This is a genomic window from Streptosporangium saharense (genome assembly GCF_014203715.1).
GTDB classification, from domain to species: Bacteria; Actinomycetota; Actinomycetes; order Streptosporangiales; family Streptosporangiaceae; genus Streptosporangium; species Streptosporangium saharense.
In genome coordinates this window covers 1-54,945 of record NZ_JACHJP010000007.1, presented here as the reverse complement: position 1 = coordinate 54,945, position 54,945 = coordinate 1, and the positions used below count along the sequence as shown (strand labels likewise).

Here is a 54,945-nt window from a genome sequence, read left to right as displayed (position 1 = left end):
TCGGCGGGTAGACCTTGCCGACGCACCCCTCGTTCATCGGCATTCGCGCACCACCAGGCAGCCCGCGTTGCCGTCGCCCCCGATGGAGGTCACCAGCGCGACGCGGGCGTGGTCGGCGGGCTCGGCGCGCCACAGCGCCAGGACCGCGGCGATCTGCAGGGGGACGCTCGCGCTGTACAGCTCGCCGAGCGTCTCGGCCACCCTGACCGTGGGCACAGGACGGCCGAGCACCTCCTGCAGCGCCCGCTCCTCGATCTCCTCGACGCCGAGCTGGCCGGTCGCGCCGACCGCGACGACGTCCACCTCGCCGGGGGAGAGCCCGCTGCGGTCGAGCGCCCGCTCGATGCCGGAGCGCAGCCCGTCGAGGCGGCCCTCGGCGTCCCTGGCCCCGTAGTAGCCGACCTCGCAGCCGAGCAGCTCGGCCAGACCCGTACGGCCCTCGGCGGCGACGGTCTCGCCGTCCTCGACCAGGAAGGCCGCGGCCCCCTCGCCGACGGCGGCGTCGTCACGCAGCGCGCCGGACTTGTGCCAGCCCCAGGCCGCCACCTCCGACAGCTCCTCGATGCCGCCGACCAGGAGCCTGCGTGAGCGCCCGTCGCCGATCGTGGTGCGCGCGAAGCGCACCGCGGCCAGCCCCGCCGCCTGCCCGCCCGACATGACCACGTTCACCCCGGTGAGGGAGTTGCGGATCGCGATCTGGCCGGTGCAGGCGTTGGTGACGACGTTGGGGAACCTGGCGGGGTTGACGAGGTAGGGCTTCTCCTGGAGCAGGGTGTCGCGGCCCACCTCCAGCATGCTGACGAGGCTGCCGGTGTTGGTGGCCATGACCACCCCGGTCTCGGCGCGCTCGGCGTCGGTGAGGGGCCTGCCGTACTCGTCGAGGGCGAGCTTGCACGCGATGAGGCCGAGCAGGGTGAAGCGGTCGATGTGCCGCAGCCCCTTGCGGCCCAGGTGCTCGGCCACCCTGAGGTCGGGCACCGCCCACGCGGGGCGCGGCGGATAGCCGTCGACCACGTCCTCGAATCCGCTCACCGGCGCGGCGTGCTCCTCGACGCCGGAGCGCAGCGCGCCGCCGAGCACGTCCAGGCCGAGGCCCGCGGGTGAGACGACCCCGCAGGCCGTGATCGTCAAAGGTCTGACGGCGACGGTCGTCGTCACGCCACCCTCCCGAAGATCGTAACGACGTTGTTCCCGCCGAACGCGAGACCCTGGTTCTGCACGATGTTCGGCGTGGCCGTACGGGCCTTGCCCGGGACCACGTCGAGCCCTTCGCCGAGCGCCGGGTCGAGCTTGTCCAGGTTCGCGGTCGGCGGCAGGAACCCGTCCTGCAGAGCCTTGCCGCAGACGATCGCGCCGAAGGCGCTGGCCGCGCCCATCGTGTGCCCGATCATCGACTTGATGGAGCTGATCGGCGGGATCCGCTCGCCGAACACCTCGCGGACCGCGCTGACCTCGGTGTAGTCGTTGGTCGGCGTTCCGGTGCCGTGCGCGCAGATGTAGTCGATCTGCTCCGGCTTGACGCCCGCGTAGCGGTGGGCGATGCGGATGCACTCGGCGATGCTCGGCGCGTCCGGGTTGACCATGTGCCGGGCGTCGCAGTTCACGCCGTAGCCCAGCACCTCGGCGTAGATCGTGGCACCCCTGGCCACGGCGTGGTCCAGCGGTTCGAGCAGCAGGACCGCGCCGCCCTCCCCGGTGAGGATGCCGGAGCGGTTGAGGTCGAACGGCCGCGACAGGTCCTCGGCCAGCGCGCCGAGCCGGTAGAACCCGGCGTGGCAGGCCCGGTTGACCGCGTCCGCCCCGCCGGCCAGCATGAAGTCGGCCTCGCCGGTGCGCACCAGGTCGTAGGCGTAGCCGAGCGCCATGTTGCTCGCCGAGCACGCCGTGGGGATGGTCTGGGCGTCACCGGTCAGCCGCAGCTCGTGGTTGACGGAGTTGGCGATCTGGCTGACCGGCGTCATGGCGGCCAGCCGCCCGTCCACCTCGTTCAGCCCGTCCGTCACCCACTGCTCGACCGCGGCCTGGAGCACCTGCGCCTCGCCCGCCGTGGTCCCCATGATGGACCCGGCCCGCGAGGCGGACAGCAGCTCCGGGTCAAGCTTCGCGTCCTGTACGGCAAGCCGCGCGGCGGCCGCCGAGAACAGGCTGCTGCGCCCCCAGCGCTCGACGTCGATCCTCTCCAGGATCGTCTCGGGCTGGAAGTCGTGGACCTCACCGGCCGTGGTGTACGGGAAGTTGCCGGCGTCGAAGCTCGCGATCTTCGAGGCGCCACTGCGCCCCTCGCGGATGCCCTCGATGAAGTTCTCGACCCCGATGCCTATGCTGCTCACCGCCCCGAGGCCGGTGATGACCACCCGGCGGTGTTCAGACACCCTGGGACTCCCGGCTGTTGATGGTCCCCACGACGTCGAAGACGCCCTGGAGGTTGGGCATGTTCGGCAGCTCGTCCTGCGGCACCACGATCCCGAGCTCTTTCTCGATCCTCGCGAGGATCGTGATGAGCGAGAGCGAGTCGGCGTCGTATTCGTCGATGAAGTGGCCCTCGGCGGTGAGCTCGCCGTCCTCCAGTTCGAGCTCCTGGGAGATGATGCCGCGGATCTTTTCCTGCAGAACGTCCAGAGTCATTATGGATTCCTTTCGTGAATGCGGATCACCGCTGCCAAGTGACATTAGGGGGATGCGGATATAAGGGGCAAGGCGTCGGATCGAAAGTGGTATGCGGGTGCATTTTTATGTCACTTTTATTTGAATTTCATCGGGCCGTGCCACAGTGATCCACGAATTGTTCCGGCATTTTGTGGAGGTACGGATGACGACCGGGGACCTGATCTCCCCACGGGAGCTCAGCTTCGGCCGTACGGTGGAACGCCGCCTGGTCCACAGGGCCTCCGTCGCGGAGGTCTTCGTAACCGACCTGGTCCCGGCGGGCGAGTCCCGCTTCCTGGCCGCGGCACAGCTTCCGCTCAGTCACGGCTACTACAGCGACCATCTGGCGCGACCTGCCCACTTCGATCCGCTGCTCATCCTGGAGGCGGGCAGGCAGGCCGGTATCGCGGGCGCCCATCTCCTCGGGCTCCCGCCGGACACCACGATGATGGTCAACACCTTCTCGCTCGACCTGCCCGACCCCGCCGCGCTGCGGACCGGGCGCAGGCCGGGTGAGCTGCGGATCGACAACCACTTCGAGACCCTGCGCGTCAGGGCGGGCAGGGTGCGCAAGGGCGCCGTCCGCCAGGACCTGTACATCGGCGACGTCCCGGTCGGCACGCACACCATGGAAGTGCAGATCGTCACGCACGCCGAGCACGAGGCGCTGCGCACGGTGCTGCGCGGCACCCCCGCCCCCCTGACCGGGGACCTGGAGGACGTACCCGCCTCCGGCCAGGCTGAGCCGTACACGGTCGGCAGGGTCAGCCCGATGAACGTGGTGCTCTCGCAGGTCGAGCGGGGCCCCTCCGCGGTGAGCGCCAGGGTGACGCCGAGGTACGGCAACCGCGCGATCTTCGACCACGACTACGACCACCTGCCCGCCATGACCCTGACCGAGGCGGCCCGCCAGCTCGCCCTCGTCGCGCTCGGCGACGTCGCCGCCTGGCCTGCCACGGTCTCCGGGTCCTTCGGGCGGTTCGCGGAGCTGGACCAGCCGGTGCTGGCCGCGGCGACCCGTACGGACGCGGGCGACGGCACCGTCACGGTGAACGTCGCCTTCATTCAGGAGGCGATCACGATCGCCGAATCGACCATGGTGATGGTGCCCCGATGACCCAACCCGTCCTGGCCGTGTGGACCGACTTCGGCGGCGTGCTGACGCCACCCATCAGCCACACCCTTGCCGTCTTCTGCGAACGGCAGGGCGTCGCCCAGGAGCCGCTGATCGACGCGATCCTCAAGGTCACCGCGTCGTACGGCACCGACGACGTGATGCTGCCCATCGACACCCCGCTGGTCACCGAGCAGGAGTGGCTCGCCCAGATCGGGGAGCTGCTGCGCGACGACCACGGCATCGACATGCACATGACGACCCTCGCCGACGCCTGGTTCGACGGCAGGGAGCTCAACAAAGAGTGGGCGGACCGGCTGCGGGAGCTCAGGTCGGAGGGACTGTTCGTCGGGCTGCTGTCCAACATGGTCCCCGCCTGGGACGCGCACTGGCGCCGCATGCTCAACCCCGAGGGCCTCTTCGACGACGTCGTCCTGTCCTTCGAGGTCGGCCACCGCAAACCGGCCAGGGAGATCTTCGACCTCGCGGTCGAGCGCTCCGGCATCCCGGCGGCCCAGTCCCTGTTCGTCGACGACCTCGCGAAGAACTGCGACGGGGCCGAGGCGGCCGGGTGGCGCGCCATCCACTTCACCGACGCGCAGACAGCAATCAAGGCTCTGAACGAGCAGTTGGGAGTGTGAAGCTCAAATGAGCCGTTCCGTACTGGTCACCGGGGGCAACCGGGGCATCGGCCTGGCCATCGCGCGGGCCTTCGAGGAGGCCGGGGACAAGGTCGCCGTCACCTACCGCTCGGGGGAGCCGCCGGAGGGACTGTTCGGCGTGCGGTGCGACGTGACCGACAGCGCGTCGGTCGAGGCGGCCTTCGAGGAGGTCAAGGCACAGCAGGGCGCGGTCCAGGTCCTGGTCGCCAACGCCGGGACCACCAGGGATAACCTGTTCATGGCCATGTCGGAGAAGGACTTCGCCGACGTCATCGACACCAACCTCATGGGCGCGGTCCGCGCGGCGCGGTGCGCGGTGACGGACATGGTCAAGGCCCGCTGGGGACGGATCATCCTCGTCGGCTCGACTACGGCCTTCTGGGGCTCGCCCGGCGTGACCAACTACTCGGCCTCCAAGGCCGCCATGGCGGGCTTCGCCCGCTCCCTGGCCTGGGAACTCGGTCCCAGGAAGATCACCGTGAACGTGGTGATGCCCGGTCTCGTCGAGACCGACATGGTGGCGGGGCTCTCCGAGCAGCACCGCGCGTACCTGCACAGCATCACGGCGCTGCGCCGTTCAGGACGGCCCGAGGAGGTCGCCCCCGCGGTGCGTTTCCTGGCCAGCGACGAGGCCAGCTTCATCACCGGCGCGCTGCTGCCCATCAGCGGCGGCTCCGGACTCGGCTACTAGACCCCCCGACTGTGAGAAAGGCGAAACATGCCGGACGAGGTTGAGAAGATGCTGGCCCCTCTGGCGGAGGCACCACCGACCGCCACCGAGGAGATCATCGAGATCGCCATTGGCATCGCCCGTGTGTTCGGTGAGCTGGACGAGGAGGCGGCCCAGCGCTACATCGCCCCCGACTTCGTCGACCACGAGGCCTCGCCGGGCGTCGCGGGCGGTCCCGAGGGCTACCTGACGACGGCCCGCTACATGCGCAACGCCTTCTCCGAGGCGACGTGGCAGGTCGACGACTTCATCTCCGAGGGCGACAAGTTCGCCTGCCGGGTGACCTTCAGCGGCAAGCACACCGGTGACTTCCTCGGCCTCGCGCCGACCGGCGCCCAGGTCAAGGTGCAGCACCTGCACTTCTACCGCGTCGCAGACGGCAAGGCGGTCGAGCACTGGGGAGCCCGCGACGAGCTCACCCTGCTGCGCCAGATCGGCCAGTTCACCCCCGAGTACGCCAACCCCGCGGACGCGGGCGCGGCGATCGACCGACAGGAGGTCTCGTCGTGAAGCTGCCCGGCAAGATGCTGACGCGCGCCGCCGTCGGGGTGAGCGCGCTCCTGCTGGCGATGGGCGGCCTCGTGCCCGCCGCGCAGGCCCAGGGCGCCGCGCCCTCACAGGCGCTGACCTTCCCGAAACTGCCCTCGCCCGCCGACTGGCCGATGGGCGGCCACGACACCCTCAACTCGAAGTCCAACCCCTTCGAGCACAAGATCGGCACCTCCAACGCCGACAAGCTCGCCGTCAAGTGGACCTTCACCGCGCACGGCGACACCTCGGCCATCCCGGCCGTGGTCGACGGCGCGGTCTACATCCCCGACTGGGGCGGCTACTTCTCCAAGCTCAACGCCAAGACCGGCGCGGTCATCTGGTCGCGCAAGGTCTCCGACTGGAACGGCATCCAGGGCGGCATCGTCAGGGCGAGCCCGACGGTGGTCGACGGGCGCATCTACGTCGGCGACCAGAACGGCCCGCAGGGCGGCCAGGGCGCCCACCTGCTCGCCGTCGACGCCGCCACCGGCGACCTGATCTGGAAGACCACGCTCGACGAGCACTTCGCCGCCGTGGTCACCGGCTCTCCCACGCTCCACAACGGCGTCCTCTACCAGGGCGTCTCCTCCAAGGAGGCGGCGGTCGCCGGCCTGCCCGGCTACCTGTGCTGCACCTTCCGCGGCAGCGTCTCCGCGATCGAGGCGAAGACCGGCAAGGTGCTGTGGAAGAAGTACACGGTCCCCGACAACGGCGGCCAGATCGGCGGCTTCAGCGGCGGCGGCGTGTGGAGCACCAGCCCCATGATCGACCCGATCAACCGAACGGTCGTCGTCGGCACCGGCCAGAACCTCTCGGTCCCCAAGACCGTGAGCGACTGCCAGAGCGCGGGCAAGCCCGCGACCGAGTGCCAGCCGAAGGACAACCACATCGACCAGTTGCTCGCCCTCGACCTGCGCACCGGCGACATCAAGTGGCAGGCGGGCGACATCGTGTTCGACGCCTGGACTGTCGCCTGTGAGCCGAACTTCCCGCACCAGAACTGCCCGCCCAACCACGGCGGCGACTACGACTTCGCCGAGGGCGGCCACCTGCTGACCATCCCCGGTCCGCTCGGCCTTCCCCGCCTGGTCATCGGCGCCGGGCAGAAGAGCGGCGCCTACTGGCTGCTCGACGCCCGCACCGGCAAGACCATCTGGAAGACGCAGGTCGGCCCCGGCGGCGTGCACGGCGGCATCGAGTGGGGCAGCGCCACCGACGGCAAGCGCTTCTACGTCAGCAACGCCAACACCAGCCACGTCCCCTACACCCTGCCCAACGGGCAGACCACGACCAACGGCATCTTCGCCGCCCTCGACGTGAAGACCGGCAAGATCCTCTGGCAGATCGCCGACCCGTCGAACGCCGAGACCATGGGCGCGGTCACGACCGCCAACGGGGTCATGTACGCCGGTTCGATGAGCGGCCACATGTACGCCATCAACGGCGCCACCGGGCGCATCCTGTGGGACTACCTCGGTGAGGGCTCCTCCAACGCCGGACCGGCCATCGTGGACGGCACGGTCTTCTGGGGCAACGGTTACAACAACCGCTTCATCCCGGGCAAGGGCAGCACCACCTTCTACGCCTTCTCCGTGAACGGCCGCTGACGCGGTCGAACCCTCGGACAAGCGGCGCCGGGTCCTCATCCCCACCCGGCGCCGCTTTCCGCATGCCGTACGGCATGTGCGTTGTGCATGTCAGGGCATGAAACGGGCCGGGCCACCTTGGAAAAGGTGGCCCGGCCCGTTCGTTCGCGCGCTACGGAAGGTCGGAGCGGACGAGGTGGCGCAGCTCCTCGTGCAGTGGCTGCAGCGCCTCCGGAGGCAGGTCGCCCGCCTGGAAGAAGGCGATGCTGGTGGCCAGGCCGCCGAAGCGCTCCCAGATCTTGGCCGCCGCCTCCTTGGGCTCGCCCACGATGGCGAACGTCTCAAGGATGGTGTCGTCGATCGCGTCGACCATCTCCGCCGCGCGGCCCGCGCCCGCCAGGCGGTACAGCTCGTCCTTCAGGCCGCCGAGCCCCTCCAGCTCAAGGACCGGGGCGTAGCTGGGGATGGAGGCGTAGTAGGCGATGGACTCCTTGGCCTGCCGTACGGCGGCGCGCAGCTCCTCCTCGGTGTTGCCGGTGGCCACGATCGGGGTCGCGTGCAGCTCGAAGCCGTCCATCGACTTGCCCGCGCCCTCCCGCGCCGCGCGCAGCGCCGGGATCGTCACCCCCTCAAGCAGGCGCCGGGTGGAGATGATGTGGGCCAGGAAGCCGTCGGCCAGCTCCCCGGCGAGCTGCGTCATCATCGGGCCGACCCCGGCCACCAGGATGGGCGGCTCGCCGTAGGGGTTGGGGCCGGGATTGAAGAAGGGGCTCATCACCGTGTGCCGGTAGAACTCGCCGCGGAACCGGATCCTGCCGTCGGTGGCGAAGCACTTCCAGATGGCGCGCAGCGCGAGGATGTACTCCCGCATGCGGGGCGCGGGCTTCGACCACGGCATGCTGAACCGCTTGGTGATGTGTGTCTGGAGCTGCGAGCCGATACCGAGGGCGAAGCGCCCCCTGGAGACCAGCTGCAGGTCGTTGGCGAGCATCGCGGTCGTCATCGGGTTCCTGGCGAACACGACGGCCAGCCCGGTGCGGACGGCGACGCGCTCGGTCTTCAGCGCCGCGGCGGTCAGCCCGACGAACGGGTCGTGCTGCGTCTCTGACATCCACACCGAGTCGTATCCGAGTTCCTCGGCCCGTGCCGCCCTGTCCCCGTATACGTCCGGTGGCACGGTGATTCCGTGAAAGTCAATCTTCACAGGTGCTGTCCCCTCGTAAAAGGCATATGCGACGATCAGACCACCGACCGTGCCGCCCGGCCATGCCTCCTAAGGAATAGGCGAATACCACCTACGGGGAAGAAGCCTTCCTCTGCCCCCCATTGAATGGTCAGAATTTACAGATCTGAATCCAGTGGGAAGGGTAAACGGATATGACGGCGGTCGAAGAACGAAAGGTCGAGACCGCGACGCGATCCATGCGCGCGTACACCGAGGAGCTCGCCAGGATCCAGGAGAGCGTCCGGATCGGTCCGGGGGACGAGGCGACCAGGCAGCAGCACGCCCGGGGCAAGATGACGGTCAGGGAGCGCCTCGGGCTGCTCCTCGACGACGGCTCCTTCACCGAGGTCGAGGGGCTGCGGCGGCACCGGGCGAGCGGCTTCGGGATGGAGGCCAGGCGGCCGTACGGCGACGGCGTGGTCACCGGGTGGGGGACCATCGAGGGCCGGACCGTGTTCGTCTACGCGCACGACTTCCGCATCTTCGGCGGGTCGCTGGGGGAGGCGCACGCCCAGAAGATCCACAAGATCATGGACATGGCCTACGCCGCGGGCGCCCCGCTCATCGGGCTCAACGACGGCGCCGGGGCCCGCATCCAGGAGGGGGTCACGGGCTTGGCGGGCTACGGGGGGATCTTCCAGCGCAGCGTCCGCGCCTCGGGCGTGATCCCGCAGATCAGCGTGATCATGGGGCCGTGCGCGGGCGGGGCCGCCTACTCCCCGGCGCTCACCGACTTCGTGTTCATGGTCCGCGACACCGCCCAGATGTTCGTCACCGGCCCCGATGTCGTCGAGGCGGTCACCGGGGAGAAGGTCACCCACGACGAGCTGGGCGGCGCGGGGGTCCACGGCACCATGAGCGGGGTGGCGACCTTCGTCAGCGACGACGAGATCTCCTGCCTTGAGGACGTGCGCCACCTGGTCTCGATGCTGCCCGCGAGCAACCACGAGTTCCCGCCGGAGACCCTGCCGGACGACCCCGAGGAACGGCTCTGCGAGGCGCTGCTCGACATCGTCCCGGCCGACCCGAACCGGCCCTACGACATGCGCGACGTCATCGCCGAGGTGGTGGACCACGGGGAGCTGGTCGAACTCCACGAGGGCTGGGCAGCGAACATCGTCTGCGGTCTCGGCCGCATCGGGGGACACGTCGTCGGCGTCGTCGCCAACCAGCCGATGTCGTTCGCGGGCGTGCTCGACATCTCCTCCTCGGAGAAGGCCGCCAGGTTCGTCCAGTTCTGCGATGCCTTCAACATTCCGATCGTGACGTTCGTGGACGTGCCCGGCTTCCTGCCCGGCACCGACCAGGAACACGGCGGCGTCATCAGGCACGGCGCCAAGCTGCTCTACGCCTACTGCGCGGCCACGGTCCCGCGCATCCAGGTCATCGTGCGCAAGGCGTACGGCGGCGCCTACATCGTGATGGACTCCCGCTCCATCGGCGCCGACCTGTCCTTCGCCTGGCCGAGCAACGAGATCGCGGTCATGGGCGCCGACGGGGCGGCCAACGTGATCTTCCGCAAGGACATCGCCGCCGCGCCCGACCCCGCGGTCAGGCGCGCCGAGCGGATCGCCGAGTACCGCGACCAGCTCATGCACCCCTACTACGCCGTCGAGCGCGGCCTGGTGGACGACGTCATCGACCCCCGCGAGACCAGGAGGGTCCTGGCCAGGTCGCTGGCCATGCTCAGGGGCAAGAGCGCGAACCTGCCGCAGCGCAAGCACGGCAACCCCCCGATGTGATGGGCGACGCGATGAGTTCCGATGATCCGCTGCTGGTCGTGCGCGGCGGGCCCTCCGACGAGGAGCTCGCCGCCGTGGTCGTCGCGTTCCTGCTGTCCCGGCGACAGGCGGAGGTCGCGAGGCGCCCGCCCGCCAGGCGGCCGTTCTGGATAGCGGGCCCCGTCCACCACCGTGGGCCGTCAACGACAGTGCCGTCGCAGACGGCGCGGAGAGGCTGAGCCAGTGCGCAAGGTTCTGATAGCCAACCGCGGGGAGGTCGCGGTCCGGGTCGCGCGGGCCTGCCGCGACGAGGGGATCGGCAGCGTGGCCGTCTACGCCGACCCCGACAGGGACGCCCTCCACGTCGCGCTCGCCGACGAGGCGTTCGCGCTCGGCGGGGAGACCGCGGCGGAGAGCTACCTGGACATCGGGAAGGTGGTCGAGGCCGCCGTCAGGTCGGGGGCCGACGCCGTACACCCCGGATGGGGGTTCCTCGCGGAGAACGCCGCCTTCGCCCAGGCCGTGATCGACGCCGGGCTGACCTGGATCGGGCCGCCGCCCAAGGTGATCGACGACCTCGGCGACAAGGTCTCGGCCCGCAGGATCGCCCTGGCCGCGGGCGCCCCGCTCGCCCCCGGCACCGACGGCCCGGTCGACGGCCCCGACGAGCTTGTCGAGTTCGCCGGGCGGTACGGCCTGCCGGTCGCCATCAAGGCGGCCTTCGGCGGTGGCGGCCGTGGCCTGAAGGTCGCCAGGACCCTCGACGAGATCCCCGAGCTGTACGAGTCCGCGGTCCGGGAGGCGGTCGCGGCCTTCGGCAGGGGCGAGTGCTTCGCCGAGCGCTATCTCGACCGGCCCCGGCACGTGGAGACGCAGTGTCTCGCCGACACCCACGGCAACGTGGTCGTGGTCTCCACCCGTGACTGCTCGCTGCAGCGCAGGCACCAGAAACTCGTGGAGGAGGCCCCGGCGCCGTTCCTCACCGACGAGCAGAACCGGGTGCTGTACGAGGCGTCCAAGGCCATCCTGCGCGAGGCGGGCTACGTCGGCGCGGGCACCTGCGAGTTCCTGGTCGGCAGCGACGGCATGATCTCCTTCCTTGAGGTCAACACCCGCCTTCAGGTCGAGCACCCGGTCAGCGAGGAGGTCACCGGCCTCGACCTGGTGCGCGAGCAGTTCCGCATCGCCAGGGGGGAGGCGCTCGGCTACGACGACCCGCCGGTGCGCGGGCACTCCATCGAGTTCCGGCTCAACGGCGAGGACCCGGGCCGCAACTTCCTGCCGACCCCGGGCACCATCACCGCCTGGCGGCCCCCCACGGGCCCCGGCGTGCGCCTGGACTCGGGGGCGGAGAACGGCTCGGTGCTCTGGCGGGCCTTTGACTCGCTGCTGGCCAAGCTCGTCGTCACCGGCGCCGACCGCGCCCAGGCGCTGGAGCGGGCCCGGCGCGCGCTGGCCGAGTTCACGGTCGAGGGGCTGCCGACCACGCTGTCCTTCCACCGGGTCGTGGTCGAGGACCCGGCCTTCCAGGCCAAGGAGGGCGTCTTCGCGGTCCACACCCAGTGGATCGAGACGGAGTTCCGCGGCGGCGTCGAGCCGTACCCGGAGATCCCCGCCGCCGCGACGCCCCCGGCCAGGGGCGAGTCCGTCGTGGTCGAGGTGGACGGCCGCCGCGTCGAGGTCGTGGTCCCGCCCGGCTTCGGCGGCGCGGCCCCCGCCCACGCCGCGCAGGCCCCCGCCGCGTCCCGCCGCCCCCGCAGGCAGACGGCCAGGTCCGGTACGGCGGGCGGCGCGGACGCCGTGACCAGCCCCATGCAGGGCACGATCGTCAAGGTCGCGGTGGACAACGGCGACCAGGTCGCCACCGGGGACCTCATCGTCGTGCTTGAGGCGATGAAGATGGAGCAGCCGCTCTTCGCCCACAAGGCGGGCACCGTCGCCCAGCTCGACATGGGGGTGGGGGACGCCGTCACCGGCGGGCACGTCCTGTGTCTCCTGCACGACTGAACGGCCCGGTAAGGACGGGTGTGTGCCGCTTCCGGCTCCCGCCGCGCCGCCGCGGGAGCCGCCGTAGAGTGGGCGGGGCCGTCCGGCCCTCCCCTACGGAGAGGTCTGCATCCATGAAACGCGAACTGACGCTGATGGCCGTCCACGCCCACCCTGACGACGAGGTTCTGGGGACGGGCGGGATCTTCGCCAGATATGCCGAGGAGGGCATCCGCACCGTCCTGGTCACCTGCACCAACGGCGAGCAGGGCGACGGCCCCGGCGGGGTGAAGCCGGGTGACCCGGGGCACGACGAGGCGGCCGTCAGCGCGCTGCGCCTTGAGGAGCTGAACGACTCGGTGACCCACCTCGGGATCGCCCACGTCGAGCTGCTCGGCTACCGCGACTCGGGCATGGTCGGCTGGGAGGGCAACCAGGCGCGCGACGCCTTCGCCAACGTGCCCTTCGAGGAGGCCGTCGGCAGGCTCGCCGCGTTGATGGAGCACTACCGGCCGCAGGTCGTGGTCACCTACGACGAGAACGGCAACTACGGCCATCCCGACCACATCCAGGCCAACCGCATCGCCCTGGCCGCGGCCGAGGCGACCGGCATCCCGGACAAGCTCTACTACACCGCGGTGCCCAGGGAGCGGATCGCCGAGCTGTTCGCCTATCTCCGCTCGATCGGCGCCGGGGACGAGGTGGAGGAGCTTCCCGACGACTTCGGCACCCCGGAGGAGCTCATCACCACCGTCGTCGACGTCGCGCCGTACGTCGAACGCAAGCGCAAGGCCCTGCGGGCGCACGCCAGCCAGGGGGAGAACATTTTCCTGCTGCGCATGCCCGAGGAGATCCAGCACCGGGCACTGGGCTACGAGGCGTTCGTCCGTCACTTCGACCGGGTGGGCGGCGCCGAGCGCGAGGACGACCTCTTCGACGGCCTCCGCGACGCGTGACAGGTTGACCTGAACGTTGGTTGAGATTGCAGATTGGAGGTCCACACCGGCGAGTGAACGACTGAGGAGTGACGTGATGAGAGCCGCTGTTGTCACCGAGTTTGGCGGACCCGAGGTGCTCAAGGTGGTCGAGCTGCCGACCCCCGAGGCCGGGCCGGGTCAGGTGCGGGTGAAGGTGCGGGCCGCGGGCGTGCAGCCGTTCGATGTGGCCGTACGGCAGGGCTGGCTCCCGCCGGGGGCCCCGGCGGACCTGCCCAGGGTGCCGGGCAACGAGTTCTCCGGCGTCGTGGACCAGGTGGGTCCCGACGTGAGCGAGGTCGCCGTGGGTGACGAGGTGCTGGGGTTCAACCTGCTGAACTCCTACGCCGAATACGTCGTCGTCCCGGCGGAGAACGTCACGGCCAAGCCGGAGAACATGCCCTGGGAGGTGGCGGGCGGCTTCACCGCGGGGACGCAGACCGCCCACATCGCCCTCAGGCAACTCGGCGTCGCACCGGGGCACACCGTCCTGGTCCACGCCGCCGCGGGCGCGGTCGGCACCGCCGCGGTGCAGCTCGCCAGGCTGTGGGGCGCCACGACGGTGATCGGCACCGCGCGGGAGGAGAACCACGACTACCTGCGCTCCCTCGGCGCCGTCCCAGTCGCCTACGGCGAGGGCCTGCTCGACCGGGTGCGGAAGCTGGCCCCCGAGGGCGTCGACCTCGTCCTGGACGGCGCGGGCGGTGACGCCCTCGACGTCTCCCTGAGCCTGGTGCCGGGGGAGCGGATCGTCACGCTGGTCGAGCACGAGAAGGCGGAGAGCCTCGGCGTCCAGACGACCAGGGGGGTGCGCCTGGCCTCCAGGCTCGCCGAGCTGGCCGACCTCTACGCCAGGGGGGAGCTGGACTTCCCGGTGCGCGTGGCCTACCCCCTCGACCGGGCCGCGGACGCCCACCGGGAGGTCGAGGGACGGCACGGCCGGGGCAAGGTCGTGCTGGTGACAGGGTGAATACCCACGTGACCTAGCCGCGTGGAAGGAATTTTTAGTAAGGTTTCTTGCTAATAACGTGCTATCCGTCGGCCGTTGGACATGTCCTACCTCCATCCCCCCCTTCAGGAGGAGTCCACGTGCACCTGCGACACAAGGCGGCAGCCGGTGCCGCCGCACTGACCCTGGGAACCGTGCTCGCACTGGTTCCGGCGACCGCGGCCGACGCGCACGGCAGCATGTCGAACCCGCCGAGCCGCGTCTACCTCTGCAAGAACGAGGGGCCGGAGACACCCAAGTCCGAGGCCTGCAAGGCGGCCATCGCGGCCGGCGGGACCCAGGCCATCTACGACTGGAACGAGGTCTCCCTGCTGGAGGCCGGCGGCAACCACCGCGCGCTCATCCCGGACGGCAAGCTCTGCAGCGCGGGGCGTGAGAAGTATCGCGGCCTCGACCTTCCCCGGGCCGACTGGCCCGCGACGAAGGTCTCTCCCGGACCGCTGGAGATCACCTACCACGCCACGGCCCCCCACGGCGGGAGCAACTTCGAGTTCTACATCACCAAGCAGAGCTGGGACCCCACCAAGCCGCTGAAGTGGTCGGACCTGGAGCCCCTCAAGACGTTCAACAACCAGAACCCCACCACGTTCACCAAGTGGACGATCGACATCCCGCAGCGCACGGGCCGCCAGCTCATCTACTCGATCTGGCAGCGCGTCCTGTACAGCAACGAGGCCTTCTACACCTGCTCGGACGTGGACTTCGGCGGTGGAAGCACCCCGACGCCCACCCCGACCGTGACGCCGACGGTCACCCCGACCGTCACGCCCACGGTGACCCCCACCGTCACGCCGACCGTCACCCCCACTGTGACTCCCACGGTGACCCCCACGGTCACGCCGACGGTGACGCCGACGCAGCCGGGAAGCGCCTGGGCGGCGGGTACGGCCTACACCGCGGGCAAGACCGTGACCTACGGTGGCTCGACCTACCGCTGCCTGCAGTCGCACACCGCGCTGCCGGGCTGGGAGCCGCCGAACGTCCCCTCTCTGTGGCAGCGGGTCTGACCTTCTCTGACCGTGCCTGATCCTGCCGGGTGGGGCGGTCGCCGCCGCCCCACCTGGGCACCCCCCAATCAGGAGTTCCCATGATGAAACGCGCCGTTCCGCTCGTGCTGAGCGCTGTTCTCCTCACGGGCTGTGGCTCACACAGCCTCCAGGAGTTACAGGGCGGTGGCCAGTTGACGGTCGGAGCCCCCGCGAGCGCGGCCCCCGGACTCGTCGCGGGCCCGGACTTCAATCCGGCCGACGTGATGTTCCTGCAGATGATGCTGCCGCACAACGCCCAGGGAGCGAAGCTGGCACGGCTGGCAGCCGACAGGAAGATCAGCGGCGACGTCAAGATGCTGGCCGCGGCCATCGCCATCACCCAGGAGGCGGAGGTGACGATGATGACCGGCTGGCTGAAGGGCTGGAAGCGTCCCACGGCCGCCCCCGCGGGCGCGCACTCAAGCCACGGCGGCCACGGGCTGAGCGACGCCCAGATCAAGATGATCTCGAAGACCCCCGACGCCGAGTTCGAGAAACGCCTCCTCAACGCCCTGATCTCCCAGCAGGACGACGCCATCCAGATGACCAAGGTGGAGCTGATGGCGGGCCAGAACGCCGAGACCAAGGCGCTGGCGAACCGCATCCAGGCCTCGCGCGACGCGCAGATCAAGCAGATGATGGCGCTCGTCGGCAAGTGACCGCGTTGTCCGTCGACAGGTGATCGGGTTGTCGGCGGACCTCCGCTGTGCCATATTTCCTACTAAACATACTGGGATATGGGGGAAGTATGCGCAGATTGCTGGGAGTCGTGGCGGGGTTGATCCTGGCCGGGACCCTCACCGCGTGCGGCGGAACGCAGGCGACCACGTCCGCGGCCACACCGGACGGCGGATCGTCACCGAAGACCGACGCGCCGCTCAAGGTCGGCGTGAACCCCGTGCCCCACGGTCAGATCCTGAAATTCGTCAAGGACAGCCTCGCCGCCAAGGCCGGGCTGAACCTGGAGATCGTCGAGTTCACCGACTACGTCCAGCCGAACGTCCAGCTCGACGAGGGACGGCTCGACGCCAACTACTTCCAGCACATCCCCTACCTTGAGGAGTTCTCCAAGGGCAAGGGCATCACGCTGAGCTGGGTGGCCCCGGTCCACATCGAGCCGCTCGGGCTGTACTCCAAGAAGATCGACGACGTCACCAAGCTGGCCAAGGGCGCCCAGGTCGCGCTGCCCAACGACGCGAGCAACCTGGGCCGCGCGCTCAAGCTCCTGGCCGACAACGGGGTGATCACCCTCAAGGAGGGCGTGGGCGTCAAGGCCACCGAGCGCGACGTGGCGGGCAACCCCAAGGAACTGCAGTTCAAGCCCCTTGAGGCCGCCCAGCTTCCCCGCTCGCTCCAGGACGTTGACGCCGCGGTCATCAACGGCAACTACGCCCTCGAAGCCGGGCTCCAGCCCGCGACCGACTCGCTGGTCCTGGAGAAGGGCGACGACAACCCCTACGCCAACGGCCTGGTCACCGTCCCCGCGAAGGTCGGCGACCCGAGGATCAAGAAGCTCGCCGAACTGCTCCAGGGGCCCGAGGTGAAGAAGTACATCCAGGACACCTACAAGGGAGCCGTCCTGCCCGCCGTACCGTAGAAGCCCTGTCCGCGACGGCCGCTCTCTCCTCGGAGAGGGCGGCCGTCGCTGTTTTCCCGTTCTGTACGGCGATGCGGACGTTTGAGATTCGCGTGGGGGATAGGGGATGGGGCGTTGGCTCGAAGGAGGGAACCCCCATGACCATCGCAGGTGGCATCATCCTCATCATGCTCGGCGCCATCCTCACCTGGGCGGTCGAGTTCGACATCGCGGGACTCGACATCAACGTCGTCGGGGTCGTCCTGATGCTCGGCGGCCTCGTGTGGCTGCTGTTCGCGATCTACCGGGTCAGGTTCGCCCGCAGGGCGGTCGCGCCGACCACCACCGTGGTCGAGGAGGACCCGGTGACCCACCGCCGCGTCTACCAGGAGCGTCCCTACGACGACCCGCCGGTCGTGTGACACGGCCCCCCGCGCCCCCGTCCGATCGCGACGGGGGCGCTCAGGCGTCCTTTTCCCGGACTTCCCGGACTTCCCGGACCTTCCGGACAGAGCGAACGGAGCGTGAACGGTGAGCAAGATCGTTGCCCGAGGTGCGGGCGTCGTGAGCGGAATGATCGGCGGTGCCATCGCGGGTGCCGTCTTCAAGCAGGTGTGGAAGCTCGTCGCGGGCACGGACGAGGCGCCCCAGGCGACCTCCGACGAGTACGGCTGGGGCGAGGTCCTGGTCGCGGCTGCCGTGCAGGGAGCCATCTTCGGCGTGGTCAAGGCCGCCCTCGACCGCTCGACCAGCAGGAGCGTGCACCGCGCCATCGGCGGATAGCCCGTCTGACCCTCCCCGTTGCCCCTGAGAGTGGGGGCAGCGGGGAACGTACGGCATGCGCCCGGCCGGGCTCACTCCTCGTCCGCGGGCATGGCGAACAGCCGGACGAACATCGGACGCGCCCCCGGCGGGGCCTCCTCGGGCGTCCGGTTGTATCTCATCAGCAACGCGATGTAGGCCTCGAAGAACTCCTCGAACTCCTCCTCCGTCATCCTGCCGAGGCCGCGCGACGCCTTGGCCCATCGGGGGTCGCGCAGGTAGGCGGCGGGGAAGCGCTCGAACAGCTCGCGGTCCTCCTCAAGCCCCATCCGGTGGAACTCGGTCAGCACGGGACGGTCCTCGGGGGCGAGCTGACCGGGCGTCGGGGGCCGCATGTCCCTGAGCGCCCGGGTCCTGCGCCACCAGCGCTCCCTTCCGGTCGAGCGCTCCGGGATCTCCTCGACGAAGCCCGCCTTCTCCAACTGGCGCAGGTGGTAGCTGGTCGTGCCCGTCTTGGCGTCGAGCAGTTCGCCGAGCGTGGTCGAGGTCGCGGGGCCGTGCACGCTGAGGTGGCGCAGCATGAGCCGCCGCATGGGATGGGCCAGTGCCTTGAGCCTGGCCGGGTCGAGCATCGACGGCTCCTCATCCTTCACGATGATCAGTCTACTCCCGCAGAAGGATATTTGCAGAGAACTCTTTGCAGAGAAGTCTCTGCAAAGTATGTTCGGCATATGCGAAGAATCCTCCTGGCGGTGGCGGCCCTCGGCCTGCTCGCCGTACCCCCCGTCTCTGCCTCCTCCGGCACGCCCCCGGGTGTGCCCTCCGACCTGAAGGCCGCGGAGGTGGACTTCCACGGCGAGGGGGGACTCGCCATGCACGGCACGGTCCTCACCAAAGCCGCCGAAGCCGCCAATGAAGCCACCGCCGGGCGGCCCGGTGTCGTCCTGGTGCACGGCGCGGGCACGGGGGTGCCGCGCACGAAGCTGCTGGGTGAGGCCGTGGAGTTCGCCCGCAGGGGCATGGCCGTGCTGATCTACGACAAGCGGGCGACGGGATACTCGCTCTTCCAGCGGTCCTACTCGCAGCTCGCCGACGACGCGCTCGGCGCCGTGGCGGCGCTGCGCGTCCAGCCGGGCGTCGATCCGGCCAAGGTCGGCGTCTGGGGGCTCAGCGAGGGCGGCTGGGTCGCCCCGCTCGCCGCCTCCCGGTCCAGGGACGTCGCCTTCGTCGTGGTCGTCGGCGCCAACGGGCTGCCCCCGCTGCGGCAGCAGACCTGGGCCGTGGCCGCCGGGCTGCGCAAGGCCGGGGTCACGGGCTCACTGGTCGACCGGGCCGAGCTGAACCTCTACCGGACGATCGCCGACGGCGGCCTGTTCCCCGAGCCCTACTACGACCCGGTGCCGCCCCTGGCCTCGATCCGTCAGCCGGTCCTCGCCATCTGGGGCACCCACGACCTGCTGACCCCGCCGAAGGAGAGCCCGCCGATCTTCTCCAGGGCGCTGGGCGGCAACAAGCACTACGTCGCGCACTTCGTCCCCGGCGCCGACCACGCCGCCCACCTGACCCCGGACGGCGGCGTCACCCGGCTGCCCGAGCTGGCCCCCGGCTACGCCGACCTGGTCGGATCCTGGGTCGGCGAGGTCGCGGCGGGCAGGCCGCCGACGACGCGTTCCTCGGGTCCCGCCCCGACTCAGGACTCCCTCACGGTGCCGGTCGATCCGCCCGCCTGGTGGGAGTCGGCGGCGGCGCAGCTCGTGGCCCTGGCGCTGTTCCTGGTCGCCTTCACGGCCTATCCGGTGGTCGCGCTGGTGCGGCGTCTTCGCGGCGGGTCCCGGCCCCCGGTGAGCAGGGCGGCGCGGCTGCTCAGCGCGGGAGGGCTCGTCTCGGTCCTCGGCTCGTTCTGCTACCTGTTCTACCTGGTGATGACCGGCGGCAAGCTGGCCGCCCCGGGGCCCGTGCTGCTCGGGCGCCCGCTGGTCTGGCTGGCGCTGCAGGTCCTCGCGGTCGTCTCGGTCGTCGCGGCGGCCCGCACCGCCCTGGCCTGGCGCCGTACCCGCGCCTCTCTCGACAGGGGTGAGCGGGTACGGCTCGGCCTGCTGCTGACCGGGGGCGCCCTGTTCGTCCCGTGGGCCCTCTACTGGGGACTGCTGCTCCCATGACAGCCGGTCCGGTACGGCTCAGCGCCTCGCCGCGCGCACGGCCGCGACGGCGGCGGCCCCACCGGCCACGGTGAGGGCCGCCAGGCCACGGTTGCGGGACAGCCAGGCCTGGAAGCTCCGCGAATGGGCCCGCTCGTCGAAGGCGCCGTGGGCGCCGTAGTCCCGCTCCTCGTCGGCGGGCCGCCACAGGTTGGCCGTGCCGGTCGGCTCCAGGGAGTCGGTCTGCTGGCTCTGCCGTCCGGTGCGGGCCAGGTAGCGGTCGATCAGCCCGGGGGCCAGACGCTCGCCGATCATGGTCATGGCGGTCGAGGCGCCCACCCAGTACTCCCGCCGCCGTGGGTGCTCGGCGGCGTGGACGATCGCCCTCGCGGCGACCTCCGGCTGGTAGATCGGGGGGACGGGCTGCGGATGGCGGCCGAGCCTGGACAGCACCCAGGAGAACTGCGGGGTGTTCAGCGCGGGCAACTGCACCATGGTGATCTGGACCCCGCTGTCCTCCCCCATCAGCTCGGTCCTGACCGACTCGGTGAACCCCTTGATCGCGTGCTTGGCCCCGCAGTAGGCGGACTGCAGGGGAATGCCCCGGTAGGCGAGCGCCGACCCGGCCTGGACGATCACCCCCCGGTCCCTGGGACGCATCAGGTCGAGCGCCACCCGCGTCCCCCAGACATAGCCGAGGTAGGTGACCCGCGTCGTCCGCTCGTACTCCTCCGGGCTGATCTCGGTGAAGGGGGCGAAGACCGAGGAGAAGGCCACGTTGATCCAGACGTCGATCGGCCCCAGCTCCCGTTCGATCCGTGCCGCGGCCTGCCTGACCTGCTGGTGGTCGGCGACATCCGCCTCGTAGACCAGCCCGGTGCCTCCCGCGGCGCCCACGTCGGCAGCCGCCGAGCCCAGTCCGGCCGTCCCCCTGGCGATCAGGGCGACGGACGCGCCCCGCGCGCCGTACTCCTGGGCGACCGCCCGGCCGACCCCGCCGCTCGCACCGGTCACCACAACGACCTTGTCCTTCATGATCTATCTCCTTCGCCGGTTCAGGCGGCTCCCGTACCCGGGCGGACAGCCACCATGCCCGCCTCCCCGGTCCTGGCGGCGAGCACCTCGTCATAGACGGCCTCGGTACGGCTCGCGACCCGGTCCCAGCCGTAGTGCGCCCTGGCCCGCTCCGCGGCGGCGGTGCCGTACGAGGTGAGAAGGGCGGGGGAGGCGAGCAGGTCGCGCAGTGCGCGGCCGAGCACCTCGGGCGCGCGCGGCGGGACAAGCAGCCCCGTGACGCCGGGGACGACCGTGTCCAGGTGCCCGCCGACCGCGGAGGCGACCACGGGGACGCCGCACGCCATGGCTTCGAGCGGCACGATGCCGAACGGCTCGTACCACGGCACGCTGACCAGGACATCGGCCCCGCGGACCAGCGCCGGGACGTCATGCCGGGAGACCTGGCCGAGGAACCGGATCCGGTCGGCGACGCCGTACATCCCGGCGACGCGCGCCAGGCGGTCGAGCTCGGGCTCACCGGGCGCGCCACCCGCGACCACCAGCCTCGCGTCGGGCACGTACCGTAGGGCGCGGATCGTGGTCTCGACACCCTTGCGCGGTACGGCCCTGCCCAGGGCGAGCAGCACCGGCCCCTCACCGAGATCCGTCCTCGGGCCCCGAGGGGTGAAGACGTCGGTGTCCACCCCGCAGGGGACGACCCGTACCGTGTGCCCGGAAAGCCGCATCCTGCGCAGCTCGGACACCTCGTCGGCGCAGGTCGCGACCACCACGTCCGCCTGCCTGGCGACGAGGGTCTCGGCGCCGACGCGCTCGCGGGGGCTGGTGTCGGCCGCGCCCTGATGGCGCCGCTTCACCGTGCCGAGCGCGTGGAAGGTGTGCGCGACGGCCACCCCGGTATCCCTGGCGGCGGCCAGCGTGGCCAGGCCGCTCATCCAGAAGTGGCTGTGCGCGACGTCCGGCGGCGCGGTGCGCCAGTGCCGGGCCAGCCAGCGGCCGAAGTCGGGCATCCAGGCGAGCAGGTCGTCCTTGGGCAGCACGACCGGGGGACCCGCGGGGACGTGCACCACGGTCACCCCGGGGGCGAGGCGGACCCGCTCCGGCTGGTCGGGCGACTGCCTGCGGGTGTAGACGACGACCTCGTGCCCACGCGCGGCGAGCGCCCTGGACAGGGCGGCGACGTGGACGTTCTGGCCTCCGGCGTCGGTGCCGCCGATCGTGGCGAGGGGGCTGGCGTGCTCGGACACCATCGCGATCCTCATGGACCGTCTGGAGGTTCTCACGGACTTGGGGGACTTCATTGACGCGGCTCCGCGGGTGTGCGACAGCACCACGTGCCTGCGTCCTAGGCATCCGTTCGCCCTCTCTGCCCTGGGGGAGAGTTCCAAACGCGTTTCGCCGGAGGTTTCCCGGGAACGCGAGGTTTTTCGGAGAAAGGAGTTCGACGATGGAGGCTCCGCAGTACGTCGCCGCGCGCGTGCAACGCGCACTGGCCGAGGACGACAGGACCAACGAGCTCGGCATCCGGGTCGACGTCAGGGGCGGACAGCTCTTCCTGCGCGGGCAGGTCTCCGGCGACGAACGCCGCCTGCTCATCGCCGACGTGGCCCACGAGGCAGCCCCGGAGCTGACGCTCCGCAACGAGATCACCGTCCTCGACATCAGGGGGCCGGGGGAGGAGGAACGGCTGTGAGGCAACTGCGTATCGCGGCGGTTGGGGACGTCCACCTGGACGAGAGCCTCAGGGGGAGCTACCGCAAACGGCTTGACGGTATCGAGGAACACGCCGACGTGCTGCTGCTCGCCGGGGACCTGACCCGGCACGGCACCCTGGACGAGGCGGCCGTGGTCGCCGACGAGTTCCGCGACCTGCCGGTTCCTGTGGTCGCCGTGCTCGGCAACCACGACCACCACTCCGACCGCCCCGGCGAGATCGCGGCCATGCTGACCGACGCGGGGATCACGGTCCTGCACGACGACGCGACCGTGCTCGACATTGACGGCGTACGGCTCGGCATCGTCGGCGGCAAGGGCTTCGGCGGGGGATACGCGGGCAAGTGCGCCAGCGACTTCGGCGAGCCCGAGATCAAGGCCTTCGTGGGGCACACCAAGCGGATCGCGGAACGCTGGCGGGTGGCGCTGAAGGAACTGCAGGCCGACCACAGGGTCGTGCTGTCCCACTACTCACCGGTCAAGGACACCCTCGCGGGGGAACCCCTGGAGATCTATCCCTTCCTCGGCAGCTACCTGCTGGCCGAGGCCGTGGACGCGGAGGGCGCCGACCTGATCGTCCACGGGCACGCGCACGCGGGCACGGAGAAGGGCGTGACCCCCGGTGGCATCAGGGTGCGCAACGTCGCGCTTCCTGTGCTCGGCCGGGCCTACGGGATCTACTGCCTGTGACCCGGTTTTTGCGATTCGTCACGATTTTTCGTGATTTTTCGGTATGAAAGATGAAGCGGGCGGGCCGGACGGAACCCGGCCCGCCGAGGCTTCGAGGCGGTTCGTATGACGTTGTGAGTGGTGCGAGCAGGGCCCGCATCAGACATTGAAGATGCTCACACCCCCGGGACCCACGAGGAAGCCGAGAACGATGAGCACGATCCCCCAGAGGAGGTCGCGGCGGGCCAGGATCACGTAGATCCCGGAGATGACGAGAACGACTGCGATGATCCAAAGCAAGGTAGCCATAACCGGCCTCTGCCCTCACGATTCACGACGTAACATCCCTGGTTCTATGAAGATCCAGGATCGGCTGGAGGATCCAGAACCACGCGCTGGACAGGGCGACGGCACCGCCGAACAGCGCGGCCGGCCAGGCGTTGATCACGGTCTCCGCCACCAGGGCGACCGAACTGGTCATCGCGATCGCCAGCCCGACGGCCCCGGCGATGCCCAGGGTGTTGGCCCGGTGCAGCATCCTCTCCTTCAGTGGCGTACGGAACAGCAGCCGATGCTGGGCGGCGGGCGTGATGAACAGCACCGAGGCCAGCGCGGCGCTCAACAGGGAGATGAAGAACAGCCAGCGCCCCCCGCTGTCCAGTTTGTGGAAACCGGCGGCGAACGGAAGCGTCAGCAGGAAGGCGAACAGCACCTGCACCCCGGTGACGGCGACCCTGAGCCCCTGCAGCAACTCGCCGAGCTCACGGTCCACCCGCTCCTTACGGGTCTCGTCGGATTCCGGTTCCTCGATGTGATCATGTCCAGGCTCGCTCATCAGAACTCCTTCGGGCATCAGGGGTGGGGTACGGCTGGCACGCTCCACGGCCGGAGCGCCCTTCGACGTCGGGCCGATGTGGGATCTGGTCGGTGGAGTTAAGAGGGCGCTTTACCCGGGGCTAGGTTTGCTATGCCTATCTGGGAATCCATGGGGTACCCGGGGGATATGGGAAGCCACAGCCACGAGGTGACCGACGCCATCCTGGAAACGCTGAAGCGAGCCAGTAGCGGCCTCAAGGATGCGGGTGTCAGGTTCGCGCTGGCGGGCGGATGCGCCGCCTACGCGCGTGGCGCCGCCCCCTCACTGCACGACGTCGACTTCGTCCTGCCGGAGCAGGACGTGCCCACCGCCCTTGAGGCCCTGGGAAACCTGGGCTTCGAGACGCTCAAACCCCCGGAGGACTGGCTGGTCAAGGCCTACGACGAGGGCAGACTGGTGGACCTGATCTTCAGCATCTGCGACTGTCCCGTCACCCCCGGCCTGCTGGACCGCGCCGAGCCGATGAAGGCCTCCGCCGTGATCGTGCCCGTCCTTGAGGCGACAGACCTGGTCATCACCTGGCTGCTCCCACTGTCCGAGCACAGTTGTGACTACGGCTCGCTGCTTCCCCAGGTCAGGGCGCTGCGCGAGCAGGTCGACTGGGGCCGCGTCGCGGCCGTGACCCAGGCCTCGCCGTACGCCCTCACCTTCCTGACCCTCCTGGAACGGCTCGGCGTCCTCGACGGCCCCGTCGATCCGGTGGGCGATCCTTCCTGGCCCTGACCCTCTTTTGAAGAGCGACGGCCCCGCCAGGCGGGGCCATCGCTCTTTTCCATGCCTTCCCGAGGTCTTCCCAGGATTTTTGGGATCTTCCTGGCGTCTTTCCCGGGGCCTTCCTGGCGTCTTCCCGGGGACTTTCAGAGGCGTTCCCTGGGTCTTGCCGGGGACCTTCGGGTTTCTGGACTTCCGCGCTTCACGCTCCCACGCTCCCACGCTCCCGGGCTTCCGCGTTTCCGGCTTCCGCCCTTCCGGGTTTCCGCGTTCCCGGGGCGAAACGCGGCGAGGGCCCCGCCGTGAAGCGGGGCCCTCGCCGTGCGTGACGTCGCGGAGACGGATCAGTAGACGCCCGTCCCGCCGTAGGGGAAGCGGCCGTAGTACTCGCCGACCGAGTCGCGGTACACCGGCTCCTTGAAGTTCGACTCGTCGAACTCGGGGGCGTTCTTGATCTCCTCCTTGGTGCGCGAGACGTGAACCCTGCGCTCCTGAGGATCGATCTGGGTCACCGTACCCGCGGGCAGCAGGACCTTCTTCCCGAAGATCCACGGCCCGGTGTCGACCACGATGTAGCTCTCGCCGACCTCGTAGGTCGCCTCGTCGACGGAACCGATCTTCCCGTCGGTGGCCTCCACGTGATAGCCCGCGATGTCGAGGCTCTGGTTGACGTCGTAGGCGTCAGCACGATAACTCCACAGTTCAGGCTGCATGTGTCTCTCCTTTGACGTGGTTCGTCGGCCCTCTCCCGCTACCCCGGCTGAGGCCTCCAAACGGTCACGCCCCCCACTCATTTCGCGATCATGGTCATGGCCTGGGGGCGAGCAACGAAAAAACACGAAATAACCGCCATCCCATGGCATGGGACGACAGCCGAGTCGTGTCATCTCATGTCCCAACCACAACCCCTCGTCCGGTAGTCTTGTCGAAGCCAAGCGCCGCTAGCTCAGTTGGTTAGAGCAGCTGACTCTTAATCAGCGGGTCCGGGGTTCGAGTCCCTGGCGGCGCACAGCGCAGGAAGCCCCAGCTCAACACGTTGAGCTGGGGCTTCCTGGTTTTCACGGCCTCCTGCCGGGCTCTGGCCCACGGCGTCACTCGCGAGAGTCCCGCTGCGGGTCAGCCGGCAACAGGACGGTCACGTCGCCGAGCTCGGTGAGGGCGGTGACGGTCAGAGGCCGTTCGGGACGAGCCTCCGCATCGGAGGAGCCGGTCTCCGGCGTCGGTATGGGCTCGTCGTGTCGGTCAATACGTGGGATCCAGGGTGGACGATTCTCCTGCCGCCACCGGATCTGTTCCGCCTGGTCCAGTAATTCGCTCTTGGTCGGATGCGACCGAAGGAAACCGTGGGCGGCGGGTCGCAGCAGTGCTTCCAGTTCCGCCTTGCCGAGCTTCTCCGGATGCTCTGGCACGTCGATGAACAGCTCTGGCGCGACCATCTGAGCGAACCGTTCCTGCAGCGCGGCGGTGAGTTTCGCGGCGAAGTCACCCTTGGTGGATTCGAACGCCTTCCTGGCCGGTTCCAGGTCGGCACCATCCCTGACCAGGTTTTTCATCATCGACAGCAGTATGTCGTTATGAAGGTATATGTTAGACACGATCATGACCATAACGGTCGATGGTTACGCGGACAGGGAAAATCGCACTTCGAGAGATTCCTGCTATCCACCACTTTGAATGAAAGCTCAAAATCTTGGTGGTGTGAGGGGATTTGGGATCTTTTCGCCTAGTTTATTCTTCGGCGTGTGTTCCGGAAGATTCGAGATGGTCCATGGTGTTCGTCCGCAACTGTCTAGGGACGCCCATGTTCGTATGCTGATGGGGATCTGGTGGCTTCCCGGCGCGTCACCCAGGGAAAACCGGACAGGCAGGCGCCGCTATATCGGTTTTTTGCTGATGAAAAATAACTTCTTCGGTTATCCTCCAGGGCGGAGGCGATGGGATGTCGATGTACGGACGTGACGAGAGCACCTGGGACCTGTTCGTCGAGGCAGGTCTGGAATTCCTGATCGAGGTCGCGCGCCAGGGCGGAGCGACCACCTATACCGACCTGAACGCGGCCCTCGTGGACAGAACCGGGCTCCCGGGGTTCGACTTCGAACGAATCGACGAGCGTGCCGCGATCGGCTACCTCCTCGGAAGGATCGTCGAGGTGAACCGCCCCGAGACCGGATGGATGATCTCGGCGCTGGTCCTCCACAAGGACTCTCCCGGTCCGGGGGCGGGATTCTTCAACCTCGCCATTGAGCTGGAACTGCTCACCCCGAAGCCATCCTTCGAGCAGAAGATCGAACTCTGGAAGCGGCACTACAACGGAGTGCATGACCATTACCGCAACCGCAGGATCACGTCTTTCGCCGGTGACGGTGGCGAGTCCACGGCCGGTTGATCTCACCGTCATCAACCGGGCTCAAGCGGCGTACGCCTCATCCGGACCGGCACATCAGATCGCGCAGGACGACCGCAGAAGGAGAACGCCCGTGGAGCTCCGGCCCGTCGTTGAGGCTGATCTTGATGTTTTCGACGTGGCTTTCCAGGGCGAGGAGGGGGCGTCGCCGTACCAGTGGTTCGGGTTCACCTCCACGGTCGCGTTGCGGGAGGCCCTGCGCACCCGCGGGCTCCTGGCGGGGGCTGACAACATGCTCGCCGTCACCGTGAACGGTGAGCTGGCCGGGCGGGTCGAGTGGCTGGAACGGCGGTGGGGGCGTCGTGACACCTCGCTGTGCTGGGAGATCGCCATCGGCCTGCTTCCGGCCTGGCGGGGACGCGGAGTCGGGACCCTGGCCCAGCGGGAGCTCGTCCGCTACCTGTTCACGCACACCCGGGTCGAACGCGTCCAGGCGACGACCGACCCGGAGAACCTTGCCGAGATCCGCTGCCTGGAGAAGGTCGGCTTCCGCCTCGAAGGCCGCGTACGGCGCGCCCAGTGGCGAGGCGGCCGCTGGCACGACCAACTCCTCTACTCCCTCCTCCGCGACGAACTCGACGAACTCGACGAACTCCGCGAACCCGGCGAGCTTCGCGAACCCGACGCACCCGACGAACTCCGTGACGAGTCCCACGACGGGTTCGCCCGGACGACCGGCACCTGAGTCCGTACTGCCGGGGCGCAGGATCACGCGGAGGGAAGCCCCGCCTCGTCGAGCCGTCTGATCAGGCTCGACTTTCCCCGATGCCGCTCCCTGAGCAGAACCAGGCGTCCGGTGAAGACACCGAGGTCGTCCTCGCGGCGGGCCAGGGCCCACAGGTCACGCAACAGCTCGACGGCCTGGCCGTACTCACGAGGCTTTCTGGTACCGACGAGCGACTCCACCCGCCCCCACGCCTCGTCAGGGTTCCCGGCGAGCTCGTCCAGACGGCGTTCCCGCGCCAGCTCCTCCTGCCGTTCCCGGCGGACACGTTCCCGTTCCCGGCGGAGCCGTTCCTCCCGCAGGCGCTCCTTCCGGCGTACGGCGGCGGCGTCCGCCAGCTCGCGAGCCGTCCACACCGGACGTTCGGCGACCGTCTCCCGGCCGTGGAAGTCCCGCAGCAGCTCCGCGCGGACATGGGCGGCCTCGTCGGTGGCGACCCGCAGCAACAGCGCGTTCCTCTGACGCTCGGGCAGGCCGCCGATCCAGGTGGCCAGGGCGGCGTGATCGACGTCTACGGCGCCGCCGACCTCGGCCGCGACGGTTAGCAGGTCGTCGTCCACCCGCAGGAAGTCGGCCAGCGCCCGCTGGGCGGCGGTCAGCGAACCCAGCCCCGGCGGCACGGGCGGCGCGGATCCCTCCCCGTCTCGACCGGCCGACAGCCAGGCGAGGTAGAGCGGGCGCGGGTCACCGGCGGCCAGTTCCGCGCGGACCCCGACGATCGACGACAGCGAGCCCTCGATGTCGTCCTCCCAGTCCTCCTCTTCCTCCTCGCTGACCATCTCCAGGATCACGTGCTCTCCCGAGGTCCAGGAGTCGACCCGGTCCTCGACGGTGTGACGCCCGGCCACGGCGGGATCGAGCAGAGTCCGGGGAAGACGGAGCATCACGCGGTGGGTTCCCCAGTTGGACAGATACAGGTGGGCGTCGTAGTAGCGCTCCATCATCGCCCGCGGGCTGCCCTTGAAGTCGCCCCACTCGTACTCGTTGACGAAGCCGGTCGCGGTGATCCTGGCACGGGTGGACAGGGCGCGGACCTCCGCCTGCTGCCCAGCCGTGAGCGGCCGGTCAATGGCGACGAACTCGTAGTACTGGTATTCACTCACCCGTTCACCTCACCCAGCGGCCGGATATACCCCCTCAGACTGGCAGACTCCGCCACGGTGGGGAGGGCAGACAGGGCTCGTACTCGGCGTCCCACAGGTGGGCCAGCACCAGCATTCCGACCCGCAGGTCGCCCGCGTCCAGCATCGGCAGGTGTTTGCGCATGATCTGCTGGACCGGCCGGTGACGGATCCGTTCGTCCAGGGCGGACTGTACCCGGTCGGCGTCCCCCTGGGAGCGGTGGGCGACGATCGGCAGGACGTCGGTCAGATGGCCCGCCCGGTACAGCGCGATCTGGATCTCCCAGTCCTCCGAGGTGGGGAACCGCCGGTCGTATCCACCGACCCCCTGCAGCACCTCCTTGCGGTACATGCCCGTCGCCCTGCCGTGGGTGTGCATGAACAGGCTCAGCTCAGGGATGAACCCGGCGGGGGCGTAGGTGGTGTGGCGCGGGCCGGTGTACTGGGTGTAGCCGACGAGGTAGGCCAGGTCGGCGTTGCCGTCGAGCGCCCTGCGCGCCGCGTCGAGGAAGCCGGGCCTGATCGTGTCGTCGGCGTCGAGCGGCACCACGTAGTCGCCATGACCGTGACGTATCCCCGCGTTGCGGGCGGCGCTGAGCCCCTGGCTCTCCTGGCTGACCTTGACCACGCCGCTCAGCCCGTCGAACAGCCTGTTCGTCGCCAGGTCCGCCGAGCCGTCGTTCACCACCACGATCTCGGCCTCGGGCAGGTCGCGGCGGACCGAGGCGACGGCCTCGTGGACGCGCTGCTCGTGGTCGAACAGCGGGATGACCACCGAAACACGGCTCAGGGGAGTGCCGTCGGCGCGCAGGACGGTCCCGGCGTACCGGCGCACGTATCCGGCCGCCCAGCGGGCGAAGACCTCCGAGGGCGTCCCCGCGACGGTCCCGGTGAGCGGCTCCAGATCGACCGTCTCGATCGTGGCGTCCCGGAACAGCCCCAGGAGCCTGCGGGCCCGCACCACGGTCAGGGCCAGCGCCGCGCAGCCGACGAAGGTCAGCGTGACGGGCTGCGACTGCCAGCCGTGGGCGAGCAGGGTCTCGAAGACGCGGTCGGCGTCGGCCTGCTCCCGGCACAGGTAGCGGTTTCCCGGGTCGGGATCGGCCAGCTCGACGACCCGCACCCCGGGGTCGATCCCGACGGTGTCCCGGACCAGCCGCGGGTCGAGCAGCAGCCGCAGCCGCCTGCCCGCCGCGGCCCGGCGGTTGGCCAGCCGTACGGCCCTGCGCACACCGGACAGCCCCGCGGCGCCGGTCGAGCACACCATCACCTGGAGGGGCTCACCGCCGGGCATGGAGCCTCCCCCGCGCGCCCCCGCAAAGACCCGTCCGGCGACCACTCCTGCCTGGAGAGCGGTCCCGGCCGGTCCTGTGAGAAACGGGTTTTCCCGGTGGGACCGGTCTTCTTCCAGTGCCTTTGTCATCTCGGCTGAACCGAGTTTCCCCCACACCGGCCTCCCACGCCTGGTCGTCTAAGGGAATGAAGCCCCGCAGCACAGTCGAACGCAGTCTTGCAGTCCACTCGCCAAAGCGGAAGTGCTCGGTGTCAGGCCTTTCATCCTCTGCGCTCCGGGTTTCCGGCAGGTGGAAGCGGATCTCCGGGGCCGGACCTCCCCGTACGGCCTGCCCGCCGGGCAGCAACGCTGTGAACTGGGGGTTCTCTGGGAATCCCGGTGCGCGTCCCTGGCGGGAAGCGGACAGGACACGTCCTGTCACCGAGAGAAAGCAGAAATGGCGGAAAGTTCCCATCGGTGCTTCCCGTATGAATTTCACCCGCCCTTTTCCCGCCTTTCTCCACGGTGTGGCGGGAGCTTCCCCACAACCGCCCACGTCGTACGGCCAAGCCGAGGCCGGTGTTCAAACGAAGCGCCCACCGGGTATTTCGGAGGACCGTGTCCGGAACCGGCCACGGGCATTCTCGCGACGCGTCACCACCGCTTTCCACGGAGAAAGCCCAGGGGAGGGCCGTACTCCCCCTTGGGGATCCACCGATTCCCACCCGTCACTTGTGACCCGGGAGTAGTCTGTCCGTGACCATTCGCGTACCCTCCGTGTCATTCCTGTACGGCGGTGCGCCAACCCGTCGCCGGAGACGGCCGCGCAGGCCACCGGGGCCCAGCCGAGGGAGGCCGCACGTGAGAATCGAGGGTTCCGCGGTGCTCACCGCCACACCGGGGGAGGCGATGAGCGACGAGGCGATCGACCACGTCCTGCACGCCCTGACCGGGGCGGCGGACCGGATCGCGGCCGAGTACGCGGCCGCCGTACAGCTCAGGCAGGTCCTGTACGAGAGCGACGGGCGCAGCGCGCGGCTGCGCGCCGCGGAGACGTGGTCCCCACCCGGTCTCAGGATCGACCCGCTGGAGTCGCTGGGCGCCCGGCAGACGCTCCTCGCGGAGGAGACGGCGGAGAAGCTGGAGGACGCGGTGGCCGTCTTCGCCGCGTGGTACGCCGACGTGGCCGCGTGCGCCGTGGTCGCCCAACTGGTCGGGGCGCGGCTGACCCCCGTCCGCGTCGCGGCGGCCGACCCCTACACCCACATGGACGAGCACCAGCTTGCCCTGCTCCCGGCCATCCCCGAGGCGGACCGTGAGCTCGCCGAACTGGCCGTGTGGATGGACGAGAGCCTGGCCGACGCACGGCTCGGCGACCGCGGCCTGACACCGGTCGGCGGCCGTGACTTCGCCGCCGAGATCGGCATGACCGTCCGGCGTAGCCCCGACGGCAGGTCCGTGCTCGTCCAGGACGGGTGGACGGAGGCGCGGCGGCGACGTCTGTGGGGGCGGATGTGGCTCGACCACCAGATGCCCCTCCTGCCGCCGACGGGCGAGCTGGTCCGCGCCCTGAACGAGGCGGGAGCCGAGCCGGGCACGGTCGAGACGATCGGGCAGGCCTCCCGCGCCGTGGACGCGGCCCTCGGCGCCAAGATCCGCGCCCACGACCTGAACACCCGGATGGAGGAACTTCCGGACGACATCCCCGCACTCGACGCCGAGGCCGTGCTCCTGTGGAGGCAGGCCGACGAGCTTCCCCACCTGCTCATCGCCTACGCCCGCGCCCTGACCGACCACCTTCCCCGGCTGCGCCTGCTCCGGCGCGGCTGAACACCCACGGCCTCCTGGCGCGTCACCCGGTTTTGTCGGTGGGGTGGAATATGGTCCCTGGCATGTGCCGGAGCATCAAGACTCTTCGGGAGCCCTACGCCAGTGACGTGACCGACGAGGACGTGCGGGCCGCCGCGCTGCAGTACGTCCGCAAGGTCTCCGGGTTCCGGTCCCCGTCCGCCCGCAACGCCGAGGCCTTCGACAGGGCGGTGGACGCCGTCGCCGTCGCGACGCGGGCTCTCCTGGACGACCTCCAGCTGGGACGCCTTCCCCGGGAGCACCCCCGGGCGTGAGCCCCGCCGTACGGGGACTCAGGTGATCTCGTGGTTCAGCCTTCTCCGGGGCTCGGCGGCCGGGCGGAGGCCGTCCTTCCTGGGGTCGCGTCCCGAGAGCACGATCACGGCGTCGTCGGACTCGAAGACGACCTTCCTGCTCTTGGGCGGGTTCAGGACGACGCCGCCGTCGCCGCGTGCCGTACGGTCCCCTCGGTAACCGATCGCGACCTCGCCGTAGGCGCGGGCGGCGGCGACCACGGTGGCGTAGTCGACCGGGGCCGACAGCCGCACGTAGTCACCCGCGGGCCTGATGGAGATCTCCTGGCCCCCCGAGGCGAACAGGTCGGTGAACACGTCGTGGCGCCGGGGGTGCTCGGCGATCTGGATCATCAGCAGGCCCGTCACCCTGGCGGGGACGACCAGGTCGTCCACCTCGGTGACCTCGGCCAGCCGCCGGTCGCACTCCCTGGCCATCTCCGTCACCAGACTGTGCCGCCAGCCGTTGCTCCTGCTCATCTCCCTGACGTGCAGGAGGGTCAGGAGCGTGCGCGAGTCGGCGACGTGCGCGCCGAGCCGGTCGTCGGCCAGGATCAGGACGTGGTCGTAGGACCCGACGCCCAGCGCGTCGAGCGTGCCATACCGGGTGATGTCGCCCGTCTCGTGGGCGAGGGTCACGTTGGTGAGAGTGCCCGCCAGGGCGTCCATCCTGGAGGTCATCCGGGGATCGTGCGCGACGACCCGCACCTGCGACCCCGGTGGCATGCGGCGGTCGAACTCGGCCACGATCGCGGGACCGCGGGCGTTCCAGCCGAGGACCAGGACACGGTGGGCCACGGGGGTGTGCTCACCGGAGGCGACGACAGCGCGCCTGTCGGGCTCGGACGAGGCGCGGAACTGCTTGGCGCCGCCATGGGCCATGATCAGGACAAGCCGGTCGTCCGCGTCGATCCGGGTCCCCGCGGAGGGGTTGAGCATGATCCCGCCCCGGCGCTCCAGACCGATGAGGGAGCCGTTCTCCAGGGCCGGCAGGGCGTCGCCGAAGCTCTCTCCGACGAGGTCACCGGGCTGCCGGAAGCAGATCTCACTGCCTCCAGAGCCGAGCAGCTCACCGTAGACCCGCAACAGGCCCGGGTTCAGGCAGCTCTGGACCACGACCCGGGCGGAGATCTCGTCGACGTCGACGACCAGGGCCCCGCTCCCGCCCGCCAGACGGGCGGCGACCAGGTTGTCCGGGTCACGGACCCCCGCGACCAACTGGACCCTCGGCCGCACCCCGGCGGCGTCGAGCGCGAGCAGGCTCCTGATGGTCCTGGCGTCGGAGTCGGCGTCCTCGGAGCCGAGCACGATGACCGCCCGCGCGCGCTCCGGGCTGACGATCGCCACGTCGGCGGGATCCGTCGGGTTGCCCGTACGGCACACGACGCGCAGGGCGCGGGGCAGAACGGCCCTGTCCCTGATGGCCTCCTCCATGGAGGGCCTGTCCATGTCGGCGAGGATCGCCACGCAGGTCGTCTCACCTGCGGCGGCCAGCTCGGAAAGGATCAGGAAGATCTGCTCCGACCAGCCGAGCACCACGGTGTGGCCACGCTCGACCACCGGAGAACGGCCCTTGCGCAGCCCGGCCAGTCTGCGGTCGAGTCCCGTCTTGACGAGGCCGACGAGCGTGCTGAAGATCACGATCCCGGTCAGGGCGACCACCGGGGTGCTGCCGGGAAGCGGCGGCGGGCCCTCCTCCCGGGCCACCGTCAACCCCGACCAGAGCGCGAGGGGCAGGTCGGCGGCGCCCGGAGCCAGGACGACGAGGGCCGTCGCCCCGACGACCGAGATGGCGAGCGCCACAAGGACGAGCAGGGCCAGCAGGGCCCGGCTTCCCCGGGTGACGAGGTTGTCGAAGCGGTAGCGCAGACGCCTCACGACGAACCCTCCGTTGTCTGACGTTAAGTTACTTGGCAGACACCGAAAGTGATTATGGCTTGTCGTCGGCGGAGGTGGAAGGTGGCGGGGAGCCTGGGGCTCCCGCCGGCCCGTCCGCGCCTCGGAACGGACCGGTGGGAGCGTGGTCAGCCGACGTTGGCGCAGATCGCGTAGACGCTGATGCCGACGTCGTTGTAGCCGTCCTGGCGGCCGATGCCGTACCAGCCGCTGCCGTCTTCGGTCGGGAAGGAGCCGACCAGGATCGCACGGTTGCCCTGGGCCTCCGCGCCGCCGCCGATGGCCCGCTTGCCCGCGGGGCACCTGACCACGCGGCGGGTGAAGTTGGGCACGTTGGCGTTGGGCAGCTTGACGATCTGGTAGCCGCTGAAGTCGGCGGCCATGGAGGAAGCCGCCGTGGTGGAGGCCGTGGTGGCTGAGGCCGGGAGGGTGGTCACGGTCGCGAGGCCCGCGCAGCCGACGACGGCGGCGAGGGTGGCGGTCGTGAGGGTGGTGAGTCGCATGCTCTCTCCTGTTACGGATGGTGCTGTTGCGGTCACGAGCAGTAAACAAGTCGCTACGTGCGGTGTCCAGCCTGGGTTTTGTGGCTCCGAGGGCACTTGTGTCGCCTTCTCGCACGCCGCACCGGCTATCCGGTCATGCCGGGCGTGTGGGGCGCGCCGGGGCGTTCCTGGGGCGTTACGCACATGTCTCCCGCCGGCCGTCCGGCTGTGCGAAGGTGGGGGTATACCGTGTGATCAGGCCGGTCCGCGTCACCGGTGAGGGGAGAGGGTGGGTGTGAGCAGGCAGCTGGTCGTCCACGTCACCCACCACGAGGAGACGGACTGCGCCGTGCTCACCGTCGAGGGCGACATCGACAGGACGTCGAGCCCGCTGCTGCGGGAGGCCATCCGGGGGCTGATCGAGGAGAGCCGTCCCAGGATCGTCCTCGACGCGGGAGGCATCACCTTCTGCGACTCCAACGGCCTGCGCACCCTCCTCGGCGGGATGACCATGACCTTCGACGCGGGCGGCTGGATGCGCCTGGCGGGAGTGCGGGGGCCCTTCGAACGGCTTCTGCGGATGACCGACCTCTACAGCTTCTTCGCCATCGACTCCGACGTGGTCGGCTCGCTGCGGCGCGCCTCGGGGGGAAGCGTCCCCGGCCGGGAGTGAGAGGCCGCCCCCGAGGGGTTGACGGGGCGGGCGCGAGCCGTACTATGACGTAGGGTAATCGGCGACTGACGCTTTGTGGTCAGGTGTGGGCGCTTCCGGCCGCCCACGGTGTTTCGCCGGTCTCCGGGCAGGAGACCGGTCGGTCGCGGGTCGTCGAGAGCTCGAAGAACGCTCAACCAGGTGTCTCCCGGTCATGCCTGGTCGCCTGTCCCCCCTCAGCCGATGGAGAGCGGCATGCGTCGGTCACGAAAGGTCATCACGTCGATCCTCTGCGTCCTCGCCGTGCTCACGGGCGACCTCACCATCCCCGCGGCGGACGCGGGAACGGCCGTCCCCAACCGCTGGGGGTTCGCCCTCGTCAACACGCAGAACGGCGTCCCCACCCTCGCCCGCCAGGCGGGAAGCTGGACACCGGGCCCGGTCGTCACGGTCCTCACCCCGGACGGAGGGCCGACCTACGTCAGGTTCCCCGGGCTGGCGACGACGGGTGGCGTCGTGCACGTCACGGCCGTCTCTCCCCGCCCCGAGTGGTGCCAGGCCCTGTGGTGGGGTCCCTCCGGCGCCGACCTGCTCGTGACCGTGCGGTGCCACCGGTACGGCGGCGCCCCGGTGACGGTTCCGTTCACCGTCCTGTTCGAGCAGAGCACGGGCAGGCTGCCCGCGCCGAAGGCCTTCGGCTACGTCCACCACGACGGCACGGCGGTCGTCTCGCGGTTCAACTCCTCGGGCGGCGCGAACACCGTCACCGCGGGGCCAACGGGCACCTGGGACGTCTTCCTGCCCGGTCTTGGCTCGGCGCGCCGGGCGGGTGGCGCGCAGGTGACCGCGGTCGATCCCGTACGGCCCGCACGCTGCAAGATCGCCGCCTGGACGTCCACGGCGGCGGGGCAGAACATCAGGGTGCGTTGTCACGACGCGACGGCCACCCCGGTCGGCACCGGCTGGACGCTCACCTACCAGCGTGAGCGGGCGATCACCGGGACGGCGCTCCCTTCGAGGAGGTTCGCCTACACCTTCGACAACCTCCCGGCCGACGCCGGGCCGTACTCCCCGTCGCCCGCCAGGGTCAACCACAACTCCCGCAGTGCCGTCAACACCCTGCGCTCCGGCGGAGCGGGGTTGCGCCTGGTGACGTTCCCGCAGGTCGGAGGGCTTCTCGACCATGTGCAGGTCACCGCGTACGGCCCCGGCCCCGAATACTGCAACCTTCTGACACCGTGGAACACCGGCGCGCTCGCGGTGACCGTCCGGAATGTGGCCTGCTACAACGGCCTCGCCCGGACGGCCCAGGCTTTCCTGGTCACCTACGCCTCCGCCGGATAGGGCCCTGTCCCCGGTGTCCTTTCTTCCCCCGAGGACACCGGGGACGGGTCACAAATTGATCATGTGGCCGGCCAGGCCGTGGATCGCCTCCTTGACCGCCTCGCCGAGCGTGGGGTGGGCGTGCACGTTGCGGGCGATCTCGGTGACGGTCAGGTCCCACTTCTGGGCCAGCGTCAGCTCGGGCAGCAGCTCGGTGACCTCGGGGCCGATCAGGTGGGCGCCGATCAGCTCGCCGTGCTCGCCGTCGCTGACGACCTTCACGAAGCCGACCGCGTCCCCGAGGCCGTGGGCCTTGCCGTTGGCGGTGAAGGGGAACTTCGCCACCCGGACGTCGTAGCCGAGGTCGCGCGCCTGGGCCTCGGTGTAGCCGAAGCTGGCGATCTGGGGCTGGCAGTACGTCGCCCTGGGGATCATGACGTAGTCGAGTTCCATCGTCTCGGCGTCCGCGATGGTCTCGGCCGCGATGATCCCCATGGACTCGGCCGTGTGCGCGAGCATCAGCTTGGCGGTCACGTCGCCGATGGCGAAGATGTGCGGCACGTTCGTCCGGCAGTGCCCGTCAACGGCGATGGCGCCCCTGTCGGTCAGGGCGACCCCGGTGCGTTCGAGGCCGTAGCCCTCGACGCGGGGCGCGAAGCCGATCGCCTGCAGCACCCTGTCGGCCTCCAGGACCTGCTGCCGCCCGTCGCGCGAGACCGTCACCCGCACCTTGTCGCCGGACTCGTCGATGGACTCCACGCGGGTCGAGGTCAGCACCTCGACACCGAGCTTCCGGTAGTGGCGTGCCAGCTCGGCGGAGACCTCCTCGTCCTCAAGCGGGACGAGCCGGTCGAGGAACTCGACGATCGTCACCTTGACGCCGTAGTTCTGCAGGACGTAGGCGAACTCGACGCCGATGGCGCCCGCACCGGCGATGATCACGCTGCCGGGCAGTTCCTCGCTGAGGATCTGCTCCTCGTAGGTGACCACCCGGTCGGTGACGGACGTCCCCGGCAGCAGCCTCGTGGTCGCGCCCGCCGCGATGACGCAGTTGTCGAACGTCACCGTCTGCTCGCCGCCGTCGGCACCGGTCACCCGCAGCGTGTTCGCGTCGGTGAACTCGCCCCGGCCCTCGTACTCGGTGATGCCGTTCTTCTTCATCAGGTAGTGCACGCCCTTGACGTGCCTGTCGGCGACCCTGCGGCTGCGCCTGAACGCCTCGCCGTAGTCGAAGGTGACCGTGCCCTCGACCCGGATGCCGAAGGTCTTGGCCTCGTGGTTGAACAGGTGGGCGAGCTCCGCGTTGCGCAGCAGCGCCTTCGACGGGATACACCCGACGTTGAGGCACACCCCTCCCCAGTAACGCTCTTCGACGATCGCCGTGCTCAGGCCCAGCTGCGCGGCGCGGATCGCGGCCACGTATCCTCCGGGGCCCGCGCCGAGGACCACGACGTCATAGTGAGTGCTCATGGGTCGGACACTATTGAACGGCGGGCCGTCACGCTCACAGGGGGTGCTGTTCCCGCGCGGTCAGGGGGGCAGGTCGCCATCCCCGCCGGAGCCCGCGGGCAGGCTCGCGCACGGGTTCGCGTTCCAGGCGGTGTTCGATCTCGTCGTGCGTCGGCCGGTAGGCCGCCGCGGCGGCCAGGGCCACGGACCGGAAGCGCCCTCGTGCCTGCCGTAACTCGGCGGCGATCCTGCGGCGCCCACCGGGCAGCAGCCGTACGGGACATCGTCTCGCCCGCTCGTGCGCGGCGCGCAGTGCCGCGCCCGCCTCGCGCAGCGCGGTCACGTACTCGACCGCGGCCTGCCGCCACCGCCTGACCTCCTCGCCGGTGCACGGGACCAGGCGCCCGGTGCCGTGGTAGTGCAGCGTGTAGAGGGGCGTCATGCCGGGCGGCATGGGAACGCTCTGCAGGCCGCAGCGGCTCACGCCGACCCGGCCCCTGACGGGGGCGGGCGGCTGCGCCTCGGCCCTGTTCTTCAGGCCGACGTCGTAGAAGTAGGGGTAGACGGCGTTGTCGCGGCGGCTGCGGCGCAGGCGGCGGGTGCGGGCCGCCTTGGTACGGAGATCCGCGACCACCCCGGGCAGCGACGTGCCCTCGACGAGGCTCACCATGCTCACAAGAGCGACGAACAGACCGAGCACGAGCAGAATGGTCTGGAGCATCGGAGCTTCCCCCCGGCGTCCGCGGACTCGCGAACGCTTCGATGACTGGCTTTCCGGACAGTCACTTACTCGTCAGATTTATGTGCTCGCACTATGGTCGGCGTTTAATTCGGTGCATCCCACGCTTTCCCCCGGCCATTATGCTTTTCCGGATTGTAGTCCCCTTATCCCTTCATTACACAAGGACGTCCTTGTTCGCGTGCGATGTCGTTGATTCAGGGGAAGCGGCCTTCTGACCAGGGTTCCTCGGTTCTTGTGTGATCGTGGACATCATGGTGAGGGGGTGACGGCCGTGGAAGAGACGATCCCGTTGGTGGATCACCATGTGCATGGGGCGTTGGCCACGGGGGTTTCGCGACGGGAGTTCGAGGGGCTGATCACCGAGTCCGATCGGCCGGTTCCTTCGTGGATGACGCAGTTCGACTCCCAGGTCGGGTTCGCCATCCTGCGGCACTGCGCGCCCGTCCTCGGTCTCGAACCGCACACCGACCCGGAGACCTACCTCGCCCGCCGTACCGAACTGGGCGTCGAGGAGGTCAACCGGCGGCTGCTGACCGCGAGCGGGGTTGAGCACTTCCTGGTCGAGACCGGTTACCGGGGTGAGGAGCTTCTCGACCCGGCCGGGATGTCCGCCGCCTCGGGGAAGCCCGCCGACGAGATCGTCCGGCTGGAGGCGGTCGCCGAACAGGTCGTGGCCGAGGGGACCGACGCTGCCGGTTTCTCCGCCCGGTTCGAGGCGGCGCTGTGGGAGCGCAGCCGTACGGCCCGGGGGCTGAAGTCGGTTGTCGCCTACCGGTACGGCCTCGACGTGGACCCGGAGCCGCCGACGGCGGAGGAGGTGACGGCCGCCGCGGGCAGGTGGCTGCGGACGGGGCGGAGCCGTGTCGAGGATCCGGTGCTGCTGCGGCACCTGATCTGGAAGGGCGTCGAGCGTGGGCTGCCGCTGCAGTTCCACACCGGCTTCGGCGACCCCGACGTGGACCTGCGGCGTTCCGATCCACTGCTGCTGCGCGGTCTCATCGAGCGGGTCGAGCCGAGTGGCGTTCCGGTGATGTTGCTGCACTGCTATCCGTTTCATCGCAACGCCGGATTTCTCGCCCAGGTGTATCCGAACGTCCACTTCGACGTGGGGCTCGGAGTGAACCACACCGGGGCGCGTAGCGCGGCCATCGTCGCGGAGAGCCTGGAGCTCGCCCCGTTCTCGAAGATCCTCTTCTCCTCCGACGCCTGGGGGCCCGCCGAACTGCACCACCTGGGCGCCCTGCTGTGGCGGCGCGCGATGATCCGGGTCCTGTCGGGTTTCGTCGCGGAGGGGGAGTGGAGCAGGGCGCAGGCCGTACGGGTGGCCGCGATGGTCGGCGCGGAGAACGCCCGCCGCGTCTACCGGCTGGAGAAACCGCGGGTCACGGCTCGGCGCTGATCGTCACCGGGCCGCCCAGGGGATCGACCGTGGACAACATGTCCGTCGGGACGCGGAACACCCGGCCGGGGGCCACGGGCCACCACACGCGCCTGCGCGCCACGACCCGGCCCCCCTGCCGCAGCACCACGTGCGGGAGGCGGATGTAGCGCTCCCCCCACAGCAGCAGGCGGCGCCGGGCGGGCACCGGGTCACCGGGACGCAGGATCTCCGGCGCGACCCACACGAAGGGCTCCCCGGCGAGCAGCCGTACCCCCTCGCCGACCGGCCACGACCCGCCGTCCAGCCAGGCCGTGACGGAACGCGCCACGTGGGCGCCGTCGATCGCCGCGACGTCCGCGGTGTCCACCGGGTGGAGCAGGTTGCCCACGGCGAAGACGCCCGGCCGGTCCGTGCGCAGCGCGCTGTCGACCAGCGGTCCCCGGGTGCCGGGGTCGATGGCGATCCCCGCGGTGCGCGCGAGCTCGTGGTCGGGGATCCAGTCGCCGGTCAGGATGAGCGTGTCGCACTCGACGATCCGCCGGTGCCCCGTGTCGAGGTCCTCGATCTCGACCGCGCGCAGGCACGGCCTGCCGATGATGCGGCTCACCCGGGTGCGGGTGGCGACCTTCGTCCCGAACAGCACCTTTCCTGGGCCGCTGAACAGGGCGTAGGAGTCCGGCCTCGGATACTCGGTGGTCATCAGGACCGTACGGCAGCCCGCCTCCCGCAGCGTCAGCGCCGCCGACCAGCTGACCAGCTCGGCGCCCACGACGACGGCCCGCTCACCCACCTTGCCGTGTTTGAGGTGGACGAGGTTCTGCAGGTGCCCGGTCGTGTAGACGCCACGGGGCCGGTCCCCGGGGATGAGCCGGGCGGGACGGGGACGTTCCCTGGCGCCGGTGGCCAGCACGACCGCCCCGGCCTCGACGAGGAGACGGCCCTGCGGGGTGGTCACCTCGATCGCGCGTTCTCCGGCCCAGCCGGTCACGGTGGCGTTCGTACGGATCGTCGCCCCGGCCTCCCGGGCCTGCCGGACGAGCCTGCGGGCGTAGGAGGGGCCGTCCATGAAACGCCCCATGTCCCTGACGCCGTAGCCAGGGTGGTCGCTGTGCCTGGGGATGCCGCCCGCCGTACTCTCCCGGTCGAGGACCAGGACCTCGCCGACCCTGGGGGCCAGCTCACGCGCGGCGCTCAGCCCGGACGGGCCCGCGCCGACGACGACCACGGCCGGGGTGAGGGTGGTGACGGTCTCGCTCATCGGTCGGCCTCCAGCAGGTTCGCGATCTCGGCGCCGCAGAAGAACCCCTGGCAGCGGCCGTTCATCGCTCTCGTACGGCGCCGCAGCCCCTCAAGACCGGCGGGCGGGATCGGCGAGTGGAGGGCGTCGCGGATCTCTCCCTCGGTCACCCGCTCGCAGAAGCAGACGACCTTGCCGTAGGCGGGGTCGGCGGCGATCCGTTCCGCGTCCTGGTAGGGACGGAGGAACGCCTCCCCGAGGTTGGGCATCCGGGGTGGTTCGGGCAGATCGTCCCTCGGCACGAGCGGCAGCCCGGCCTTGCCCGCCAGGTCGGTGACGTGCCGGGCGATGGCCATGCCCGCGGTGAGACCGGTCGAGCGGATGCCCCCGACGAGGACATAGCGCCGCTCCGCGTCGGCCTCGATCAGGTAGTCCTGATGGTCGGTGGCCGCGCGCAGCCCCGCGTAGGCCGCGGTGACCTCCTCCTCAAGCAGCTCCGGCATGATCCTGTGCCCCTTCTCCAGCAGGAACTCAAGACCCTGCTCGGAGGTCCCGGTGTCGGTCCGGTCGATGAGATCCTCCGCGGTCGGCCCGAGCAGGACGTTGCCGTAGACGGTCGGGCTGACCAGCACGCCCTTGCCGCGTGAGGACGGCACCGGCAGGATGATCCGGTTCGCCAGCGGGCGGGCGAGCTTGTCGTAGACCAGCAGTTCGCCTCGGCGCGGTGTGACGGTGAACCGGTCATGGCCGAACAGCCGGTCGACGACGTCGGCGCCGAGCCCGGCCGCGTTGACGACCCAGCGGGCGGTGACGTCCCCCTCCGAGGTGCGCAGAATCGTCGCGGTCTCGTGCTCCTCGACGGGTTTTTCGACGGACAGGACCCGGTGGTTGAGCAGCAGCGTCACCCCGCGCAGGACCGCCTCGGTGGCCAGCGCCAGGTTGGTGGTCCAGGTGCAGACGATGGACTCGTCGGGCACGGTCAGGCCGCCGAGCGCCCCCTCGCCCAGGTGGGGCGCCAGCCGGTAGACCTCCTCCGCGCCGACGATCTCCGTCCTGTCGTAGCCGTTGAGTTCGGCCTTCTCCTTCAGCCCCGGCAGCGCGTCGAGCTCCTCGGTGGTCCAGGCGACCAGCAGGGCTCCGGTGCGTTCGACCGGGATGCCCGTGCGGTCCGCGTAGCCGTACAGGAGGTGATAGCCCTCGCGCACCAGGCGGGATTCGAGGGTGCCGGGTTTCGCGTCGAAGCCGGTGTGCAGGATCGCGGTGTTCGCCTTGCTGGTGTCGTCGCCGACGTCGTCGCGCGCTTCGAGCAGCGCGACGCTCAGCTCGTACCCCGCCAGCTCCCTGGCGATGGCCGAGCCGACGATGCCCGCCCCGATCACCGCCACGTCGAACGTGCTCACCGTTCCCCCTCCTGCCCCTGTCTTGTCATGGTCTGTACGGCTTCACGCCAGCGGGCACGGAACTCGGCGGCCCGCTCCTCCGGCCATCGCGGCTCGTAGGTCGTGGCCGGTTTCCAGCCGCCGACTGCCTCCCGCAGCGGCAGCGCGGGATCGAGCGCGGCGCGGGCCAGCGCGGCGGCCCCCAGCGGGGTGGCGTGCTCCGACGGATAGACCTCGATCGTGACCTGCGTCAGGTCGGCGACGGCCTGCATGAGCACCCGGCTGCGGGTGAGCCCGCCGTCCACCCTGAGCGTGCTCAACGGCCGCCCGAGGTCGGTGGCGACGAGGTCGCCCAGCTCGGCGACCTGTGCCGCGATGCCCTGCAGTACGGCCAGCACCAGGTGCCCCCGCCCGGTGGCGAGCGTCATGCCGGTGAACGCGGCCCTGGCGTCAGGCCGCCACCACGGGGCGGCGAGCCCGGCGAACGCGGGCACGCACAGCACCCCCTCGCCGTCGTCGGCCGCGACGACGTCGAGGTCCGCGGCGGAGTCGATCATGCCGAGGTCCCGCAGCCACCGTACGGCGGAGGCCGCCGTGTAGACCTGTCCGTCGAGGCAGTGGGACGTCTCCCCCCTGACCCGCCAGGCGACAGAGGCGGCCAGGCCCGCCGCCGAGCGCGTGGCCGAGGTGCCGGTGTTGGCCAGCAGGAACGCGCCGGTGCCGAAGGTGCACTTCGCCTCGCCCGCGGTGAGGCAGTTCTCGGCGAGCAACGCCGCCTGCTGGTCGACGACAAGCCCGCACACCGGCAGGTCCCCGCCGAACGCCGAGGTCGAGCCGACCACCTCGTCGTTCGCGACCAGCCGTGGCAGACGCTCTCCGGCGAGCCCGAACAGGTCGAGCAGTTCGTCGTCCCACTCCGCGTCGTCGAGCCGGGTGACCAGCGACCTGCTCGCCGTCGAGACGTCGGTGACGAACTCCCCGGTCAGCCGGTGCACGAGCCACGCGTCCGAGGTCGTGATCACACCCTCCCTGGTCACGTTCTCCCGCAACCAGGCCATCTTCGGCGCCGAGAAGTACGGGTCAAGGACCAGCCCGGTGACCCGCGCGATCCGGTCGGCGTGCTCGCGCAGCCGTACACAGACCTCCTCGGAACGGCGGTCCTGCCACACGATCGCGGGGGAGAGCGGCTCACCCGTGTCGGGGTTCCAGGCCAGGACGGTCTCTCCCTGGTTGGCCAGCGCGACGGCGTCGATCGGGGCTCCGGCCTGGGCCACGGCCTGCCGTCCCGCCGCGAGGACCGAGTCGAGCAGTTCCTGCGGATTCTGCTCGACGCCGCCCGGCAGGTAGGCGGGCCGCACGGGGTGCTCGGCCAGGCCGAGCACCTTCCCCTCGCCGTCGGTGACGACCGCTTTGGTGCCCGAGGTGCCCTGGTCTATCGCGAGTACGGTCGTCATCGCCGCTCCTGGGTTCCCTGGGCTGCGTTGTGTCCGGAGGCGGCGTCGGCGTCGAGTTCGGCGTCGATGGAGCGCATCTCCGGCATGGCCAGGCCACGCGACCCACCCCGGGTGACGAGCAGGTAGGCCAGGTAGGCGGCGCCGATCACCAGCATGATCAACACGTAGGTCCACGGGTCGGCGAACGAGGAGTCGCGGAACAGCGACAGCTCGAACACCAGCCAGACCACCGCCACCGCGATCACCGGGATCTCCCACCGGCCCAGGTCGAAGCCCCTGCTGGGCGGCAGCACCCGGCGCTTGGCCACGTACAGGGCGACGGTCGCGGCGTAGATGATCGCGGGCAGCAGCGTCGCCGCGGCGAACAGCCCGAACAGCGCGTCGGTCCTGGTCGAGAAGATCGCCAGGATCAGCTCGCCGATGACGCACATGAGAATGGTCGCGTTCAGCGGCGTGCCGAACCTCGGCGAGACCTTCCGCCAGGCCTGCCAGCCGGGGAAGCGCTCGTCACGGGACATCGCCCAGACCAGGCGCACCCCGCTCATCAGGATCACCATGCCGCAGGCGAAGATCGCGATGACCACCAGCACGAGCAGGGCCGTACCCACGACGGGGCCGAGAGTCCGGGTGATCACGTCCGCGATCGGCGTCGCCGACTTCGCCAGCTCGACCGGATCCCCGGCGAGCAGGGTGACGGCGACGAGGAACAGGAAGCCCAGCACACCGGAGGCGAGGACCGCCTGCCACATGGCGCGCGGGACGACCCGGGCCGGGTCCTTGGTCTCCTCGGCCAGGTTGGCCGCCGACTCGAAGCCGACGATCGTGAACGCCCCGAGCAGGAAGCCCAGCATCCACGGCCCCGCCGAGGTGAACGTGCCGAAGGACAGGTAGCCCTCAGAAGGGATGGCCCCGGTGCTGAAGAGGTTCGCGAAGTTCGCCTCCTTGGCGACGAACCCCACCCCGAGCAGCAGCAGGACCAGGGCGACCATGCCCACGAGCTCGGCGGAGACGGCGAAGTTGTTGACCCGTTCCGTCCACTTCGTGGAGAGCCCGACCAGGAACGCCTGGGCGAGGATGACCACCCCGGTGATCACCCACGCGTTCAGCGCCGTCCCCTGGTAATTCAACAGCACCGGCAGCACGGTCGAGGCGATGGTGTAGTCGACCGCGACCACCACGATCGCCAGGAACGTGAACGAGATCCAGCCGATGATCCAGCCGAGGACGGGATTGGCCAGCCGGGAGGTCCACTGGTAGGAGTAACCGGTCACCGGGATGCGCGCGGCCAGGGAGCCGAAGATGAACGCGACAGCGAGCTGCCCGACGATCACGATGGGCCAGGTCCAGATGCCCGCGGGACCCGAACTGTTCAGCACGGAGCCGTAGGTGGTGAAGATTCCCGTGGCGATCGAGACAAAGGCAAAGGCGACCGCGAACGACGCGAACCGCCCGGTACCCCGCTTCATCGCCTGCTTGTAACCGAACTCCTCAACCCCTGCCGTGGCCTGGTCCTGGGGCGTGTGGGCGTGGGGTGTGTGGACCTGGGACGTGCGGCCCTGGGTCGTGTGGGCCCGGGGTGTGCGGTCCGGGGGTTCGTGGGCCGGGGGCTCGTTTGGTGAATACTGGGGCATGGGTCCCAACTCCTGTGTTTCCTGTCAGATGGTGCATCGGCTGGGGATCCGAGCCGGGTGGCGTTGCCGCGCCGCCCGGCTCCTCGCTGTTTCAGTCGTCTCGCCGGTTTCGTGGCTTTGTTGTACGGCCCGGCGGCTCGTGTTCTCCGTAGCTTTGTGGCCTTCGCCGTGAGATCTCAGCTCCTGGGCTTCTGCCGTACGGCCTGAGTGCCTGGGGTTTTGTCTTTTGGCTGCTTCGCGGTCAGGTGTCAAGGAAGGACAATCACCCCGCCTCCGCGGGTGACGGCGTCTCGGATGCTCGGTGGTGGTTCGGTCTCCGTGACAAGTCCGGCGAACTCATCGATTCCCGCGACGCGGTGACGGGCGATCCTGCCGAACTTGCTCGAATCGGCCAGTACGTAGGAGCGGGCGGCGTTGCCGTGGATCGTCCGGCGTACGGCGATCTCGTCCAGGTAGTAGTCGGTCAGCCCGGCACCGGCGTCCACACCCCCCGAGCCGAGGAAGGCGACGTCCGGGTTCAGGTCGGCGAAGAAGGCCTGCGTCAGCGAGTTCGACAGCGCGAGGTCGCCGCTCCTGAGCCTGCCCCCGGAGACGAGGAGCTCGACGCCGGGACGTTCGGAGAGCTCGGCGGCGACCAGGAGGGAACACGTGGCCACGGTTCCGGCGAAGTCGAGCGGCAGGGCACGGGCGACCTCGACGGCGGTGGTCCCCACGTCGATCACGATCGTCTGGCCGGGCCGTACGAGCGCCGCGGCGGCCCGGCCGATGTGCCGCTTGGCCTCGGCGGCGGTCCCGGTCCGCTCGGTGAAGGGCGCCTCCTCCCCCGAGGAGCGCGCAGACGCGACCGTCGCGCCGCCGTGCACCCGCGTCAGCCTCCCCTGACGCTCCAGCAGGACAAGGTCACGGCGGATCGTCTCCACGGACACCCCGAGCTCGCGCGCCAACTCCTCCGTGCTGACGACGCGGGAGGCCCGCAGCGCCTCCCCGATCCGCGAGTGCCGCTCAGCGGGCAACATGCGTGCCCGCTTCTGTGGATTTCTGTGCCTCCATGACGGGAAGTATGGTTCGCTGTGGTTTGCCGGTCAATGGAGAAGATTGCAACGAAAGAACTTTTTGTCCAAATCTTCACCAATACCGGGTGGTTTCGTGGCGGTGGAGATGCCTTCCGGTGCGCTGGTACGGCGAGCCTCCCCCGAGGCGTCGCGTCGTCCTCAGGCGGGCTGTTTCCCCCACACGATGATGTCGACCGGGACCCCTTCCTCTCCCGCCTGCTGCGCGATCCTCACGAAGGCCACGTTGTCGACGTTCGTCCACATGCAGAAGGCCGTCCCCGGAGCCGCGTGACCGAAGACGTGTCCGGCGGGCAAGCCCGTCTTCAGGGCCTCCTCGCACTGGGCCCGGGAGGGCGCCTTCGGTGTCGACCACGAGGCGGAGACGAGAGCCGGGCCGACCATGATCCCGCGGCCGGGCCGCTTCTCGTACAGCAGGTCCTCCCAGCTGGGATCCGGAGGGGTGTGGTCCAGATCGAGACCGCTCCCGGTCAACATCCGGGTGCCCTGGTACTGCGCGGTCTGGTCCTTCGGGATCGCGGACGGCGCCACCGAGGAGATCGGGCTCCCGCTCGCGGAAGGGCTCTGCGCGGAGGGGCTGGTCACTCCGCCCCCACCGGACTGCGGCCCGAGCAGCACCGTCGCGACCCCGATGGCCGCGGCGACGATCGTTCCGCCCGCGCCGATCAACGCCGCCGTGACGGCCGTCTTATGGCTGGCGTTCCCGCCGTCCGCGGCCGCCTGGCCCTTGGATTCGTCGTTCTTGGATTCGGTGCCGTCCGCCACGGTCGGAAGTCCTTTCCAAACCTGAGCCGTCTGTCGTCCACGGTCGGCGAACCTCCACCGGTGCCGCAGGACCGACCGGATCGAGGAACAGGGATTGAGGCGACTCTAATGCGACGAAAGGCAGACGTCATTAAGGATTCCATGGTGAGAGAAACCCTGTCCGTCGTGTCAGGCTTTTTCGTGATTTATGGAGATTTTTCGCCTTTATGGGCCGCTCCGTGTGTGGAGAGGCAGTGTTCGGGCCGACGGTGTCTCCTCGACTCCCCTGTCTGGCGTCAGGTTGCCGTCACCCGGCACTCGAACGGCCGTCAGGGGTGACATCGGTCGCTGTCTGTTTCCTGGTGCTGTCGGGCCGAAAGGGGTGTTCACCCCTGAGGTTTTTGATCACGCGCTGACGTGATGGTGGGGCAATTTGGTCTGGTGAATTTTGGATGTGTCTGCTTGATGGCATTATCAGGTGCTGAACCATGAGATAGAGCGGTTCAGTGGTGCGAAAAGGATGTACGCGGTGTGACGGGAGGCCGGTGAAGGGAATTTCGGGTGGGATAAAAGATGGGTTTTTGGTGTGATGGATTCCGGATTCGGGATCGGTGAGCCGCCCATCAACTTTCTTGCGCATCACCAGCGGGCGGGGGAGGCGGGGGCGCGGGAGGACTTCGAGCAGATGCTCGGCCAACTCGTCTCCGCCGTCACCGGCCACCAGGCGATCCTGGTCCATGCCAACCCCGGCGACTGGGGCATCGATGTGCTGGTGGGGGACCTGAACGGCAGCGTGGTGATCTGGCAGGCCAAGTATTTCGTCAAGGGGTTCGGGGAGTCCCAGAAGAAGCAGGTGCGCGAGTCCTTCGAATCGGCCTGGAAGTATGCCGGGCAGGAAGGTCACGTCATCACCAAATGGGTGTTGTGCGTGCCGTGCAGCATGGATCCCCCAACGACCCGGTGGTGGCAGGACTGGAGCAAGCGGAAGCATGCTGAGACCGGCGTCGAGATCGAGCTGTGGGACGAGACGGGGCTACGTCGTCGCCTCGGCCTGCCCGAGGCCGCTGCTGTCAGACGCGCCTACTACGAGCCCTACCGGCACGTTGAGACCGCCGACCCACCCGTCATACCGCTCACGATCTCCACGTCCTCGGACCTCGCCTGGCGTGGGGGAGAGGAAGCGTGTTTTGGGGCCGACTGCTATCTCCTCCACGACGACGTCGTCGAGGTCTTCAGCTCCGACCGGTCATGGGTGTGGCGGGAGGCGACGGCCGATCGCGTGGAACCCTCTCCCGCCCGCGTACGGCTGCGCCACGTCGCCGCCCTGCGTGACACCTCCGCCGCGACCGATGCCCGCCGGGCCCTGGTCGGCCAGGCCACCCTGCTCTCGGACATCGCCGGGGCGCGTCGCCTTCCTCGACCGCTCGGCGTTCACATGGGCGCGAAGGCCGTCACCGTCGCCTCGACGCTGCCTTCAGGGCCGGTCTGGCGCGAGGTGTTCGGCCCGGGGCCGGGGCCACTCGACCGCCTCACGGCCGCGGCCGTTCTGGCAGCCGCGGTACGACTGTCGGAGTCGCTGGGCGAACTCCACCGGCTTGGCCACAGCCACCGCGCCCTGAGCCCGGACGCGATCGTCATGACCGGCCGGAGCCGCGACCCGGTGCTTCGGGACGCCGGACTGGCGGCATTGCCGCCCCGGCCGAGGGAGGGAAGCGATGGATACCGCGCGCCCGAACAGGAACGTCTCGGCCCGCACACACCGCCTCCCGGTGCGCACACCGACCTCTACCAGCTCGCGGCCCTTGTCCACCACACCCTGACCGGACATCCGCCCGTTCCTGGCGCGTCCCTTCCCGTGCGGGCCACCGTGGAGGGATTTCCCCCCGCCGTGGACGACCTGCTGTCATACGCCCTCGCCCTCGACCCACGGCGTCGTCCCCGAGGGATGGCCGCCTTCGCGGCGGCGCTCTCGCGGGGACGGCGGGAACTCTCTCGGGGAGGGGTTTCATGACGTCGGTGCCGGTGTTCCTGCCCGGTCCTGTGGCGGTGGTCCCGTCGGAGAAGGTGTACGCCCGGCTGGCGCCGCACACGAATCCCCTCCGGCTCATCGAGGAGATGGGACGGCTGGCCTGGGCGGGCGCGCTGCCCGCCCGGATCGAGGACGATCCGGGCCGCCTTGTCGTCTACACCGACACGCACGTCGCCTGGCTCTTCGTGACGCAGCGGGGAGACGCCTACCGTCTTGGGAGCGCCTCCCTTCGTGGTTTCAGGGACGAGGAACGGCTGCTGCGCGGTGCCCTGCTGCTGCAGTCCGCGTCGGGTTGGTTTGGCTTCCACCAACTGCGTGACATCCCTCCGGGAAGGATGTCGGCGCACTGGCCGCTGCTGCGGCACGCCTGGCAGAACGTGAACCGTACCGAGGAACGGCGACCGCTGCTGCCGCCGCATCACGACGCCTACCTGGATCTGATGACGCGGGTCATCGACGCGGGACGGGACATCGAGGACGCCCGCCAGCAAGACGCGCCTCCCATCCACTACCGGAGAAAGGAGAGCACCCGCGAGGAGCGGTACTCCGCCCGAGGTGTCTACGCCTTCCGCCTGCTCCGCCCCGCACCACTGACGGTCGGATCCATGGTCTACCTCGCGGACCAGCCCGACCTGCGGGGCAGGGTGAGAAGGATCAATGGAACGGAAGTGGTCGTCCGTTTCGAAACGGCGGTCGACTACGGACGCATCCCCGCCCAGGGATCCTTCATGGTCGCCTCAAGCGATCGCGTGTTCCGGGCGCAGTCGGACGCCGTGGAGACCCTGCGGCGAACCGGAGCGGTCAATCCCGGGCTACTCACCCAACTCGTCGACCGCAGGCTCACGCCGTACAGGACCGATCCGGGTCACCGGCCCAGAGGTGCTCTCGACCCGGACAGTCAGCTCTCGGCCTTCCAGCGGGCGCTCGCCGTACCCGACCTGCTGCTCATCCTGGGGCCGCCGGGCACGGGAAAGACACGGACGATCACTGAGATCGCGGTGGCGTGCACCGCGCGTCAGGAACGCGTGCTCGTCACCTCACACACCAACCGGGCTGTCGACAACGTTCTCGAACAGCTTCCCGAGGACCTCTTCGTGGTCAGGGTCGGCAACGAGGACACCGTCACCGGCCGCGCACGCGGCCTCATGGTGGAGAAGCACTTTCTCGCCATGCGGGAGCGGATCCTGGCCGCCACGGAGGGTACGGCCTCGCGCCTGGCCGTGTTCGGGGACAAGGAGGACGTGGCCGGTCGCTGGCTGGCCCATCTCGGGGACGCCCTGACCGAGATCCGTACGGCCGAGCGTGAGGAGCACGGTCACACGGTCGCCTTCGACGAGGTCGTCCGGAGACTGGCTCCCGCCCTGGCAGAGCGGATCACCGCCGCGGGAAGCCGGATGACCTCGGCACACGCCACCGTGGAACGGCTGACCGCCCGGGCACGGGGATGGGAACGGAGACACACGGCCGCCCGGGACCGGTCGAACTCGGGGATCCTCGCATTCCTCCACCGGTGGCTGGCCGGCGTGTGGCAGGGCAGGTTGGAGGTGGTCCTGCGGGAGCTCGCCTCGGTCCGTGAGGAACTGGCACAGGCTGAAACGGCTCTCGACGCCGAACGTGCCGAGGCGGAGAGGGAGTGCGGCGCCCATCCGGAGGCGTCCCGCGTGCTCGCCGTGAGAGACGCCGCCCGGCGGCGTTGCGAGAAGGCGACGGCTGACGCGTCCGGCGCCGTGCGGATGATACGGACGATGATCGAGACCGTCGTGCCGTCGCCGTACGAGCCGATGACGGACCGGGAGCAGTTGACGGACCCCGCGGTGTACGACCGGCTGGCACGGACCCTGGCGCTGTTTCGCGCTCGGGCGGGCATCCTGGCCGAGTGGCGCTCCGGGATCGGCGACGTCGAACTGGACCTGCAGCGAGAGCTCGTCCGCTACGCCGACGTGGTGGCCGCCACCTGCATCGGAACCGCGACCGCCAAACTTCTCGCCGATCTGGAGTTCGACCTGGTCATCGTCGATGAGGCGGGACAGATCTCCACCCCCAACCTGCTCGTCCCGCTGGTACGGGGCAGGAGGACCGTCCTGGTGGGCGACCACCAGCAACTGCCGCCCTATCTCGACGAGGAGGTCCGCGCGTGGGGCGACGGCCTGGCCAGGGAGGGTACGCTGCCGCCCGCCGCCGCGCGTGAGGTCGGTGAACTGCTCAGCCGCAGTGCGTTCGAGAGGCTCTACGGGGAGGTCCCGCCGGAGCATCGGGTGATGCTGACCATGCAGCGCCGTATGCCCAGGGAGATCGGGGAGTTCGTCTCCGCCGCCTTCTACGACGGAGTGCTGCGCACCGACCATCCCGGATGGACGGGCGACCCTGTCTTCACCAGCCCGTTCGCCATGGTCGACACCTCCGACAGACCGGTGGACGAGCGATGCGAGGAACCTGATGGCCGTGGGTCGGACGGTAACCGGCGCGGCTATGTCAACGCGCTGGAGGCCGACCTTGTCGTACGGCTCGTCACTGAATACACCCGGTACTACCAGGACTGGGCGGTGATCGTTCCCTACCGTGCCCAGGCGGAACGCATCCGCGCGGGGCTGGCTCGCACCCTCGGCGACAGCACCGAGGTGGCCGACAACGTCGGCACGGTCGACTCCTTCCAGGGAGGCGAACGCGATCTCATCGTCTACGCCTTCACCCGCAGCAACACGCATGGCGACGTGGGCTTCCTCAAGGAGCTGAGGAGGCTGAACGTCGCGGTCTCCCGGGCCAAGAGGCAGTTGGTACTGGTGGGAGACGTCGCGACCCTCTCGGCGGCCAGGGACGAGGGCTTCCGGCGGCTCATGCGTCAAATGCTTGACCATCTGCGCCGTGTCGGCGATCTGCGCCCCTCCGCCGAGGTCGCTGAGCGTCTCGGCCGGCTCGATGACGGGGAGGTGTGATGGCGCCCGTCATCTATCCCGCCCGCCGTGCGGTGGAGCACGCCGTCGCCCTTCCCGGGGTCAGACCCGTCCGGCTCTTTCCCGTCCTGTGGCCCTTCTGGCAGGTCGAGATCACCGCGAACGTCTATGAGGAACAGGCGTACGAGGTCATCGACCGCTTCCTGGTCCGTGCCGTCGTGGAAGGGGGCGTCGACGACCGTGACGAGCTGATCCGCTTCTTCGGCCTCGAACCCCCGCTGGTGGATCGCTGTCTCGCCTTCCTCAGCGTGATCGGGCATCTCACGGTTGAGCGCGGCAGGGTCAGGATGACCGACCTGGGCCTGAGATCCGTACGGGCGGGGGTGCGGTACGAGCCGAAGGAGAGCAGGCAGAAACTGCTGATCGAACGCTTCACCGGCAGACCGCTGCCGCGCGGCCACTACCAGACGTCCCCCGGCGTGCTGCCCAGCCCTGAGGTTCCCGACGAGCTGCTGACCGACCGCACGCGGTTCCTCTCGCTGTTCACGCCAGTGGCGTTCCAGCCGCAGATGATCAACGATCTCGCCGCCCGATCCGACAGGACCGAGTACAACCTGCCCGGTCAGCTGAGGGAGATCAGGGGGATCGCGGCGCAGGACGCCTACATGCCCGCCTATCTGATAGAGACCGACAACCGTTCCCTGCTCGCCTACACCGCCGCCGTCACCGGGCGTGATCCCTTCCTTGAGGCCGTCTGCCGTGATGTCCCGGCGATCCACATGAAGATCGAAGCGGAACGGCGCGAGAACCCCCGTGACCTGTGGACAGCCTGGCTTGCCTCAAGTCAGCTCGGCCCCGGTCAGCCTCGGCAACTGCCGAACGGGGTCTGGCGGGTCACTTTGAGGCCCACCGCCTTCAGCGGGCCTCCCAAGCTGCCGTTGAGCCGCCTCGGCTCCTTCCAACTGCGCAAGCACCACTTCATCCAGCTCTGGTGCGACGATGCCGAACTGCGTGGTCGTGCCACCTCGGAGAGGGCTCTCAGCATGACGCGTCTGCGCGAAGTGCGGACCCGGGCAGACCTCGCCGAGCGGATCGACGGCGTGGCCGCCCAGCTTGAGGTCACCCCGCCGAGCTTCGCCCAACTGCGTGACCACGCCCGCCGTGAGCGCCTGCACGACCGTCTGGCCAGCCTTGAGGCACTGGAGTGAGCTTCACGGGCGTTATCGGATCAGGCCGAACAGGAGGGCGTTCCACATGGCGTCCGCCTCGACGGTTGGCCAGCGGTCGCTCTCCTCGATCATCGGCCCGCCCGCCGTACGTCTCGTCCGGCGGATGAAGCGCAGACCGTCCGCCTGGCACAGTTCGAAGAAGACCGACCCGCAGTCGCACGTCCATCGGACGGTCCTGGCCTTCTCCCACTCCGCTGGAGCGTTCCAGGTCAGGATTTCGCAGTGGGAACGTGGGGAGGCGACATGGGGGCTTATGCAGCGGGGTGGGTAGTCCCACCGGGTCATCGGCTCACCCTTCGTCAACTTCGTCAGTCCGTCGGCTTCGTCAGCCGGAACCAGACCACTCGGCCCGCCGGGATCTCGTGCCACCCCCAGGTTGAGGCGATCTCCTGGAGGAGCCACAGGCCGCGTCCGCCGCCGCTGTCGGTGCTCATCCCCGAGCGGAGACGGGGCTGGCGGTCGGCTGATCCGGCGTCGGTCACATCAACATGGATCGTTCCATCATGGACGGCGACGGACACCGTCACCTGCTCGCCGGGACGGCCTGAGCGGGAGTGCCGCACCGCGTTGGTGACCAGTTCGGTGACGAGAAGAAGGGCGTCGTCGTTGTCCGTGTGGCCGACGGAGACCAGCAGGTTGCGGACATGGCGTCGCGCGAGGGGGATGGAGGAGACCTCCCCCGGGAGAACGACCTGTCCGAGCATCCCCAGTGTCTTCATGGTGTGATCCCCTTCCCGATCTTCCGGAAGGCAGTCCGAATGTGATCGACAACCTGGGGTTCCTGGTTGTGGTGCCCGTGGTTGTTTCGTCGGAACGAAGATCTCTATTTGGGCATGGCGCTCGGCGAGGAGGAAGGGGGAACGGGGCGAAAACAGGGGGAGCCGACTGACAGAAGGAGTGCCGGTCCTGAACTCAGGTTCACCGTGCTGACAGCGTGTTTGAGAGCTGATCGTGAAGCCGTCCTGCAGCCGGGTAGGACCCCAGACATGACACGACAACCCTTTCTACCCTTCTGATCTCA

55 protein-coding genes and 1 tRNA gene (1 of these 56 only partly in view) are annotated in these 54,945 nt (G+C 69.6%); 30 read left to right on the top strand and 26 right to left on the bottom strand.

Annotated features, from left to right (window positions below; genetic code table 11):
* The 4 genes in view from FHS44_RS27730 to FHS44_RS27715 are tightly spaced (each overlapping or abutting the next) and all read right to left on the bottom strand, a layout consistent with a single transcriptional unit that may run on beyond the window.
* On the bottom strand, positions 1 to 43 hold the 5' end (the start) of the coding sequence (locus tag FHS44_RS27730; RefSeq protein ID WP_184719885.1) for an FAS1-like dehydratase domain-containing protein. It extends 422 nt beyond the left edge of the window; only the first 43 of its 465 coding nucleotides appear in the window; the start codon lies at positions 41 to 43; its stop codon lies beyond the left edge, outside the window.
* Positions 34 to 1,158, bottom strand: a complete 1,125-nt coding sequence (locus FHS44_RS27725) for a beta-ketoacyl synthase N-terminal-like domain-containing protein (protein ID WP_184719883.1) — start codon at positions 1,156 to 1,158, stop codon at positions 34 to 36. Before FHS44_RS27725 ends, FHS44_RS27730 begins: the two co-directional genes overlap by 10 nt.
* On the bottom strand, positions 1,155 to 2,372 hold the full coding sequence (locus FHS44_RS42450; RefSeq protein WP_184719881.1) for a beta-ketoacyl-[acyl-carrier-protein] synthase family protein: 1,218 nt from the start codon (positions 2,370 to 2,372) through the stop codon (positions 1,155 to 1,157). The genes FHS44_RS27725 and FHS44_RS42450 overlap by 4 nt, the downstream gene beginning before the upstream one ends.
* On the bottom strand, positions 2,365 to 2,625 hold the full coding sequence (locus FHS44_RS27715) for an acyl carrier protein (protein ID WP_184719879.1): 261 nt from the start codon (positions 2,623 to 2,625) through the stop codon (positions 2,365 to 2,367). The genes FHS44_RS42450 and FHS44_RS27715 overlap by 8 nt, the downstream gene beginning before the upstream one ends.
* Before the next feature lie 184 nt (positions 2,626 to 2,809).
* On the opposite strand from FHS44_RS27715, the gene FHS44_RS27710 reads away from it, so the two are divergent.
* The 5 genes from FHS44_RS27710 to FHS44_RS27690 are packed head-to-tail and all read left to right on the top strand — an operon-like array spanning position 2,810 to position 7,290.
* On the top strand, positions 2,810 to 3,763 hold the full coding sequence (locus tag FHS44_RS27710; RefSeq protein WP_184719877.1) for an AfsA-related hotdog domain-containing protein: 954 nt from the start codon (positions 2,810 to 2,812) through the stop codon (positions 3,761 to 3,763).
* The gene (locus FHS44_RS27705; RefSeq protein WP_184719875.1) at positions 3,760 to 4,401 is read left to right on the top strand and encodes an HAD family hydrolase; all 642 of its coding nucleotides are present in this window, start codon (positions 3,760 to 3,762) and stop codon (positions 4,399 to 4,401) included. Before FHS44_RS27710 ends, FHS44_RS27705 begins: the two co-directional genes overlap by 4 nt.
* Positions 4,402 to 4,408: 7 nt before the next feature.
* On the top strand, positions 4,409 to 5,113 hold the full coding sequence (gene fabG, locus FHS44_RS27700; RefSeq protein ID WP_184719873.1) for a 3-oxoacyl-ACP reductase FabG: 705 nt from the start codon (positions 4,409 to 4,411) through the stop codon (positions 5,111 to 5,113).
* Between the two features lie 27 nt (positions 5,114 to 5,140).
* The gene (locus FHS44_RS27695) at positions 5,141 to 5,662 is read left to right on the top strand and encodes an ester cyclase (RefSeq protein WP_221461397.1); all 522 of its coding nucleotides are present in this window, start codon (positions 5,141 to 5,143) and stop codon (positions 5,660 to 5,662) included.
* Positions 5,659 to 7,290 (top strand): outer membrane protein assembly factor BamB family protein, encoded by a 1,632-nt coding sequence (locus FHS44_RS27690; protein WP_184719871.1) that lies wholly within the window; start codon positions 5,659 to 5,661, stop codon positions 7,288 to 7,290. The genes FHS44_RS27695 and FHS44_RS27690 overlap by 4 nt, the downstream gene beginning before the upstream one ends.
* A gap of 151 nt (positions 7,291 to 7,441) precedes the next feature.
* Here FHS44_RS27690 and FHS44_RS27685 read toward each other — a convergent pair whose 3' ends face one another.
* Complete coding sequence (locus FHS44_RS27685; RefSeq protein ID WP_221461396.1) at positions 7,442 to 8,446, bottom strand: TIGR03617 family F420-dependent LLM class oxidoreductase; 1,005 nt, start codon at positions 8,444 to 8,446, stop codon at positions 7,442 to 7,444.
* A 245-nt stretch (positions 8,447 to 8,691) separates the two neighbouring features.
* Between FHS44_RS27685 and FHS44_RS27680 the strand changes: the two genes are divergently transcribed.
* The 10 genes from FHS44_RS27680 to FHS44_RS27635 all read left to right on the top strand — a co-directional run bounded on the left by FHS44_RS27680 (position 8,692) and on the right by FHS44_RS27635 (position 17,571).
* Positions 8,692 to 10,236 carry an acyl-CoA carboxylase subunit beta gene (locus tag FHS44_RS27680; protein ID WP_376771618.1) on the top strand — a complete coding sequence of 515 codons (1,545 nt, stop codon included), beginning with the start codon at positions 8,692 to 8,694 and terminating at the stop codon, positions 10,234 to 10,236.
* A gap of 11 nt (positions 10,237 to 10,247) precedes the next feature.
* A complete protein-coding gene (locus FHS44_RS27675; RefSeq protein WP_184719865.1) occupies positions 10,248 to 10,454 on the top strand; it encodes an acyl-CoA carboxylase epsilon subunit in 207 nt (68 codons plus the stop codon).
* 4 nt (positions 10,455 to 10,458) lie between these two features.
* Positions 10,459 to 12,222 carry an ATP-binding protein gene (locus FHS44_RS27670; protein WP_184719863.1) on the top strand — a complete coding sequence of 588 codons (1,764 nt, stop codon included), beginning with the start codon at positions 10,459 to 10,461 and terminating at the stop codon, positions 12,220 to 12,222.
* Positions 12,223 to 12,335: 113 nt separating this feature from the next.
* On the top strand, positions 12,336 to 13,157 hold the full coding sequence (locus FHS44_RS27665; RefSeq protein ID WP_184719861.1) for a PIG-L family deacetylase: 822 nt from the start codon (positions 12,336 to 12,338) through the stop codon (positions 13,155 to 13,157).
* A 76-nt stretch (positions 13,158 to 13,233) separates the two neighbouring features.
* On the top strand, positions 13,234 to 14,145 hold the full coding sequence (locus tag FHS44_RS27660) for an NADP-dependent oxidoreductase (protein WP_184719859.1): 912 nt from the start codon (positions 13,234 to 13,236) through the stop codon (positions 14,143 to 14,145).
* Positions 14,146 to 14,264: 119 nt separating this feature from the next.
* On the top strand, positions 14,265 to 15,191 hold the full coding sequence (locus FHS44_RS27655; RefSeq protein ID WP_221461395.1) for a lytic polysaccharide monooxygenase: 927 nt from the start codon (positions 14,265 to 14,267) through the stop codon (positions 15,189 to 15,191).
* 80 nt (positions 15,192 to 15,271) lie between these two features.
* Positions 15,272 to 15,871 carry a DUF305 domain-containing protein gene (locus FHS44_RS27650; RefSeq protein WP_184719857.1) on the top strand — a complete coding sequence of 200 codons (600 nt, stop codon included), beginning with the start codon at positions 15,272 to 15,274 and terminating at the stop codon, positions 15,869 to 15,871.
* Positions 15,872 to 15,960: 89 nt separating this feature from the next.
* Complete coding sequence (locus FHS44_RS27645) at positions 15,961 to 16,809, top strand: MetQ/NlpA family ABC transporter substrate-binding protein (RefSeq protein ID WP_184719855.1); 849 nt, start codon at positions 15,961 to 15,963, stop codon at positions 16,807 to 16,809.
* A gap of 137 nt (positions 16,810 to 16,946) precedes the next feature.
* On the top strand, positions 16,947 to 17,210 hold the full coding sequence (locus tag FHS44_RS27640) for a DUF6458 family protein (protein WP_184719853.1): 264 nt from the start codon (positions 16,947 to 16,949) through the stop codon (positions 17,208 to 17,210).
* A 109-nt stretch (positions 17,211 to 17,319) separates the two neighbouring features.
* Positions 17,320 to 17,571, top strand: a complete 252-nt coding sequence (locus tag FHS44_RS27635) for a DUF4235 domain-containing protein (protein WP_184719851.1) — start codon at positions 17,320 to 17,322, stop codon at positions 17,569 to 17,571.
* A 71-nt stretch (positions 17,572 to 17,642) separates the two neighbouring features.
* Here FHS44_RS27635 and FHS44_RS27630 read toward each other — a convergent pair whose 3' ends face one another.
* Positions 17,643 to 18,203, bottom strand: coding sequence for an ArsR/SmtB family transcription factor (locus FHS44_RS27630; protein WP_312863838.1), 561 nt, complete (start codon positions 18,201 to 18,203; stop codon positions 17,643 to 17,645).
* Between the two features lie 78 nt (positions 18,204 to 18,281).
* Here FHS44_RS27630 and FHS44_RS27625 point away from each other — a divergent pair, with 78 nt between their 5' ends.
* On the top strand, positions 18,282 to 19,709 hold the full coding sequence (locus FHS44_RS27625; protein WP_184719849.1) for an alpha/beta hydrolase: 1,428 nt from the start codon (positions 18,282 to 18,284) through the stop codon (positions 19,707 to 19,709).
* A gap of 18 nt (positions 19,710 to 19,727) precedes the next feature.
* Here FHS44_RS27625 and FHS44_RS27620 read toward each other — a convergent pair whose 3' ends face one another.
* A complete protein-coding gene (locus FHS44_RS27620) occupies positions 19,728 to 20,723 on the bottom strand; it encodes an SDR family oxidoreductase (RefSeq protein ID WP_184719847.1) in 996 nt (331 codons plus the stop codon).
* A gap of 20 nt (positions 20,724 to 20,743) precedes the next feature.
* Positions 20,744 to 21,964, bottom strand: coding sequence for a glycosyltransferase (locus FHS44_RS27615; protein ID WP_184719845.1), 1,221 nt, complete (start codon positions 21,962 to 21,964; stop codon positions 20,744 to 20,746).
* Positions 21,965 to 22,149: 185 nt separating this feature from the next.
* Here FHS44_RS27615 and FHS44_RS27610 point away from each other — a divergent pair, with 185 nt between their 5' ends.
* Positions 22,150 to 22,395 carry a BON domain-containing protein gene (locus FHS44_RS27610; RefSeq protein ID WP_184719843.1) on the top strand — a complete coding sequence of 82 codons (246 nt, stop codon included), beginning with the start codon at positions 22,150 to 22,152 and terminating at the stop codon, positions 22,393 to 22,395.
* Positions 22,392 to 23,105 carry a metallophosphoesterase family protein gene (locus FHS44_RS27605; protein ID WP_312863837.1) on the top strand — a complete coding sequence of 238 codons (714 nt, stop codon included), beginning with the start codon at positions 22,392 to 22,394 and terminating at the stop codon, positions 23,103 to 23,105. Before FHS44_RS27610 ends, FHS44_RS27605 begins: the two co-directional genes overlap by 4 nt.
* Positions 23,106 to 23,243: 138 nt before the next feature.
* Here FHS44_RS27605 and FHS44_RS27600 read toward each other — a convergent pair whose 3' ends face one another.
* Both FHS44_RS27600 and FHS44_RS27595 read right to left on the bottom strand, forming a co-directional pair.
* Positions 23,244 to 23,393 carry a GPGG-motif small membrane protein gene (locus FHS44_RS27600; RefSeq protein WP_184719841.1) on the bottom strand — a complete coding sequence of 50 codons (150 nt, stop codon included), beginning with the start codon at positions 23,391 to 23,393 and terminating at the stop codon, positions 23,244 to 23,246.
* A 22-nt stretch (positions 23,394 to 23,415) separates the two neighbouring features.
* Positions 23,416 to 23,919, bottom strand: coding sequence for a DUF6328 family protein (locus FHS44_RS27595; RefSeq protein ID WP_184719839.1), 504 nt, complete (start codon positions 23,917 to 23,919; stop codon positions 23,416 to 23,418).
* A gap of 168 nt (positions 23,920 to 24,087) precedes the next feature.
* Here FHS44_RS27595 and FHS44_RS27590 point away from each other — a divergent pair, with 168 nt between their 5' ends.
* Positions 24,088 to 24,684 (top strand): nucleotidyltransferase family protein, encoded by a 597-nt coding sequence (locus FHS44_RS27590; RefSeq protein ID WP_184719837.1) that lies wholly within the window; start codon positions 24,088 to 24,090, stop codon positions 24,682 to 24,684.
* A gap of 332 nt (positions 24,685 to 25,016) precedes the next feature.
* Here the strand turns inward: FHS44_RS27590 and FHS44_RS27585 are convergent, their stop codons facing one another.
* Positions 25,017 to 25,385, bottom strand: coding sequence for a PRC-barrel domain-containing protein (locus FHS44_RS27585; RefSeq protein ID WP_184719835.1), 369 nt, complete (start codon positions 25,383 to 25,385; stop codon positions 25,017 to 25,019).
* Positions 25,386 to 25,607: 222 nt separating this feature from the next.
* Between FHS44_RS27585 and FHS44_RS27580 the strand changes: the two genes are divergently transcribed.
* Positions 25,608 to 25,681 (top strand) — tRNA-Lys (locus tag FHS44_RS27580).
* 82 nt (positions 25,682 to 25,763) lie between these two features.
* Here the strand turns inward: FHS44_RS27580 and FHS44_RS27575 are convergent.
* Positions 25,764 to 26,228: a hypothetical protein gene (locus FHS44_RS27575; protein WP_184719833.1), complete on the bottom strand. Its 465-nt coding sequence runs from the start codon at positions 26,226 to 26,228 to the stop codon at positions 25,764 to 25,766.
* A 383-nt stretch (positions 26,229 to 26,611) separates the two neighbouring features.
* Between FHS44_RS27575 and FHS44_RS27570 the strand changes: the two genes are divergently transcribed.
* Together FHS44_RS27570 and FHS44_RS27565 are read left to right on the top strand one after the other, a co-directional pair.
* Positions 26,612 to 27,058 carry a hypothetical protein gene (locus tag FHS44_RS27570; RefSeq protein ID WP_184719831.1) on the top strand — a complete coding sequence of 149 codons (447 nt, stop codon included), beginning with the start codon at positions 26,612 to 26,614 and terminating at the stop codon, positions 27,056 to 27,058.
* Between the two features lie 91 nt (positions 27,059 to 27,149).
* Positions 27,150 to 27,761 carry a GNAT family N-acetyltransferase gene (locus FHS44_RS27565; RefSeq protein WP_312863836.1) on the top strand — a complete coding sequence of 204 codons (612 nt, stop codon included), beginning with the start codon at positions 27,150 to 27,152 and terminating at the stop codon, positions 27,759 to 27,761.
* A 23-nt stretch (positions 27,762 to 27,784) separates the two neighbouring features.
* On the opposite strand, the gene FHS44_RS27560 is transcribed toward FHS44_RS27565, so the two are convergent.
* Both FHS44_RS27560 and FHS44_RS27555 read right to left on the bottom strand, forming a co-directional pair.
* Positions 27,785 to 28,903 carry a hypothetical protein gene (locus FHS44_RS27560; protein ID WP_184719826.1) on the bottom strand — a complete coding sequence of 373 codons (1,119 nt, stop codon included), beginning with the start codon at positions 28,901 to 28,903 and terminating at the stop codon, positions 27,785 to 27,787.
* 34 nt (positions 28,904 to 28,937) lie between these two features.
* Entirely contained in the window at positions 28,938 to 30,215 is a 1,278-nt protein-coding gene (locus FHS44_RS27555) for a glycosyltransferase family 2 protein (RefSeq protein ID WP_184719824.1), read from the bottom strand.
* Between the two features lie 840 nt (positions 30,216 to 31,055).
* Here FHS44_RS27555 and FHS44_RS27550 point away from each other — a divergent pair.
* Together FHS44_RS27550 and FHS44_RS27545 are read left to right on the top strand one after the other, a co-directional pair.
* A complete protein-coding gene (locus tag FHS44_RS27550; protein WP_184719822.1) occupies positions 31,056 to 32,024 on the top strand; it encodes a hypothetical protein in 969 nt (322 codons plus the stop codon).
* Positions 32,025 to 32,086: 62 nt separating this feature from the next.
* Complete coding sequence (locus FHS44_RS27545; RefSeq protein WP_184719820.1) at positions 32,087 to 32,317, top strand: DUF2277 domain-containing protein; 231 nt, start codon at positions 32,087 to 32,089, stop codon at positions 32,315 to 32,317.
* Between the two features lie 18 nt (positions 32,318 to 32,335).
* Here FHS44_RS27545 and FHS44_RS27540 read toward each other — a convergent pair whose 3' ends face one another.
* Together FHS44_RS27540 and FHS44_RS27535 are read right to left on the bottom strand one after the other, a co-directional pair.
* Complete coding sequence (locus FHS44_RS27540; protein ID WP_184719818.1) at positions 32,336 to 34,213, bottom strand: CASTOR/POLLUX-related putative ion channel; 1,878 nt, start codon at positions 34,211 to 34,213, stop codon at positions 32,336 to 32,338.
* 146 nt (positions 34,214 to 34,359) lie between these two features.
* Positions 34,360 to 34,734 carry a hypothetical protein gene (locus FHS44_RS27535; RefSeq protein ID WP_184719816.1) on the bottom strand — a complete coding sequence of 125 codons (375 nt, stop codon included), beginning with the start codon at positions 34,732 to 34,734 and terminating at the stop codon, positions 34,360 to 34,362.
* A 274-nt stretch (positions 34,735 to 35,008) separates the two neighbouring features.
* On the opposite strand from FHS44_RS27535, the gene FHS44_RS27530 reads away from it, so the two are divergent.
* Together FHS44_RS27530 and FHS44_RS27525 are read left to right on the top strand one after the other, a co-directional pair.
* Positions 35,009 to 35,386, top strand: a complete 378-nt coding sequence (locus FHS44_RS27530; protein WP_184719814.1) for an STAS domain-containing protein — start codon at positions 35,009 to 35,011, stop codon at positions 35,384 to 35,386.
* 234 nt (positions 35,387 to 35,620) lie between these two features.
* Complete coding sequence (locus tag FHS44_RS27525; RefSeq protein WP_184719812.1) at positions 35,621 to 36,709, top strand: class I SAM-dependent methyltransferase; 1,089 nt, start codon at positions 35,621 to 35,623, stop codon at positions 36,707 to 36,709.
* A gap of 48 nt (positions 36,710 to 36,757) precedes the next feature.
* On the opposite strand, the gene lpdA is transcribed toward FHS44_RS27525, so the two are convergent.
* A complete protein-coding gene (gene lpdA, locus FHS44_RS27520; RefSeq protein ID WP_184719810.1) occupies positions 36,758 to 38,158 on the bottom strand; it encodes a dihydrolipoyl dehydrogenase in 1,401 nt (466 codons plus the stop codon).
* A 34-nt stretch (positions 38,159 to 38,192) separates the two neighbouring features.
* Complete coding sequence (locus FHS44_RS27515; RefSeq protein ID WP_184719808.1) at positions 38,193 to 38,858, bottom strand: hypothetical protein; 666 nt, start codon at positions 38,856 to 38,858, stop codon at positions 38,193 to 38,195.
* 409 nt (positions 38,859 to 39,267) lie between these two features.
* Here FHS44_RS27515 and FHS44_RS27510 point away from each other — a divergent pair, with 409 nt between their 5' ends.
* A complete protein-coding gene (locus FHS44_RS27510; RefSeq protein WP_246436157.1) occupies positions 39,268 to 40,278 on the top strand; it encodes an amidohydrolase family protein in 1,011 nt (336 codons plus the stop codon).
* Here the strand turns inward: FHS44_RS27510 and FHS44_RS27505 are convergent.
* From FHS44_RS27505 to FHS44_RS27480, 6 genes are all read right to left on the bottom strand, one after another.
* Complete coding sequence (locus tag FHS44_RS27505; protein WP_184719806.1) at positions 40,262 to 41,518, bottom strand: NAD(P)/FAD-dependent oxidoreductase; 1,257 nt, start codon at positions 41,516 to 41,518, stop codon at positions 40,262 to 40,264. The two genes, FHS44_RS27510 and FHS44_RS27505, sit on opposite strands and share 17 nt — an antisense overlap.
* Positions 41,515 to 42,897 carry an NAD(P)/FAD-dependent oxidoreductase gene (locus FHS44_RS27500; protein WP_184719804.1) on the bottom strand — a complete coding sequence of 461 codons (1,383 nt, stop codon included), beginning with the start codon at positions 42,895 to 42,897 and terminating at the stop codon, positions 41,515 to 41,517. Before FHS44_RS27500 ends, FHS44_RS27505 begins: the two co-directional genes overlap by 4 nt.
* Positions 42,894 to 44,330: an FGGY family carbohydrate kinase gene (locus FHS44_RS27495; protein ID WP_184719802.1), complete on the bottom strand. Its 1,437-nt coding sequence runs from the start codon at positions 44,328 to 44,330 to the stop codon at positions 42,894 to 42,896. The genes FHS44_RS27500 and FHS44_RS27495 overlap by 4 nt, the downstream gene beginning before the upstream one ends.
* On the bottom strand, positions 44,327 to 45,796 hold the full coding sequence (locus FHS44_RS27490; RefSeq protein ID WP_184720447.1) for an amino acid permease: 1,470 nt from the start codon (positions 45,794 to 45,796) through the stop codon (positions 44,327 to 44,329). Before FHS44_RS27490 ends, FHS44_RS27495 begins: the two co-directional genes overlap by 4 nt.
* 413 nt (positions 45,797 to 46,209) lie before the next feature.
* Complete coding sequence (locus FHS44_RS27485) at positions 46,210 to 46,977, bottom strand: DeoR/GlpR family DNA-binding transcription regulator (protein WP_184719800.1); 768 nt, start codon at positions 46,975 to 46,977, stop codon at positions 46,210 to 46,212.
* A 195-nt stretch (positions 46,978 to 47,172) separates the two neighbouring features.
* Positions 47,173 to 47,796: a hypothetical protein gene (locus tag FHS44_RS27480; RefSeq protein ID WP_184719798.1), complete on the bottom strand. Its 624-nt coding sequence runs from the start codon at positions 47,794 to 47,796 to the stop codon at positions 47,173 to 47,175.
* Between the two features lie 568 nt (positions 47,797 to 48,364).
* On the opposite strand from FHS44_RS27480, the gene FHS44_RS27475 reads away from it, so the two are divergent.
* The 3 genes from FHS44_RS27475 to FHS44_RS27465 are packed head-to-tail and all read left to right on the top strand — an operon-like array spanning position 48,365 to position 53,903.
* Positions 48,365 to 49,786 (top strand): protein kinase family protein, encoded by a 1,422-nt coding sequence (locus FHS44_RS27475; RefSeq protein WP_184719796.1) that lies wholly within the window; start codon positions 48,365 to 48,367, stop codon positions 49,784 to 49,786.
* Positions 49,783 to 52,737: a DEAD/DEAH box helicase gene (locus FHS44_RS27470; protein ID WP_184719794.1), complete on the top strand. Its 2,955-nt coding sequence runs from the start codon at positions 49,783 to 49,785 to the stop codon at positions 52,735 to 52,737. Before FHS44_RS27475 ends, FHS44_RS27470 begins: the two co-directional genes overlap by 4 nt.
* The gene (locus tag FHS44_RS27465; protein ID WP_184719792.1) at positions 52,737 to 53,903 is read left to right on the top strand and encodes a hypothetical protein; all 1,167 of its coding nucleotides are present in this window, start codon (positions 52,737 to 52,739) and stop codon (positions 53,901 to 53,903) included. The genes FHS44_RS27470 and FHS44_RS27465 overlap by 1 nt, the downstream gene beginning before the upstream one ends.
* 12 nt (positions 53,904 to 53,915) lie before the next feature.
* On the opposite strand, the gene FHS44_RS27460 is transcribed toward FHS44_RS27465, so the two are convergent.
* Together FHS44_RS27460 and FHS44_RS27455 are read right to left on the bottom strand one after the other, a co-directional pair.
* A complete protein-coding gene (locus tag FHS44_RS27460; protein ID WP_184719790.1) occupies positions 53,916 to 54,209 on the bottom strand; it encodes a hypothetical protein in 294 nt (97 codons plus the stop codon).
* Positions 54,210 to 54,232: 23 nt separating this feature from the next.
* Positions 54,233 to 54,643 (bottom strand): ATP-binding protein, encoded by a 411-nt coding sequence (locus tag FHS44_RS27455; RefSeq protein ID WP_184719788.1) that lies wholly within the window; start codon positions 54,641 to 54,643, stop codon positions 54,233 to 54,235.
* Between the last annotated feature and the right edge of the window lie 302 nt (positions 54,644 to 54,945).

Bases quoted from the DNA above. Each gene is read 5' to 3' on its own strand.
- FHS44_RS27555 (WP_184719824.1), bottom strand. From the start codon at position 30,215: ATGCCCGGCGGTGAGCCCCTCCAGGTGATGGTGTGCTCGACCGGCGCC.
- FHS44_RS27695 (WP_221461397.1), top strand. From the start codon at position 5,141: ATGCCGGACGAGGTTGAGAAGATGCTGGCCCCTCTGGCGGAGGCACCA.
- FHS44_RS27490 (WP_184720447.1), bottom strand. From the start codon at position 45,796: ATGAAGCGGGGTACCGGGCGGTTCGCGTCGTTCGCGGTCGCCTTTGCC.
- FHS44_RS27595 (WP_184719839.1), bottom strand. From the start codon at position 23,919: ATGAGCGAGCCTGGACATGATCACATCGAGGAACCGGAATCCGACGAG.
- FHS44_RS27640 (WP_184719853.1), top strand. From the start codon at position 16,947: ATGACCATCGCAGGTGGCATCATCCTCATCATGCTCGGCGCCATCCTC.
- FHS44_RS27515 (WP_184719808.1), bottom strand. From the start codon at position 38,858: ATGCTCCAGACCATTCTGCTCGTGCTCGGTCTGTTCGTCGCTCTTGTG.
- FHS44_RS27665 (WP_184719861.1), top strand. From the start codon at position 12,336: ATGAAACGCGAACTGACGCTGATGGCCGTCCACGCCCACCCTGACGAC.
- FHS44_RS27715 (WP_184719879.1), bottom strand. From the start codon at position 2,625: ATGACTCTGGACGTTCTGCAGGAAAAGATCCGCGGCATCATCTCCCAG.
- FHS44_RS27570 (WP_184719831.1), top strand. From the start codon at position 26,612: ATGTCGATGTACGGACGTGACGAGAGCACCTGGGACCTGTTCGTCGAG.
- FHS44_RS27575 (WP_184719833.1), bottom strand. From the start codon at position 26,228: ATGATGAAAAACCTGGTCAGGGATGGTGCCGACCTGGAACCGGCCAGG.
- FHS44_RS27470 (WP_184719794.1), top strand. From the start codon at position 49,783: ATGACGTCGGTGCCGGTGTTCCTGCCCGGTCCTGTGGCGGTGGTCCCG.
- lpdA (WP_184719810.1), bottom strand. From the start codon at position 38,158: ATGAGCACTCACTATGACGTCGTGGTCCTCGGCGCGGGCCCCGGAGGA.
- FHS44_RS27710 (WP_184719877.1), top strand. From the start codon at position 2,810: ATGACGACCGGGGACCTGATCTCCCCACGGGAGCTCAGCTTCGGCCGT.
- FHS44_RS27620 (WP_184719847.1), bottom strand. From the start codon at position 20,723: ATGAAGGACAAGGTCGTTGTGGTGACCGGTGCGAGCGGCGGGGTCGGC.
- FHS44_RS27625 (WP_184719849.1), top strand. From the start codon at position 18,282: ATGCGAAGAATCCTCCTGGCGGTGGCGGCCCTCGGCCTGCTCGCCGTA.
- FHS44_RS27680 (WP_376771618.1), top strand. From the start codon at position 8,692: ATGCGCGCGTACACCGAGGAGCTCGCCAGGATCCAGGAGAGCGTCCGG.
- FHS44_RS27485 (WP_184719800.1), bottom strand. From the start codon at position 46,977: ATGTTGCCCGCTGAGCGGCACTCGCGGATCGGGGAGGCGCTGCGGGCC.
- FHS44_RS27535 (WP_184719816.1), bottom strand. From the start codon at position 34,734: ATGCGACTCACCACCCTCACGACCGCCACCCTCGCCGCCGTCGTCGGC.
- FHS44_RS27585 (WP_184719835.1), bottom strand. From the start codon at position 25,385: ATGCAGCCTGAACTGTGGAGTTATCGTGCTGACGCCTACGACGTCAAC.
- FHS44_RS27675 (WP_184719865.1), top strand. From the start codon at position 10,248: ATGAGTTCCGATGATCCGCTGCTGGTCGTGCGCGGCGGGCCCTCCGAC.
- FHS44_RS27610 (WP_184719843.1), top strand. From the start codon at position 22,150: ATGGAGGCTCCGCAGTACGTCGCCGCGCGCGTGCAACGCGCACTGGCC.
- FHS44_RS27495 (WP_184719802.1), bottom strand. From the start codon at position 44,330: ATGACGACCGTACTCGCGATAGACCAGGGCACCTCGGGCACCAAAGCG.
- FHS44_RS27545 (WP_184719820.1), top strand. From the start codon at position 32,087: ATGTGCCGGAGCATCAAGACTCTTCGGGAGCCCTACGCCAGTGACGTG.
- FHS44_RS27615 (WP_184719845.1), bottom strand. From the start codon at position 21,964: ATGAGGATCGCGATGGTGTCCGAGCACGCCAGCCCCCTCGCCACGATC.
- FHS44_RS27460 (WP_184719790.1), bottom strand. From the start codon at position 54,209: ATGACCCGGTGGGACTACCCACCCCGCTGCATAAGCCCCCATGTCGCC.
- FHS44_RS27455 (WP_184719788.1), bottom strand. From the start codon at position 54,643: ATGAAGACACTGGGGATGCTCGGACAGGTCGTTCTCCCGGGGGAGGTC.
- FHS44_RS27505 (WP_184719806.1), bottom strand. From the start codon at position 41,518: ATGAGCGAGACCGTCACCACCCTCACCCCGGCCGTGGTCGTCGTCGGC.
- FHS44_RS27600 (WP_184719841.1), bottom strand. From the start codon at position 23,393: ATGGCTACCTTGCTTTGGATCATCGCAGTCGTTCTCGTCATCTCCGGG.
- FHS44_RS27475 (WP_184719796.1), top strand. From the start codon at position 48,365: ATGGATTCCGGATTCGGGATCGGTGAGCCGCCCATCAACTTTCTTGCG.
- FHS44_RS27705 (WP_184719875.1), top strand. From the start codon at position 3,760: ATGACCCAACCCGTCCTGGCCGTGTGGACCGACTTCGGCGGCGTGCTG.
- FHS44_RS27525 (WP_184719812.1), top strand. From the start codon at position 35,621: ATGCGTCGGTCACGAAAGGTCATCACGTCGATCCTCTGCGTCCTCGCC.
- fabG (WP_184719873.1), top strand. From the start codon at position 4,409: ATGAGCCGTTCCGTACTGGTCACCGGGGGCAACCGGGGCATCGGCCTG.
- FHS44_RS27465 (WP_184719792.1), top strand. From the start codon at position 52,737: ATGGCGCCCGTCATCTATCCCGCCCGCCGTGCGGTGGAGCACGCCGTC.
- FHS44_RS27510 (WP_246436157.1), top strand. From the start codon at position 39,268: ATGACGCAGTTCGACTCCCAGGTCGGGTTCGCCATCCTGCGGCACTGC.
- FHS44_RS27650 (WP_184719857.1), top strand. From the start codon at position 15,272: ATGATGAAACGCGCCGTTCCGCTCGTGCTGAGCGCTGTTCTCCTCACG.
- FHS44_RS27660 (WP_184719859.1), top strand. From the start codon at position 13,234: ATGAGAGCCGCTGTTGTCACCGAGTTTGGCGGACCCGAGGTGCTCAAG.
- FHS44_RS27590 (WP_184719837.1), top strand. From the start codon at position 24,088: ATGGGAAGCCACAGCCACGAGGTGACCGACGCCATCCTGGAAACGCTG.
- FHS44_RS27645 (WP_184719855.1), top strand. From the start codon at position 15,961: ATGCGCAGATTGCTGGGAGTCGTGGCGGGGTTGATCCTGGCCGGGACC.